56 protein-coding genes and 1 tRNA gene (2 of these 57 cut by a window edge) are annotated in these 54,069 nt (G+C 67.0%); 25 read left to right on the top strand and 32 right to left on the bottom strand.

The window, feature by feature from the left end:
• Nucleotides 1-368, bottom strand: the 5' portion of a protein-coding gene (locus LZ005_RS21665) for a methyl-accepting chemotaxis protein (protein WP_269106687.1). Its footprint begins 1,300 nt before the window's first position; 368 of the gene's 1,668 nt are visible here — the first part of the coding sequence; its start codon is at nt 366-368; its stop codon lies off the left edge, out of view.
• 160 nt (nt 369-528) lie between these two features.
• Here LZ005_RS21665 and LZ005_RS12805 point away from each other — a divergent pair, with 160 nt between their 5' ends.
• Nucleotides 529-735 carry a ChaB family protein gene (locus LZ005_RS12805; protein ID WP_237808461.1) on the top strand — a complete coding sequence of 69 codons (207 nt, stop codon included), beginning with the start codon at nt 529-531 and terminating at the stop codon, nt 733-735.
• A 3-nt stretch (nt 736-738) separates the two neighbouring features.
• Here the strand turns inward: LZ005_RS12805 and LZ005_RS12800 are convergent, their stop codons facing one another.
• The 3 genes from LZ005_RS12800 to rsmD all read right to left on the bottom strand — a co-directional run bounded on the left by LZ005_RS12800 (nt 739) and on the right by rsmD (nt 2,198).
• A complete protein-coding gene (locus tag LZ005_RS12800; protein WP_237808460.1) occupies nt 739-999 on the bottom strand; it encodes a YfhL family 4Fe-4S dicluster ferredoxin in 261 nt (86 codons plus the stop codon).
• 15 nt (nt 1,000-1,014) lie between these two features.
• The gene (gene coaD / locus LZ005_RS12795; protein ID WP_237808459.1) at nt 1,015-1,512 is read right to left on the bottom strand and encodes a pantetheine-phosphate adenylyltransferase; all 498 of its coding nucleotides are present in this window, start codon (nt 1,510-1,512) and stop codon (nt 1,015-1,017) included.
• Nucleotides 1,513-1,580: 68 nt separating this feature from the next.
• Nucleotides 1,581-2,198 carry a 16S rRNA (guanine(966)-N(2))-methyltransferase RsmD gene (gene rsmD / locus LZ005_RS12790; RefSeq protein ID WP_237808458.1) on the bottom strand — a complete coding sequence of 206 codons (618 nt, stop codon included), beginning with the start codon at nt 2,196-2,198 and terminating at the stop codon, nt 1,581-1,583.
• Nucleotides 2,199-2,302: 104 nt separating this feature from the next.
• On the opposite strand from rsmD, the gene glmU reads away from it, so the two are divergent.
• On the top strand, nt 2,303-3,679 hold the full coding sequence (gene glmU, locus LZ005_RS12785) for a bifunctional UDP-N-acetylglucosamine diphosphorylase/glucosamine-1-phosphate N-acetyltransferase GlmU (protein ID WP_237808457.1): 1,377 nt from the start codon (nt 2,303-2,305) through the stop codon (nt 3,677-3,679).
• Here glmU and LZ005_RS12780 read toward each other — a convergent pair whose 3' ends face one another.
• Nucleotides 3,680-4,132 carry an Lrp/AsnC family transcriptional regulator gene (locus tag LZ005_RS12780; protein ID WP_237808456.1) on the bottom strand — a complete coding sequence of 151 codons (453 nt, stop codon included), beginning with the start codon at nt 4,130-4,132 and terminating at the stop codon, nt 3,680-3,682.
• A gap of 149 nt (nt 4,133-4,281) precedes the next feature.
• On the opposite strand from LZ005_RS12780, the gene glmS reads away from it, so the two are divergent.
• Nucleotides 4,282-6,111, top strand: coding sequence for a glutamine--fructose-6-phosphate transaminase (isomerizing) (gene glmS / locus LZ005_RS12775; protein WP_237808455.1), 1,830 nt, complete (start codon nt 4,282-4,284; stop codon nt 6,109-6,111).
• A 72-nt stretch (nt 6,112-6,183) separates the two neighbouring features.
• Here the strand turns inward: glmS and LZ005_RS12770 are convergent, their stop codons facing one another.
• Nucleotides 6,184-6,906, bottom strand: coding sequence for a hypothetical protein (locus LZ005_RS12770; protein WP_237808454.1), 723 nt, complete (start codon nt 6,904-6,906; stop codon nt 6,184-6,186).
• Between the two features lie 243 nt (nt 6,907-7,149).
• Here LZ005_RS12770 and LZ005_RS12765 point away from each other — a divergent pair, with 243 nt between their 5' ends.
• Complete coding sequence (locus LZ005_RS12765) at nt 7,150-7,986, top strand: PhzF family phenazine biosynthesis protein (RefSeq protein WP_237808453.1); 837 nt, start codon at nt 7,150-7,152, stop codon at nt 7,984-7,986.
• 1 nt (nt 7,987) lies between these two features.
• On the opposite strand, the gene LZ005_RS12760 is transcribed toward LZ005_RS12765, so the two are convergent.
• Nucleotides 7,988-9,535: a glycoside hydrolase family 13 protein gene (locus LZ005_RS12760; protein ID WP_237808452.1), complete on the bottom strand. Its 1,548-nt coding sequence runs from the start codon at nt 9,533-9,535 to the stop codon at nt 7,988-7,990.
• Nucleotides 9,536-9,646: 111 nt separating this feature from the next.
• On the opposite strand from LZ005_RS12760, the gene ppk1 reads away from it, so the two are divergent.
• Nucleotides 9,647-11,752 carry a polyphosphate kinase 1 gene (ppk1, locus tag LZ005_RS12755; protein ID WP_237808451.1) on the top strand — a complete coding sequence of 702 codons (2,106 nt, stop codon included), beginning with the start codon at nt 9,647-9,649 and terminating at the stop codon, nt 11,750-11,752.
• Here ppk1 and LZ005_RS12750 read toward each other — a convergent pair.
• The 4 genes from LZ005_RS12750 to LZ005_RS12735 form a co-directional block, all read right to left on the bottom strand.
• Nucleotides 11,745-13,199, bottom strand: coding sequence for a Ppx/GppA phosphatase family protein (locus LZ005_RS12750; protein WP_237808450.1), 1,455 nt, complete (start codon nt 13,197-13,199; stop codon nt 11,745-11,747). The genes ppk1 and LZ005_RS12750 overlap by 8 nt on opposite strands.
• Nucleotides 13,200-13,300: 101 nt before the next feature.
• Nucleotides 13,301-15,784 (bottom strand): TonB-dependent siderophore receptor, encoded by a 2,484-nt coding sequence (locus tag LZ005_RS12745; RefSeq protein ID WP_237808449.1) that lies wholly within the window; start codon nt 15,782-15,784, stop codon nt 13,301-13,303.
• A gap of 224 nt (nt 15,785-16,008) precedes the next feature.
• Nucleotides 16,009-17,619, bottom strand: a complete 1,611-nt coding sequence (locus LZ005_RS12740; RefSeq protein ID WP_237808448.1) for a PAS domain-containing methyl-accepting chemotaxis protein — start codon at nt 17,617-17,619, stop codon at nt 16,009-16,011.
• An 89-nt stretch (nt 17,620-17,708) separates the two neighbouring features.
• Complete coding sequence (locus LZ005_RS12735; protein ID WP_237808447.1) at nt 17,709-18,584, bottom strand: DUF808 domain-containing protein; 876 nt, start codon at nt 18,582-18,584, stop codon at nt 17,709-17,711.
• Between the two features lie 232 nt (nt 18,585-18,816).
• Here LZ005_RS12735 and LZ005_RS12730 point away from each other — a divergent pair, with 232 nt between their 5' ends.
• Nucleotides 18,817-19,047: a BrnA antitoxin family protein gene (locus tag LZ005_RS12730; RefSeq protein WP_237808446.1), complete on the top strand. Its 231-nt coding sequence runs from the start codon at nt 18,817-18,819 to the stop codon at nt 19,045-19,047.
• Nucleotides 19,048-19,233: 186 nt separating this feature from the next.
• Nucleotides 19,234-21,168 (top strand): FecR family protein, encoded by a 1,935-nt coding sequence (locus tag LZ005_RS12725; RefSeq protein WP_237808445.1) that lies wholly within the window; start codon nt 19,234-19,236, stop codon nt 21,166-21,168.
• A 157-nt stretch (nt 21,169-21,325) separates the two neighbouring features.
• Here LZ005_RS12725 and LZ005_RS12720 read toward each other — a convergent pair whose 3' ends face one another.
• On the bottom strand, nt 21,326-21,808 hold the full coding sequence (locus LZ005_RS12720) for a phage regulatory CII family protein (protein WP_237808444.1): 483 nt from the start codon (nt 21,806-21,808) through the stop codon (nt 21,326-21,328).
• An 84-nt stretch (nt 21,809-21,892) separates the two neighbouring features.
• Between LZ005_RS12720 and LZ005_RS12715 the strand changes: the two genes are divergently transcribed.
• From LZ005_RS12715 to LZ005_RS12700, 4 genes are read left to right on the top strand one after another with little or no spacing between them, the layout of a single operon-like run.
• Entirely contained in the window at nt 21,893-22,552 is a 660-nt protein-coding gene (locus LZ005_RS12715; RefSeq protein ID WP_237808443.1) for a hypothetical protein, read from the top strand.
• Nucleotide 22,553: 1 nt separating this feature from the next.
• Nucleotides 22,554-23,333: a DUF2491 family protein gene (locus LZ005_RS12710; protein WP_237808442.1), complete on the top strand. Its 780-nt coding sequence runs from the start codon at nt 22,554-22,556 to the stop codon at nt 23,331-23,333.
• 34 nt (nt 23,334-23,367) lie between these two features.
• Complete coding sequence (locus LZ005_RS12705; RefSeq protein WP_237808441.1) at nt 23,368-24,129, top strand: hypothetical protein; 762 nt, start codon at nt 23,368-23,370, stop codon at nt 24,127-24,129.
• 57 nt (nt 24,130-24,186) lie between these two features.
• Complete coding sequence (locus LZ005_RS12700) at nt 24,187-24,456, top strand: DUF493 family protein (protein WP_237808440.1); 270 nt, start codon at nt 24,187-24,189, stop codon at nt 24,454-24,456.
• Here LZ005_RS12700 and gcvA read toward each other — a convergent pair.
• A complete protein-coding gene (gcvA, locus tag LZ005_RS12695; protein ID WP_237808439.1) occupies nt 24,440-25,327 on the bottom strand; it encodes a transcriptional regulator GcvA in 888 nt (295 codons plus the stop codon). The two genes, LZ005_RS12700 and gcvA, sit on opposite strands and share 17 nt — an antisense overlap.
• Nucleotides 25,328-25,427: 100 nt before the next feature.
• On the opposite strand from gcvA, the gene yfcF reads away from it, so the two are divergent.
• From yfcF to lipA, 3 genes are all read left to right on the top strand, one after another.
• Entirely contained in the window at nt 25,428-26,042 is a 615-nt protein-coding gene (gene yfcF / locus LZ005_RS12690; protein WP_237808438.1) for a glutathione transferase, read from the top strand.
• A 123-nt stretch (nt 26,043-26,165) separates the two neighbouring features.
• Entirely contained in the window at nt 26,166-26,765 is a 600-nt protein-coding gene (gene lipB / locus LZ005_RS12685; protein WP_237808543.1) for a lipoyl(octanoyl) transferase LipB, read from the top strand.
• Complete coding sequence (gene lipA / locus LZ005_RS12680) at nt 26,758-27,750, top strand: lipoyl synthase (protein ID WP_237808437.1); 993 nt, start codon at nt 26,758-26,760, stop codon at nt 27,748-27,750. The genes lipB and lipA overlap by 8 nt, the downstream gene beginning before the upstream one ends.
• A 77-nt stretch (nt 27,751-27,827) precedes the next feature.
• On the opposite strand, the gene LZ005_RS12675 is transcribed toward lipA, so the two are convergent.
• Nucleotides 27,828-28,295 (bottom strand): RES family NAD+ phosphorylase, encoded by a 468-nt coding sequence (locus LZ005_RS12675; RefSeq protein ID WP_237808436.1) that lies wholly within the window; start codon nt 28,293-28,295, stop codon nt 27,828-27,830.
• Nucleotides 28,292-28,804, bottom strand: coding sequence for an antitoxin Xre-like helix-turn-helix domain-containing protein (locus tag LZ005_RS12670; RefSeq protein ID WP_237808435.1), 513 nt, complete (start codon nt 28,802-28,804; stop codon nt 28,292-28,294). Before LZ005_RS12670 ends, LZ005_RS12675 begins: the two co-directional genes overlap by 4 nt.
• A gap of 177 nt (nt 28,805-28,981) precedes the next feature.
• On the opposite strand from LZ005_RS12670, the gene LZ005_RS12665 reads away from it, so the two are divergent.
• The 6 genes from LZ005_RS12665 to LZ005_RS12640 all read left to right on the top strand — a co-directional run bounded on the left by LZ005_RS12665 (nt 28,982) and on the right by LZ005_RS12640 (nt 33,254).
• Nucleotides 28,982-29,944 (top strand): hypothetical protein, encoded by a 963-nt coding sequence (locus LZ005_RS12665; protein ID WP_237808434.1) that lies wholly within the window; start codon nt 28,982-28,984, stop codon nt 29,942-29,944.
• Between the two features lie 15 nt (nt 29,945-29,959).
• Nucleotides 29,960-30,622: a uracil-DNA glycosylase gene (locus tag LZ005_RS12660; RefSeq protein WP_237808433.1), complete on the top strand. Its 663-nt coding sequence runs from the start codon at nt 29,960-29,962 to the stop codon at nt 30,620-30,622.
• A gap of 72 nt (nt 30,623-30,694) precedes the next feature.
• Entirely contained in the window at nt 30,695-31,483 is a 789-nt protein-coding gene (locus tag LZ005_RS12655; protein WP_237808432.1) for an ABC transporter substrate-binding protein, read from the top strand.
• Between the two features lie 52 nt (nt 31,484-31,535).
• On the top strand, nt 31,536-31,958 hold the full coding sequence (locus tag LZ005_RS12650; RefSeq protein WP_237808431.1) for a PaaI family thioesterase: 423 nt from the start codon (nt 31,536-31,538) through the stop codon (nt 31,956-31,958).
• The gene (locus tag LZ005_RS12645) at nt 31,955-32,371 is read left to right on the top strand and encodes a group 1 truncated hemoglobin (RefSeq protein ID WP_237808430.1); all 417 of its coding nucleotides are present in this window, start codon (nt 31,955-31,957) and stop codon (nt 32,369-32,371) included. Before LZ005_RS12650 ends, LZ005_RS12645 begins: the two co-directional genes overlap by 4 nt.
• A 10-nt stretch (nt 32,372-32,381) precedes the next feature.
• Nucleotides 32,382-33,254 (top strand): DUF3034 family protein, encoded by an 873-nt coding sequence (locus LZ005_RS12640; RefSeq protein ID WP_237808429.1) that lies wholly within the window; start codon nt 32,382-32,384, stop codon nt 33,252-33,254.
• Here the strand turns inward: LZ005_RS12640 and LZ005_RS12635 are convergent, their stop codons facing one another.
• The 5 genes from LZ005_RS12635 to LZ005_RS12615 are packed head-to-tail and all read right to left on the bottom strand — an operon-like array spanning nt 33,255 to nt 36,509.
• Complete coding sequence (locus LZ005_RS12635; protein ID WP_237808428.1) at nt 33,255-33,764, bottom strand: peroxiredoxin; 510 nt, start codon at nt 33,762-33,764, stop codon at nt 33,255-33,257.
• Nucleotides 33,765-33,775: 11 nt separating this feature from the next.
• Nucleotides 33,776-34,399, bottom strand: coding sequence for a BON domain-containing protein (locus LZ005_RS12630; protein ID WP_237808427.1), 624 nt, complete (start codon nt 34,397-34,399; stop codon nt 33,776-33,778).
• Nucleotides 34,392-34,988 (bottom strand): phosphoheptose isomerase, encoded by a 597-nt coding sequence (locus tag LZ005_RS12625; protein WP_237808426.1) that lies wholly within the window; start codon nt 34,986-34,988, stop codon nt 34,392-34,394. The genes LZ005_RS12630 and LZ005_RS12625 overlap by 8 nt, the downstream gene beginning before the upstream one ends.
• A 56-nt stretch (nt 34,989-35,044) precedes the next feature.
• A complete protein-coding gene (locus LZ005_RS12620; protein ID WP_237808425.1) occupies nt 35,045-35,404 on the bottom strand; it encodes a YraN family protein in 360 nt (119 codons plus the stop codon).
• 1 nt (nt 35,405) lies between these two features.
• On the bottom strand, nt 35,406-36,509 hold the full coding sequence (locus tag LZ005_RS12615; RefSeq protein WP_237808424.1) for a penicillin-binding protein activator: 1,104 nt from the start codon (nt 36,507-36,509) through the stop codon (nt 35,406-35,408).
• Here LZ005_RS12615 and rsmI point away from each other — a divergent pair.
• Entirely contained in the window at nt 36,508-37,425 is a 918-nt protein-coding gene (rsmI, locus tag LZ005_RS12610; RefSeq protein ID WP_237808423.1) for a 16S rRNA (cytidine(1402)-2'-O)-methyltransferase, read from the top strand. The genes LZ005_RS12615 and rsmI overlap by 2 nt on opposite strands.
• Nucleotides 37,426-37,448: 23 nt before the next feature.
• Nucleotides 37,449-37,525 (top strand) — tRNA-Pro (locus LZ005_RS12605).
• Between the two features lie 51 nt (nt 37,526-37,576).
• On the opposite strand, the gene LZ005_RS12600 is transcribed toward LZ005_RS12605, so the two are convergent.
• The 12 genes from LZ005_RS12600 to LZ005_RS12545 form a co-directional block, all read right to left on the bottom strand.
• Entirely contained in the window at nt 37,577-38,485 is a 909-nt protein-coding gene (locus LZ005_RS12600) for a hydroxymethylglutaryl-CoA lyase (RefSeq protein WP_237808422.1), read from the bottom strand.
• 1 nt (nt 38,486) lies between these two features.
• The gene (locus LZ005_RS12595) at nt 38,487-39,416 is read right to left on the bottom strand and encodes a glyoxylate/hydroxypyruvate reductase A (RefSeq protein WP_237808421.1); all 930 of its coding nucleotides are present in this window, start codon (nt 39,414-39,416) and stop codon (nt 38,487-38,489) included.
• Nucleotides 39,417-39,442: 26 nt separating this feature from the next.
• Nucleotides 39,443-41,467: an acetyl/propionyl/methylcrotonyl-CoA carboxylase subunit alpha gene (locus tag LZ005_RS12590; protein ID WP_237808420.1), complete on the bottom strand. Its 2,025-nt coding sequence runs from the start codon at nt 41,465-41,467 to the stop codon at nt 39,443-39,445.
• Between the two features lie 28 nt (nt 41,468-41,495).
• The gene (gene bioB / locus LZ005_RS12585) at nt 41,496-42,530 is read right to left on the bottom strand and encodes a biotin synthase BioB (RefSeq protein WP_237808419.1); all 1,035 of its coding nucleotides are present in this window, start codon (nt 42,528-42,530) and stop codon (nt 41,496-41,498) included.
• A 17-nt stretch (nt 42,531-42,547) separates the two neighbouring features.
• Nucleotides 42,548-43,300, bottom strand: coding sequence for a dethiobiotin synthase (bioD, locus tag LZ005_RS12580; protein ID WP_237808418.1), 753 nt, complete (start codon nt 43,298-43,300; stop codon nt 42,548-42,550).
• Nucleotides 43,301-43,302: 2 nt separating this feature from the next.
• Nucleotides 43,303-44,484, bottom strand: coding sequence for an 8-amino-7-oxononanoate synthase (bioF, locus tag LZ005_RS12575; RefSeq protein WP_237808417.1), 1,182 nt, complete (start codon nt 44,482-44,484; stop codon nt 43,303-43,305).
• Between the two features lie 2 nt (nt 44,485-44,486).
• The gene (gene bioA, locus LZ005_RS12570; protein WP_237808416.1) at nt 44,487-45,827 is read right to left on the bottom strand and encodes an adenosylmethionine--8-amino-7-oxononanoate transaminase; all 1,341 of its coding nucleotides are present in this window, start codon (nt 45,825-45,827) and stop codon (nt 44,487-44,489) included.
• The gene (locus LZ005_RS12565; protein WP_237808415.1) at nt 45,815-46,600 is read right to left on the bottom strand and encodes an enoyl-CoA hydratase/isomerase family protein; all 786 of its coding nucleotides are present in this window, start codon (nt 46,598-46,600) and stop codon (nt 45,815-45,817) included. The genes bioA and LZ005_RS12565 overlap by 13 nt, the downstream gene beginning before the upstream one ends.
• Nucleotides 46,601-46,609: 9 nt before the next feature.
• Nucleotides 46,610-48,217: a carboxyl transferase domain-containing protein gene (locus tag LZ005_RS12560; RefSeq protein ID WP_237808414.1), complete on the bottom strand. Its 1,608-nt coding sequence runs from the start codon at nt 48,215-48,217 to the stop codon at nt 46,610-46,612.
• Nucleotides 48,218-48,228: 11 nt separating this feature from the next.
• Nucleotides 48,229-48,657 carry a YchJ family protein gene (locus tag LZ005_RS12555; protein WP_237808542.1) on the bottom strand — a complete coding sequence of 143 codons (429 nt, stop codon included), beginning with the start codon at nt 48,655-48,657 and terminating at the stop codon, nt 48,229-48,231.
• Nucleotides 48,658-48,729: 72 nt separating this feature from the next.
• Nucleotides 48,730-49,971 carry a D-amino acid dehydrogenase gene (locus tag LZ005_RS12550; RefSeq protein ID WP_237808413.1) on the bottom strand — a complete coding sequence of 414 codons (1,242 nt, stop codon included), beginning with the start codon at nt 49,969-49,971 and terminating at the stop codon, nt 48,730-48,732.
• 103 nt (nt 49,972-50,074) lie between these two features.
• The gene (locus LZ005_RS12545) at nt 50,075-51,313 is read right to left on the bottom strand and encodes a serine hydrolase (protein ID WP_237808412.1); all 1,239 of its coding nucleotides are present in this window, start codon (nt 51,311-51,313) and stop codon (nt 50,075-50,077) included.
• Between the two features lie 204 nt (nt 51,314-51,517).
• Here LZ005_RS12545 and LZ005_RS12540 point away from each other — a divergent pair, with 204 nt between their 5' ends.
• From LZ005_RS12540 to LZ005_RS12530, 3 genes are all read left to right on the top strand, one after another.
• Complete coding sequence (locus tag LZ005_RS12540; RefSeq protein ID WP_237808411.1) at nt 51,518-52,231, top strand: GntR family transcriptional regulator; 714 nt, start codon at nt 51,518-51,520, stop codon at nt 52,229-52,231.
• Between the two features lie 89 nt (nt 52,232-52,320).
• Nucleotides 52,321-53,202: an N-acetylmuramic acid 6-phosphate etherase gene (locus LZ005_RS12535; protein WP_237808410.1), complete on the top strand. Its 882-nt coding sequence runs from the start codon at nt 52,321-52,323 to the stop codon at nt 53,200-53,202.
• A gap of 39 nt (nt 53,203-53,241) precedes the next feature.
• On the top strand, nt 53,242-54,069 hold the 5' portion of the coding sequence (locus LZ005_RS12530) for an MFS transporter (RefSeq protein WP_237808409.1). 447 nt of this gene lie beyond the right edge of the window; the window shows 828 of its 1,275 coding nt (coding positions 1-828); it begins with the start codon at nt 53,242-53,244; its stop codon lies beyond the right edge, outside the window.

Genomic DNA, 54,069 nt, shown 5'->3' with positions numbered 1-54,069 from the left:
TCGCGCACGGCGCTCAGCTGCTTAAGAATCTCCTGGCCCTGGCCCTCCTGGGTCGACTTCTGCAGGGTGTCGATGGCCTTGTTGGCGCTGCTCATGCGTGCGCCGATGTTATCGAGCTCTTTGTTAAGCTGTTTGGGGTCGCTGATGATCAGGGCGGACAGAATCGAGCGCGTCGCATCGTTGACGTCCGACTTCACCTGGTTGGCCATCACGGTATTCGGATAGCGGCTGTTGACCAGGGTCGACACCTCTTTATTCAGGCTGCTGATCCTGACATAAGACAAGCTGGCCAGCACGACCAGCAGGGCAATCACGACACCAAATCCAATGGCCAGGCGCTGGCCGATGCGCAGGTTCCTGATATTCATCGTATTTATTCCACCCGGAAAGACGAAGCGAAGCCAAATGAATATACCATCGGCATGAATTAAAGTTACGAAGGCCTCCTCTAAAAATTTTCTTGTAATTTCGCACCGTTTTCGGGAATTTTGCCAGGAGTTAATGTGTGCAGTGCACCATTTGGTAGCCATGCCTTACGCCAACATCTCGGATCTCCCGGCCAGCGTGCAGCATGTGCTGCCCGTCCACGCCCAGAAAATCTATCTGGAGGCGTTTAATCATGCGTTTTATGAATATCACGGACGTGAGGAGAGGGCCCACCGCGTCGCCTGGGCGGCCGTGAAGAAGCGCTATCGGAAAGATGTGGCGCGCGGCAGCTGGGTGCCGCGCGACTGAGGCTCAGGGCTGGGTTTTGGCGGCCTGCAGGCGTTCAAACTTCTGCTGCAGCTCGTCCTTGGACTCGCGCCAGGCCGGGTTGAAGGGAATGCAATTGACGGGACACACCTGCTGGCATTGCGGCTCATCGAAATGGCCGACGCATTCGGTGCATTTATTCGGGTCAATCAGGTAAATCAGTTCGCCCATCGAAATGGCATCGTTCGGGCATTCGGGCTCGCACACATCGCAATTGATGCAGTCGTCCGTGATCATCAGGGCCATACAACACTCCGGGACTCAGGCTGCCGGCTTGGCCATCGCTTGAATCTTTTTTTGCAACCAGCGTTCCACCGAAGGGAACACGAATTTGGACACATCGCCGCCGAGCTGAGCGATTTCGCGCACGATCGTGCCCGAAATAAACTGGTACTGGTCGGACGGCGTCAGGAACATGGTTTCGACATCGGGCAGCAGGTAACGGTTCATGCCCGCCATCTGAAACTCGTATTCGAAGTCGGACACGGCGCGCAGGCCGCGCACGATCACGCGCGCATCATGCTGGCGCACAAAGTCCTTGAGCAGGCCGGAAAAACTTTCGACCCGCACGTTCGGATAATGGCCCAGCACTTCATTCGCAATATCGAGCCTTTCCTCAAGCGAGAAGAAGGGCCGCTTGTTGCGGCTATCGGCCACGCCGACGATCAGCGTGTCGAACAGGGTCGAGGCCCGTCGTACCAAGTCCTCGTGACCGCGCGTGAGCGGGTCGAACGTTCCTGGATATACGGCTGTTACCATCGTCTTTCCTCTTTGCACCAAAGTAGAACGCGCATTATGCCTGAAAATTCGGCAGCAGCGCCCTTTGCTCAGGCGGCCCGCAACAGATAGTAATGGACCATCCCGGCTTTGTCGGCGCGCACGATTTCCCAGCCGCGCAGCCAGTCTGGCATCTGCTCGCCTTCCGGCAAGGCCAGGCCCGATTCCGCATACACGAGGCCGCCCGGCGCCAGCAGCGCGCGGCACAGCGGCAGCGACTTGCTGAGGAAGTCCTGCTGGTAAGGCGGGTCGAGGAAGATCAGGCCGAAGGTCTGGCCGCGCGCGGCCAGCTGCTGGGCCTGGGCGAGGGCGTCGCCGCGCACGATCTTGACCTGGGTGGCGCGCAGCTTTTCCTGGATCATCTGCAATTGCTGGACGACAGGACCGACATTGTCGATCATCAGCACCGAGCGGGCGCCGCGGCTGGCCGCCTCGAAACCGAGGGCGCCGCTGCCGGCGAACAGGTCGAGCACATCGCAGTGCTGCCACAGGCCATCGATCTGGTGCTGGACCCAGTTGAACACGGTTTCGCGCACGCGGTCGGGCGTGGGGCGCAGGCCGGCGGCGTCGAGGACGGGCAGGGGCGTACGTTTCCACAGGCCACCGATGATGCGCACTTGTTGCGGCGGCCCTCGGTGGACGGGCTTGCGGGGGTGTTTATTCTGCATGGCGCGATTATCGCACGCGGGCGCGCGCCGGGCCGACACGCGCAAAGCGAGCCCAGGTGTGCGTGCTACACTGCGCCATTCTTTTTCTCCGTCTTACCCCACCTATGAATGTCGTGATTCTCGCCGCCGGCATGGGCAAACGCATGCAATCGGCCCTGCCCAAAGTCCTGCATCCGCTGGCCGGCCAAGCCCTGCTGCAGCATGTCGTCAACACCGCGCGCGCGCTCGCTGCGCACAAGCTGTGCGTGATCTATGGCCATGGCGGCGAACTGGTCAAACAAGCCGTGGCGGGCTGGAACGCCGAGGGCGGGGTGCCGATCGACCTGGCCCTGCAGGAGCCGCAGCTGGGCACGGGCCATGCCGTGATGCAGGCCCTGCCCTACCTCGATCCGGCCGTGCCCACCCTGGTGCTGTATGGCGATGTGCCGCTGACCAGCGCCGCCTCGCTGCGCGCCCTGATCGCCGCCGCCGGCGATGACAAGCTCGGGATTCTGACGGTGAATTTCGACAACCCGTTCGGCCTGGGCCGCATCGTGCGCGAACATGGCCGTATTGTGCGCATCGTCGAAGAAAAAGACGCGACCGATGCCGAACGCGCGATCACCGAGATCAATAGCGGCATCATGGTCATTCCCACGCGCCATCTGCAGGCCTGGCTGGGCGCGCTCAAAAACAATAACCAGCAGCAGGAGTACTACCTGACCGATATCGTCGCCCAGGCCGTGGCGGCGGGCGTGCCCGTGGTCTCGGCCCATCCGGGCGCGGCCTGGGAAGTGGCGGGCGTGAACAGCAAGGTGCAGCTGGCCGAGCTCGAGCGTCAGCATCAGGCCAATGTCGCCCGCAAGCTGCTCGAACAGGGCGTGACCCTGCTCGACCCAGCCCGGATCGACGTGCGCGGCGAACTCGTGTGTGGGTGCGATGTGACGATCGACGTCGGCTGCGTGTTCGAGGGCAAGGTCGTGATCGAAGACGGCGCCCACATCGGCCCGCACTGCGTGATCGTCAATGCGCGCATCGGTGCCGGCGCCCAGATCAAGGCGCTGTGCCATATCGAAGACGCGGTGGTCGGTCCGGCCGGGCAGATCGGCCCGTATGCGCGCCTGCGTCCGGGCACGGTGCTCGCCGAGGACGTCCACATCGGCAACTTTGTCGAGCTGAAGAACGCCCAGGTGGCCGCCCACTCCAAGGCCAACCACCTGGCCTATGTGGGCGATGCGACGGTCGGCAGCAAGGTCAATATCGGCGCTGGCACGATCACCTGCAATTACGATGGCGCCAATAAATTCCGCACGGTGATCGAAGACGAGGCCTTCATCGGCAGCGATTCCCAACTGGTGGCGCCGGTGACCGTGGGCAAGGGCGCAACCCTGGGCGCCGGCACCACGCTGACCAAGGATGCGCCGGCCGGCAAGCTCACGATCTCGCGCCCGAAGCAGATGACGATCGAAGGCTGGACCCGCCCGGTCAAGCAGAAGAAGTGATCAGAGCGCGATGCGCGGCTCGAACTTGCTGCGCAGCGTGGAAAAATAGGTTTTGACGTTGCGCACATTCGTGTGGGCGGCAAACAGGCGGTGCGCCAGTGCGTGGTAGGCTGCCATGTCCGGCACCTGCACGATCAGCACGAAATCCGGCCCCGGCGCCACCCGGTAGACCTGCTGGACGGCCGCATCGGCGAGCACCAGGCGCTCGAACGCCGCCTGGGCCTCGACGGTCTGCACGTCGAGGCTGATTTCGATGATGGCGCTCAGGCCGGCGCCGACCTTGGCCGGGTCGACCAGGGCCACCTCGCGCTCGATCACGCCGGCGGCGCGCAGGGCGCGCACGCGGCGCAGACAGGTCGGGGCCGACACATGGACCAGGGCCGCCAGGTCGTGATTGCTGAGGCTGGCGTCGGTCTGCAGGGCGTTCAGGATACGGCGGTCGATATCGTCCATGATATTTTCTTTCATCGACGGCCAATATTTGAAATATTGTTTCATCAAACCGTCACGGTGAAATAATTGTAAAGCTTCGGCAGATTTTTGAAAGCCAATTTCACCGTAATCGCAATAGCATCTCGCATCCCTTGTATGGAGAGCTCACTATGTGCGGCATTGTCGGCGCAGTTGCGCAAAGAAATATCACCCCGATCCTGGTCGAAGGCCTGAAGCGCCTCGAGTACCGCGGCTACGATTCCTGCGGCGTCGCCCTGCACATCGATGGCAAGCTGCAACGTTCGCGCTCGACCTCACGGGTGGCCGACCTCGAAAGCCAGATTCAGCAGGCCGAGCTGGCCGGCTTCACCGGCATCGCCCACACGCGCTGGGCCACGCACGGCGCCCCGGCCAACCACAATGCCCACCCGCACTTCTCGCCGAATAATGAAAATGCCCGCATCGGCCTGGTGCACAACGGCATCATCGAGAACCACGAGGAATTGCGCGCCGAACTGCGTGCGGCCGGCTACGAGTTCGCCAGCCAGACCGACACCGAAGTCATCGCCCACCTCGTCAACCACATGTACAACGGCGACCTGTTCGATACCGTGCAGCAGGCCGTCAAGCGCCTGCAGGGCGCCTATGCGATCGCCGTGTTCTGCCGCGACGAGCCGCACCGCGTGGTGGCCGCGCGCCAGGGCTCGCCGCTGGTGGTGGGCATCGGCAAGGGCGAGAATTTCGTCGCCTCCGACGCCATGGCCCTGGCCGGCACGACCGATCAGATCATCTACCTCGAAGAAGGCGATGTGGTCGATGTCCAGCTGCAGCGCGTGTGGGTGGTCGACGTGCATGGCAAGCCGGTCACGCGCGAGGTGAAGACCGTGCCGGCCTTCACTGGCGCGGCCGAGCTTGGCCCCTACCGCCACTACATGCAGAAGGAAATCTTCGAGCAGCCGCGCGTCGTCGGCGACACGCTCGAAGGCGTGGAAGGCATCATGCCCGAGCTGTTTGGCGACGGCGCCTACCAGGTGTTCAAGGACATCGACCGCGTGCTGATCCTGGCCTGCGGCACCAGCTACTATGCCGGCCTGACCGCCAAGTACTGGATCGAAGCCCTGGCCAAGCTGCCCGTCAATGTCGAGATCGCCAGCGAATACCGCTACCGCGACTCGGTGCCCCATCCCAAGACCCTGGTCGTGACGATCTCGCAGTCGGGCGAAACGGCCGACACCCTGGCCGCGCTCAAGCACGCGCGCAGCCTCGGCATGCCGCATACCCTGACCATCTGCAATGTGGCCACCTCGGCCATGGTGCGCGAGTGCAAGCTCGCCTACATCACGCGCGCCGGCGTCGAAGTCGGCGTGGCCTCGACCAAGGCCTTCACGACCCAGCTGGCCGCCCTCTTCCTGCTGACCCTGGCGCTGGCCCAGGTGAACGGCCGCCTGAGCGAGGCCGATGAGGCCGCCTATCTCAAGCAGATGCGCCATCTGCCCGTGGCCCTGTCCTCGGTGCTGGCGCTCGAGCCGCAGATCATGGCCTGGGCCGAAGAATTCTCACGCAAGGAGAACGCCCTCTTCCTCGGCCGCGGCATGCACTACCCGATCGCGCTCGAAGGCGCGCTGAAGCTGAAGGAAATCTCCTACATCCACGCCGAGGCCTATCCCGCCGGCGAACTCAAGCATGGCCCCCTGGCCCTGGTCACTTCCGAAATGCCAGTCGTCACCATCGCGCCGAATGACGCCCTGCTCGAGAAGCTCAAATCGAATATGCAGGAAGTGCGTGCGCGCGGCGGCCAGCTGTATGTGATCGCCGACATGGACAGCCGCATCCAGTCGGAAGAAGGCCTGCACGTGATCGTGCTGCCCGAGCACTACGGCATGCTCTCCCCCATCCTGCACGTGGCCGCCCTGCAATTGCTGGCCTATCACGCCGCCCTCGCGCGCGGCACCGACGTCGACAAGCCGCGCAATCTGGCCAAGTCGGTGACGGTGGAGTAATTTACGAATGCACTTGCCGCTTATTGCCGGCAAGTGCAAAGTGACCGACACCGTTTTCGAGCCAGTGTTGACTCAGTTGGCGGGCTCACTGACGTTGAGCCTGATGGACGCTGTGTCATCGACTGGGTAGCCGATCTGGTCCATAAAGCTTTTGACATTGTCTTCGGGGTTGTAGGGAAAGCTGATCACGCGATCGAACACTTTCTCTAACAGCTGTTCTTTTCCGGCGTAATCGAAAAGCCAGGAATCAGATGCCAGATACCGGTAGGAATCCGTATCTTCGCTCGGCGTGAGGCCAAGTTTGGTTAAGTGCTGGGCGTAAGATCTTTTGTATGACGCAAGCTCGCGAAAGCAGCATACGCATTCAATCTCGGACGAATACGGGCTGAACAAATCCCGGAGGCGCTTGTATTCTTCGGTCGAATTCAGCAAATACAGTCCTTCATTCGACCAAATCACATCTTTGCATCCCAGGCTCTCCGCCTGCATGTAGTGTCTGTGAATATCCGCCAAGATTTGCGCACGCAGGCCTTGAAAAAACTCCTTGGGCATCGTTTTTGACAAATGCTCTTTCATCGGGGAGTAGCGGTTTTCATTCAAGGCATAGACATTGAGAATGTAATGAGAAGGGTCGTAATGCCCAGCAATTGATTCCGGCACATATAAGCCAGCGCTGGCGAGCTTCGCTTTGTTGTGCTGTAAGAAATGCTGAATCGAGGTCGTGCCTGTTTTGTGTTGACCGATATGAATGATTGTCCGCACCAGCGTGTTCTCCCGATAAATGGACGCAGGCACCCGTGCTGCCGCGCAAAAGCGGGTGCGTCCTTTTGCCTAGTATCGCCGACGCTGACTACGCTGTGTAAGGCAAATAGCTGATGCCCTTGCCGATCAGGCTGGCGAGGCCGACCGCGTGGTCGAGCCCGCCTTGGTCGAGTGGGGGGCGTATCCATCGTCGAGTTGGCGTGATTGTAGATGGACACTTGCCCTGCAAAACGCGCTAGCGCTCACGCCCTGACCCATCTGTGGCAGAGTAGCGGTATGCCTACCTTCACCTTTACCCAAGTCGATGTCTTCACATCGCAAGCGCTGCTCGGCAATCCGGTGGCTGTCGTGCATGGGGCCGCCGGTCTCAGCACCGAACAGATGCAGACCTTCGCGCGCTGGACCAATCTGTCCGAAACGACTTTTCTGCTGCCGCCCACGCAGGCCGGGGCCGATTACCGTCTGCGCATCTTCACGCCCGGCGGCGAGCTGCCGTTTGCCGGGCATCCGACGCTCGGCAGTTGCCACGCCTGGCTGGAAGCGGGTGGCCAGCCCGCCGATCCGCAACGCATCGTGCAGGAGTGCGAGGTCGGTCTGGTGCCGATCCGGCGCGATGCGGGCCGTCTGGCCTTTGGCGCGCCGCCGCTGCGCCGCTCGGGGCCGCTGAGCGCGCCGCTGCTGGTCGACATCGCCGACGGCCTCGGCATCGCGCCGGACGCCATCCGCGGCCATCAGTGGGTCGACAACGGTCCCGGCTGGTGCGCGGTGATGCTGGCCTCGGCGGAGGAAGTGCGCGCCCTGCAGCCGGACTTCGCCCGCCTGGCCCAGCTGCGTCTGGGCGTGGTCGGGCCGCAAGCGCCGGGCGCCGGGACGGACTTCGAAGTGCGCGCCTTCGTGGTGCCGCTCGGCGTGCCGGAAGACCCGGTCACGGGCAGCCTCAACGCCGGTCTGGCCCAGTGGCTGATCGGCGCGGGCCTGGCGCCGTCGCGCTATGTGGCGGCGCAGGGCAGCGCGCTCGGGCGCGCGGGGCGCGTCCATGTGGAGTGCGACGGCGCCGACATCTGGGTCGGTGGCGACACCGTCTCCTGCATTCGCGGTAGCCTGACGCTGTGACTCAGGGCACGCGCTTGTAGGCGCTGTAGCCGCCGCCCGGGCTCAGCTCGGGCACCAGCACCATGGCCGCGCCCGGCGCAAGGCTGACTTCGACCAGACCCGAGCGCATCGGCACTTTCTGCCCGCTCAGCTGGTCGACCAGGGCGAAGGTGTTCATCAGATTCGAATTGGCCACCATCACCGCTTCGGTCACGGTACTGTAGCCGGGATTGGCCAGCACCAGCACGGTGTCGCGCGTATGGTCGGTATAGCGTTCGAAGGCCAGCAGCTTGTCGCTGGTGGCGAGGCGGAAGTCGCCGACGCGCAGCGCGCGCAGGCGCTTGTGCATCTGGATCAGCTGGCGCGTCCATTGCAGGTGGATATTGTTCTCGCCGACCCAGTCCCAGCGCATCGGTCCGCGCTGCTCGGGGTCGACCAGGCCTTGCATGCCGAGCTCGCTGCCGTAGTAGAGATTCGGCGAACCGGGCAGCGTGAACTGCAGCACCTGGGCCAGGCGGCGCTGGCGCTCGTCGGTCAGGGCCGTGTGCAGGCGCGCGGTGTCGTGGTTGTCGAGGAAGATCCAGGACTTCAGCAGGTTCTCGACGCCGGCCTCGTTGACCATCCGTTCGATCATGCGCGCGGCCAGGGCGGCCTCCATGCGCCGCTCGGCCGTGCGCAGAATGATCTCGCGCAGCGTGAAGTTCATCACGCCGTCGACGGCCGGGAACCAGTCGCGCGGGTAGTTGGCGATTTCGCCGACGATCAGGCTGCCGGGCTTGGTGTCATGGGCTGCCTTGCTCAGTTCGCTCAGGAACTGGTAGCCGATGTCCACCGCCACGTCCAGGCGCCAGCCGTCGGCGCCGTCCTTCAGGTAACTGCGCACGACCGAATCGGGGGCGCCATACAGGTACTGGCGCACGGTCGGGAATTCGAGATTGAGCTCGGGCAGATTTTCAAACTGCCACCAGCTGCGCGCCCCGCCCGGATACTGCTCGCCAAACACGAACCAGTGGCGGTAGGGACTGTTCGGGTCCTTCAGGGCCTGCTGGAAGCGCGGCGCATTGCGGCCCATGTGGTTGAACACCCCGTCGAGCACGAGCCGCATGCCGCGCCGGTGCAGGTCCTCGGCCAGGGCCTTGAGGTCGGCGCGGGTGCCGAACTCGGGCGATATCTGCTGGTAATCGAGGGCGTCGTATTTGTGGTTGGTCCAGGCCAGGTGGACCGGATTCAGATACAGCACGTCGGCGCCCAGGTCCTGCACATAGTCGAGCCGGCTGCGGATGCTGGGCAGGTCGCCGCCCCAGAATTCGAGTTCATGGCTGTCGACCTTCAGCACCGGGTCGTAGCTGCCGCGCTTGGGGCTGTCCTCCCAGCTGCGCAGGATCTTGGGGGCCGGATACAGGGCCTTTTTGGCAGCCAGATTCGCGGCCGGCGCGAAGCGGTCGGGCAGCACCTGGTAGACGACGGCGCCGTTGCGCCAGTCCTGTTCGCGTTTGGCATAATCGGCCGCCAGCGCAGGCAGGGCCGCGCACAGCAGGGCCAGCAGGGGCAGCATCGCTCGCTTGCTCATCTCTCCTCCGGGTTAAAACCTTACTTGTGACCAAGTGTTGTTAATTTTCATGCTCCTGTCATAATGGACCGGTAGACTCGCATGTCCCGCAGCCTGTCCTATAGCAAACACATGAATTCCAAGTCCAGCGACGGCCGCATTCTGATGACTGGCGCCTCCCGCGGCGGCTCTTACCTGAACCGCGAGCTGTCCTTGCTCGATTTTAACCGCCGTGTGCTGGCCATGGCGGAAGACCACAGCATTCCGCTGCTCGAGCGCCTGCGCTACTTGTGCATCGTGTCCAGCAACCTCGACGAATTCTTCGAGGTGCGTCTGGCCAGTCTGCTGGCCCAGCACCGCATCGGGGGCAGCGAGACGGCGCTGCCGGCGGCGCTGGCGGCAACCATGAATCTGGCGGCCCAGCATGCGCATGCGATCGTGGCGCGCCAGTACGAGCTGCTCAACACCGAAATCCTGCCCCAGCTGTCGCGCCACGGCATCCACCTGCTGCGCCATTCGGAGCGCACGCCCGAACAGCGCGCCTGGGTCAAGGCCTACTTCGAAACCAAGGTGCGCCCGCTGCTGACGCCGATCGGTCTCGATCCGGCCCACCCGTTTCCCCAGGTGGTCAACAAGAGCCTGAACTTCATCATCGAGCTGTCGGGCAAGGACGCGTTCGGGCGCGACAGCGGCATCGCCATCCTGCGCGCGCCGCGCGTGCTGCCGCGCGTGATCCGCCTGCCCGAGGAAGTGACCCAGAAAGGCGTCGCCTATTGCCTGCTGTCGTCGATCATCCATTCGCATATCGAGGACCTATTCCCCGGGCGCGAGGTGATCTCGTATTCGCAGTTCCGCGTCACCCGCAACAGCGATCTGTGGGTCGACGAGGAAGAGGTCAAGAACCTGCGCCAGGCCCTGCAGGGCGAGCTGCATTCGCGCCAGTTCGGCTTTGCCGTGCGGCTCGAAGTCGCGCGCTCCTGCCCCAAGCACCTGTCGCGCTTCCTGCTCGAACAGTTCTCGATCGACCCCGACCACCTGTACGAGGTCGACGGCCCGGTCAACATGGTGCGCCTGAACCAGCTGGTCTCCGATGTGAAGCGGCCCGAGCTGTTTTTCCCCGGCTTCATGCCCGGCATGCCGGCCGCCATGGTCAACAGCGACATCTTCGCCACCTTGCAGCACCAGGACGTGCTGCTCTACCACCCCTACCAGAGCTTCGAGCCGGTCATCGACTTCCTGCGCGAAGCGGCCGAGGACCCGGACGTGGTGGCCATCAAGCAGACCATCTACCGCACCGGCATCAACTCGACCCTGATGGAGTCGCTGATCCTGGCGGCCCAGCGCGGCAAGGAAGTGACGGTCGTGCTCGAACTGATGGCGCGCTTTGACGAGGAAACCAATATCAACTGGGCCGAGCGGCTGGAACGCGCCGGCGCCCAGGTCGTGTACGGCGTGGTCGGCCTGAAGACCCATGCCAAGCTGGCCCTGGTGCTGCGCCGCGAGCATGGCGAGCTGCGCTACTACGCCCACCTCGGCACCGGCAACTACCATCCGAGCACGTCCAAGCTGTACACGGACTTCGGCTTGCTGACGGCCAATCCGGCCCTGACCTCGGACGTCAACGAAGTCTTCCTGCACCTGACCAGTCTGGCCAAGCCGCGCGAGCTGCAGCAGCTGTGGCTGGCGCCGTTCACGATGCACAAGGCCATGCTGCGCGCGATCCGCAACGAGGCGGCGATTGCGCGCCAGGGGCGGCCGGGGCGCATCATCGCCAAGATGAATTCGCTGACCGACGAAACCATCATCCGCGCCCTGTACGCGGCTTCCCAGGCCGGGGTGAAGATCGATCTGATCGTACGCGGCGCCTGCGCCCTGCATCCGGGCGTCAAGGGCCAGTCGGAGAACATCACGGTGCGCTCGGTGATCGGGCGCTTCCTCGAGCACAGCCGCATCTACTATTTCCGCAACGACCTCGAGCACGACGTCTACCTGGCCAGTGCCGACTGGATGAACCGCAATCTGTTCCGCCGCATCGAGGTGGCCTTCCCCGTGCTCGACAAGACTCTGAAGAAGCGCGTGATCCAGGAGGGCCTGAACCCCTACCTGAAGGACAATGTCAACGCCTGGGAGCTGGGCGCCGACGGCGTCTACCGCAAGCGCAAGCCGCGCGGCAAGCAGGCGCATTTCTGCGCCCAGCAGTTCCTGGCGCGCACCCTCGGCCTGCCGGCCGCTACTTGAACTTCAGCTGCATGCTGAGGCCGACCTCGCGCCACCATTCGCGTTCCTTCTCGAGCATGTAGCTGAGGGTCGGGTGGCGCTGGCGCCATTCGGCGTCGAGCTCGAGTTCGATCTGCTTTTTGATGCGCAGGCTGGCTGTGCCGATGTCGGCATCGGCGCTGCCGTGCATGAACAGGGTGGCCAGGCGCAGGGCCAGCAGGGCGCGCACCAGTTCGGCGTCGCCGAGGTCTTCCCCGAGCTTGCGCAGATTGCCCTTGTGGCCGAGCACCATGCTGGCGATCAGTTTCTGCTCGGTGCGCGTGAAACCGGGCAGGTCGGCGTGTTCGACGATGTAGGCGCCGTGCTTGTGGAACTGGGTGTGCGAGATGGTCTGGCCGATCTCGTGCAGCAGGGCGCTCCAGTGCAGGTAGTTGCCGTACTGGCTGTCGGCATCGGCCAGCTGGCCGTACAGCAGGCCGGCCATGCGCGCCACCCGCCGTGCGCGCGCGCCGTCGACGCCGAAGCGGCGCATGAATTCCTGCACCGATTCCTCGCGCCGGTCGTGGCGCGTGGCGCGCAGCTGCAGGTCGTGCAGCACGCCCATGCGCAGGCCGGCATTGATGGCCTCCAGGCCCGGCACCTGCAGTTCCTCCATCACCCCGAGCAGCACCGCCAGACCGCCGACCAGGGCCACCACGCGCTCCGGCTTGAGGCCCGGCAGGTTGACGCGCTCGACATGGCCGCAGGCGATCAGGCGGGTCTTCAGGGCCAGCAGATTTTTGTACGACAAAGTGCCGTCGCCGATGCCGCTCTTGGCGATCGTATTGGCCATGGCGCGCATCGTGCCCGAGGTGCCGTAGGCGCGGTCCCAGTGCTGCGGGCGGTAGAGCGGGGCCGCATCCTCGAAGAAGGAACGCGCCGCCAGCACGGCGCCGTCGAAGGCGTCGGCCGTGATGCGCCCGTCGGCGAAGAAGCGGCTGGCCTGGGGCTGGGTGCCGATGCTGAAGGATTCGACCTGGTGGATGCGGCTGCCGTGGCCGAGCACCACTTCGGTCGAACCGCCGCCGATGTCGACCACCAGGCAGCGCTCGTTGTCGTGCTCGAAGGTGGTGGCCACGCCCATGTAGATCAGGCGGCCTTCTTCCTCACCCGAAATGATTTCGATCGGCTGGCCGATGGCCTGCTCGGCCAGCGGCAGGAAGGCGCCCGCATTGCGCGCCGACCGCAGCGCGCTGGTGGCCACCACGCGCACGGCCGACAGCGGATACTCGGCCAGCAGGCTGCGGAAATTGGCCAGGCAGGCCAGGGCCGTGCTCATCGCCTGTTCGGTCAGCAGCAGTTCGCGCGTCAGCCCGGCCGCCAGGCGCACCGGCTCGCGCGCCGTGCGCACGATGCGCATGCCATTGCCCTCGGGCTGGCCAATGTGGAGACGAAAACTATTGGACCCGAGGTCGACCGCCGCAAACATGCTGTGTCCTTCTGCTGGAACGCGAAAACCACACTCTAGCACGCGCGCCGGCCGAAAAAAAAACGGGCGCCGCAGCGCCCGTTGTTGCAGCTCGTGAGAACTTAGAACTTGTAGTTCAGACGGCCGTACACGAAGCGGCCCGAACGGCCGAACGGCGAGTAGTTCGAATACGAGGTGTTGCCGGTCGTATTCAGGTTGGGCGGCAGCGGATCCGGGTAGTTGTCGAACACGTTGTCGGCGCCGACGGCCAGGCTCAGGGCCTTGCTGAAGCTGTAGCGGCCTTCGACGTCGAACACCCACTTCGGCGTCAGGATGAAGTCGGCGGCAGCCGTGGTGCCCGGCGACAGCACTTCGCCGTAGCGGGTGGCACGGCCGGTGGCGCCCCAGTTGCCTTCTTTCCAGGTCGTCGTGAACACATACTTGCTCTTCGGCGAACCGCGCTCGAAGGTCAGCACATTGTTACGGTCGAACAGGATCGGGGCCGGGCTCAGGGCCGACAGCTGCGAGGTCGACGGCACTTTGTCCACCGAGGTCTTCACATAGTTGGCGGCGGCGGTGAAGTCGAAGCGGCCGGCGCTGGTCTGCAGCGGCAGCGAGGCCACCACGTCCAGACCGCGGGTGCTGGTGTCGACGCCATTGATGAAGAAGCGGCCGCCACCGACGCCGATGAAGCCCTGGGCGGTCAGGAAGGCGCGCACGTTGGCCGCGGTCAGGTTCTCCGACAGCACGATGCGGTTCTTGATCTTGATGCGGTAGGCGTCGGCCGTCAGCGAGACGTCGCCGATGCGGGCCACGGCGCCGAACGACAGGTTGGTCGACTTCTCGGCTTCGAGCGGCTTGGCGCCGAGGGCGATCGCCGCCTTGTCCGACGGACGGAAGGTGGTGATCTCAAACGGCACGCCGTTGATGAAGTTGGTCGAGGTCGTGGTGAAGCCCTGTTGTTGCAGCGAGGGCGCGCGGAAGCCGTTCTGCACCGAGCCGCGCAGCGCGAATTCCTTGCTGAAGTCGTAGCGGCCGCCGAGCTTGCCGGCGACCGAATTGCCGAAGTCCGAGTAGTGCTCGGCGCGGATCGCGGCCGAACCCAGGAAGTTCTTGCTCAGGTTGGCTTCGAGGTCGACATAGGCGCCGATGGCCGAGCGCGAGATGTCGGTCACGTTTTCCGGACGGAAGCCCGGGAACACCTGGGCGCCCGAGGGGGCCGGGGTGCCGTTGGACAGCAGCACGCCGCCGTTGCGGTAGGAATCGGGCTCGCCGGCGAAGATCTCATAGCCTTCGCGACGGGCTTCGGCGCCCACGGCCACGTTCAGCGGCGAGGCCAGGCCGGCGTCGAACTGGCGCACACCGGACAGGTTGAAGGTCAGCTGGTCGTAGGCGAAGCCGCCGGCGTCGAACTGGGTCTTGGAGCTCGGGCCGATCGAACGGTTGAGCGTGTTCAGGATCGTGTAGGACATCTTGTTCTTGCCGTAGCCGACAGACGCGTCCATGTCCCAGGCGCCCGCGGTCCAGCTGTAGCCGGCGTGGGCCGAGTAGTCGTCCACGGTCGGGTTGATCAGGGGCAGGTAGCCGTCCGGGTAGATCGAGATGATGTTCTGATCCTGCAGGGCGCGGCGGAAGAATCCGGCGCTGGTGGCGTCGCGGCGCTGGTAGCTGGCCCAGCCGTAGAACTTGGCGCCGCCGGCCAGATTCATGCCGGCATTGGCGAACACCGTGCTCTGCTTCATTTCCGGCTCGCCGTACCAGGCGTTCCAGCGGTTGATCGTCAGTTCGCGCGGGTCATACGCGGTGCCGACCTTCGGATACTGCTGACGCATGTCGTAGCCGCTGCGCTCGGTGTGGGACTGGTCCTTGTACTCGGCGGCCACGGTCAGATAGCCGTCGGCGCCCAGTTCAAAGCCCTTCCACAGGCTGAAGGTGCCGGTCTGGCCGTCGGTCACGCGGCGCGAGTTCGGACCCGGATTCCAGGTCTTGTCGGCCGGGCCGGTGTCCGAAATGATGTTGTATTCGGTCGGGCGCAGGCCATAGGTGAGGGTGGCTTCGCCGCCGCTCTTGTCCTGGCGCAGGCGCACATTGACCACGCCGGCGATCGCGTCCGAGCCGTATTGGGCCGAGGCGCCGCTGCGCAGCACTTCGATCGATTTCACGATGCCCGAGGGGATGCTGTTCATGTCGACGGCGGCCGAGCCACGGCCGATCGAGCCGTTGACGTTGACCAGCGAGGCGGCATGACGGCGCTTGGAGTTGACCAGCACCAGGGTCTGGTCCGGGGCCAGGCCGGCCAGGGTGGCCGGGCGCACGGTGTCGGTGCCGTCGGTCAGGCCGGGACGCGGGAAGTTGAGCGAGGGCAGAGCCACGGCCAGGGCCTGGTTGATCTCGGTGGTGCCGACGTTCTTCAGGCTTTCCTGGGAAATGATGTCGACCGGGGAGGCGGTGTCGAGGGCGGTGCGGTTGGCCACGCGGGTGCCGGTCACCACGACGGTCGCTTTGCTGTCGTCATCGGCCGGGGCGGTCTGGGCATTGGCCAGACCGCTCGCGAACAGGGTGGCAATGGTCAGGGCCAACAACTGGGGTTTGGGGGCTTGCTTCATGGTTTCCCTTCGTGTTGTCGAGAGTGTGAATAATGCTTTGAGCATCTTTCATACTCGACTGACAAGAGCGCCATGTCAATTTTTAGAAGGAAAAGTGGCGCAGGGAAACAACAGGTTTGTATAGACAAATGCTGCGCCGCCACATCGCAGGGCAATCTGCACCGCCATGGTGCAAGGATTGCACCATGGCGCGCACTCGTTTGGTGCGTTGAGAGAGGAAGTACTTACTTGAGACGGCGCACCGCGGCGGGGCGTGCCGTGTTGGCGACCCCGGCCAGGCGGAACAGTTCGACCGAGCGCATCAGGGCCTGGGCTTCCTTGTCGAGGCTGGCTGCTGCGGCGGCGGCCTCCTCCACCAGGGCCGCGTTCTGCTGGGTCACCTGGTCCATGTGGACGATGGCTTCGTTGACCTGGGCGATGCCGATGCTCTGTTCGCGCGAGGCGCGCGAGATGTCGCCCATGAAGGCGGCCACCTGCTGCACCTGCTGGACCACGCCTTCCATGGTGTCGCCGGCCTTGTGCACCTGGGCCTGGCCGGCGTCGACCAGCACGACCGAGGAGTCGATCAGGGACTTGATCTCCTTGGCGGCGGCGGCGGCGCGCTGAGCCAGATTGCGCACCTCGCCGGCGACCACGGCGAAACCGCGCCCCTGCTCGCCCGCGCGGGCGGCCTCGACGGCGGCATTCAGGGCCAGGATATTGGTCTGGAAGGAGATACCTTCGATGATCCCGGTAAATTCGGCGATCTTGCGCGCCGAAGTCGAGATTTCGTCCATCGTGTGCACGACTTCACGCATCAGCTGGCCGCCTTCGCGCGCGACATTCGCAGCCGATTCGGCCACTTCCGAGGCTTTCTCCGAACTTTCGGCGTTTTGCTCGACGGTCGACGAAAACTCCTCCATCGAGGAGGCGCTTTCCTCCAGGCTGGCGGCCTGGGCCTCGGTGCGCTTGGATAGGTCGAGGTTGCCGACGGCGATCTGGTGGGTGGCCGAGCCCATGCTCTGCACGTTCGTGCGCACGTCGCCGATGGTGGCGATCAGGTTGTTCTTCATCTGCTCGAGGGCGCGCATCAGCTGGCCCATCTCGTCCTGGCCGCGCGCCTGGAAATTGACGTCGAGGTCGCCCCCGGCGATCGTGCGCGCGCCATCGAGGGCCTGGCCGAGCGGCTTGAGCACGCCCGTATGCAAGCCGTACCAGAGCGCCACATTCATCAGGAAGCCGAGCAGGGCCACACCGAACATCGCATAGCGCACGGCCGGGGTGGCGGCGAACAGGCTGGCCACGCAGACCGTGATCAGGATGGTGTTGACGGCGCTGGTGACGAACCAGATGCGCATGGCCAGCGAGGCATTCAGGGCCTTGTCGATCAGGGCGCCCCAGCCCGGGTACACGAGCTTGCCATGGACGATGCGCGGCGCGCCCTTCTCGCGGTTATTGATCATGCGGTAGCCGCGCTCGGCCCGTTCGATCTCATCGCGCGTCGGGCGCAGGCGCACCGACAGGTAGCCGGTCACGCTGCCGTGCTCGCGCACCGGGGTGACGTTCGCCTTGACCCAATAGTATTTGCCGTCCTTGCAGCGGTTCTTGACCATCCCGGTCCAGCTTTTGCCGGCCTGAATCGTGGCCCACAGGTCGGCGAAGGCCTCGGGCGGCATGTCCGGGTGGCGGATGATGTTCTGCGGCTGACCCAGCAGTTCTTCCTCGCTGAAGCCGCTGACTTCGACGAATTGCGGGTTGACGTACTGGATATTGCCCTTGAGGTCGGTCTTGGAGACGATCGCATGGCCGGGCGCCACCTGGACTTCGACCGGTTGGACGGGGAGGTTTTTGCGCATGACGGACCTTTGGAAACTGGACGTTGAAGTTTATTTGGGGAAATGTGCCACGAATTTGACCAAAATCAAAATTTCCGTACATCAATATGTTAGCGGCCCGCTCCGCGCAAGCGCGTGAGCAGACTGACCGCGCCGAGCGCGATCGCCCCGGCCGCGATGCCGACGGCCGCATCGGCCAGCACGCCGGCCAGGCCCGCCAGTGCGCCGGCCTGGGCGGTCCAGCCGCTGAGCCAGTCGTGCAGCGCATGCCAGCCGTGGCTGAGGATGCCGCCGCCGACGGTGAACATCGCCGCCGTGCCGGCCACGGCCAGGATTTTCATCAGCTTGGGCGCGGCCGCCAGCAGCAGGCGGCCGGGGCCGGCCAGGGCGCCGCCGCGCCGGATCAGCACGCGGCCGGCGTCGTCCATTTTGACGATGGCCGCCACCACGCCGTACACGCCGACCGTCATCGCCAGGGCCACGGCCACCAGGGCCAGCACCTGGCGCTCGAACGGGGCGCCGGCCACGATGCCCAGCGCAATCACGATGATCTCGGCCGACAGCACGAAGTCGGTGCGGATGGCGCCGGCAATCTTGTCTTTTTCATAGGCGACCAGGTCGACCGCCTCGCGCAGGGCCTGGTCCTCGGCGGGCTCCTTGCCGTGCACCAGCTTTTCGACACCCTCAAAGCACAGGTAGACGCCGCCGACCATCAGCATCGGCGTGATGGCCCAGGGCGCAAACGCGCTGATCGCCAGCGCGCCCGGCACCAGGATCGCCTTGTTGCGCAGCGAGCCCTTGGCCACGGCCCAGACCACCGGCAGCTCGCGTTCGGCCGCCACCCCGGCCACCTGTTCGGCGTTCAGGGCCAGGTCGTCGCCGAGCACCCCGGCCGTCTTCTGCGCCGCCGCTTTCGACAGCAGGGCCACGTCGTCGAGCAGGGTCGCGATGTCGTCGATCAGGGCTAGCAGACTCGTCCCTGCCATGTTTGCCTCCTTTGCAATGTGGCGGACATCTTACCAAAGCCCTGCTCACCGGAAAATGGCCGTTTTTTGCATTCTGGCCCCCAAAATATGCATCTCGTCGCTTTTCGGGTGGGGGCCTGGCGGGGTTTCCGTATATTGCCTGACATGACATTTCCGCGCACAGGCAGCCGAAGTGTCTTTCCGAATCTTGTCGACAGTCAGCGGCTGCGGCCGCTTAGAGAGGTGAATAGCCATGAATCTGCAACCCGCCCAAACCGAAATCCTGAGCCAAGCCGCCACCCGCAGCAGCACCCTGCGCCAGCGTAAGCGCAAGACCCGCATCACCATCTACCTGGACGACGAAGTGATCGAGCGCTTCCGCGGCCTGGCGGCCCAGTGCGGCCAGGGCTACCAGACCCTGATCAACGCGGCCCTGCGCGGCAAGCTGAGCCCGGCCGGCGTGGCCGAACTGGCAGCCGAGTAAGTCTCTCCCCGGGCGGCCAGCAGGCCGCCCTCCTCCTTCGCGGCGCTCACGGACCCAGCCGGGTCCGGGGCGCCGTTTGTCTTTGGCGCGCCGCGCCGCCATGTGCAAGTCTTTGTAACGGCCGTTGTCCGGCCGGGCGCTCGCGCGTTGATAATGGTGTCAATCACATAAGACGGAGACATGATCATGCGAATCTTGCGCGCGCTTGCCGGGCTGGCCCTGCTGGCCCTGACGCAATGGGCCCTGGCCCAGGAGGCGCCGGCACGGGCCGGGCGCCTGTCCTTCGTGCAGGGCGATGTCAGCCTGAGCGCCGAGGTCGGCGTGGCCCCGGCCCCGGTCGCCCTGAACTGGCCGCTGACCAGCCAGAACCAGCTGGTCACGGGCCGCGACGGGCGCGCAGAAATCCGCATCGGCTCGACCGTGCTGCGCCTCGATGCCGACTCCGCCCTCGACCTGCGCGAGATCGGCGACGATACCCTGCTGCTGCGCCTGCATTACGGCAGCCTCAGCGTACGGGTGCGCAACCGCGACCTCGTGCGCGGCTTCGAGCTCAACACGCCGCAGGGCCGCATCCTGCTGAATGAACCGGGCCTGCTGCGCATCGACGCCGAAATGCAGCCCGATACCACCCTGGTGTCCGTGTTCGAAGGCAGCGCCCAGGTCGAAGCGGCCGGCAGCAGCCTGCAGCTGCGCCCCGGCCAGCGCGCCGATCTGCGCGAGGACGAACTGCGCAGTGGCCGCGCGGCGCGCACCGGCTTCGACGACTGGGCCGCCCTGCGCGACCAGCAGGACGCGCGCTACAGCAGCACCAGCGTGCGCTATGTCTCGAACGAAATGACGGGCTACGAGGATCTCGACCAGTACGGCAGCTGGACCGACAGCGCCGACTACGGCCGCGTGTGGGTGCCGCGCCAGGTGGCCGTCGACTGGGCGCCCTACCGCGACGGCCGCTGGGCCTGGGTCTCGCCCTGGGGCTGGACCTGGGTCGACAACGCGCCCTGGGGCTATGCGCCCTTCCACTACGGGCGCTGGGTGCAGATCGGCCCGCGCTGGTGCTGGGCGCCGGGCCCGCGCGTGCCCCGTCCGGTGTGGGCGCCGGCCCTGGTCGGCTGGATTGGCGAGCGCGGCTGGTCGGTCGGTTTCTCGGTCGGCACCGCGCCGGCGCTGGGCTGGTATCCGCTGCATCCGTTCGAGCCCTATCAGCCGGGCTACCGGGTGTCGCGCACCCATATCGATGTGATCAATGTCTGGGCCCGTCCCGGCTATGTGCCGCATGGCAGCCGCGGCGGTGTGACGGTGATCCCGCGCGAGCATTTCGACCGCCGCGGCGTGGTGCCGGTGTGGCAGCTGCCGCATGCCGAGCCGCGCAGCCTGCCGGCCTGGCGTCCGGCGCCGCCGCCCTCCGTGCCGAGCCTGCCCGTGGTACGCAATGATGGCCGCGACAACTGGCAGCGCCGTCCCGACTGGCGCGACGATCCGCGCAAGCGCCGCGATGCGGACCGCCGCGATGAGCGCGACGAGCGTTACGACCGCAACGAGCGCCGCGACCGCGATGAGCGCAGGGACCGCAACGATCGCAATGATCGCAACGATCGCAAAGACCGGAACGACCGGAACGACCGTCCGCAACCGCAGCCGCAAACGCAAACGCAACCGCAACCGCAACCGCAACCGCAACCGCAGCCGCAGCCGCAGCCGCAGCCGCAGCCGCAGCCGCAAACCCAGCCGCAGCCTGATCCGCGTCCGGTGACCGATATCCGCACCCATCGCGAGAGCGAGAGCCGCGGCGAGCGCGATGACCGTCGTCCGGCGCCAGGCATCAACAATCCGCCGGCCTGGGTGGTGCCGCGTGAGGAGCGCAATCTGCAGAACGATGTGCGGCGCGGCCATCCGCAGCCGCCCGCGCCGAGCGTGACGGCGCCGCCGAATGGCGCACCGGAAGCGCCGCGCGTGCGCCCGCAGCCGCCTGCTCCGCCGCGGGAAGAACGGCCGACGGCGCCGCCGCCGCGCAGCGAAGCGCCGCGCAACGAAGCCCCGCGCAATGAAGCGCGTCAGGAGGAAAATCGCGGCCGCAGCGCCGGCGCGCGCAACGAAGGCAAGGTGCCCACACAGGAGAAGTGAAGACATACAGACGATTGCATTCCAGTAGCGGAATTCGGTCGTCTGGTCGCGCTTTCGCGCAGTCTGTCGTAAACACCCTGCGCGCCGCGCCTGCCGCCCTTACAGTGAGGGCTCTCCACCGTCTTCAGCCAGCCCTTCGGGGTTGGCTGTCTTTTTTTCAGCGGTCGGTTTTCTGGCGGATCCGCTCGCGCCATTCGCCCAGCGCGGACAAGGCGCCGTGGAATTCCTTTTCGATCAGATCGGCTTCCTGCTGCGTGACCACGCCGTCGAGCAGGGCGTTCGATACGGCCTGGGCCACGGCGCCCACCTGGCTCATCACCCGGCACACGGTCTGCGACAGATCGTCCTCGCTGACCTCGTCCGGTGAGGGCACGACGAAGGCCGCCATGCCATGCCGCACCAGCAGCGCGTGCAGCGGCAGATGGGCATCCGGCACACCGGCCCGATGGCACAGCTCGATGATCGTGCTGACTTCTTCGAACGAGGGATAGTGCGACGCGATCGTCGGCGCCAGCTTATTGCGCAGCACGTTCACGGAAATCTGCATTGCCTGGGCTAGGGCTTCGAGCCCGCCCGGATAGCCGCGCGCCACTTTGTAGAGCGCGTCGTGCTGGTTCATGTCGAGGTAGCGGCGTGTCACGGTGATGGTGTCTGTTTTTTACCGATGCAGTGCACAAAGCGCACGGCTAATCTGCTGTTCGTCAACGACCCTGTGACCACAAACATGAACACGATACTGCGCTCCGTTGTGACCCTGGCCCTGGTGCTGCCGCTGGCCTTCGCGCAAGCGCGACCGGGCAGCACAGGCAGCTTCAAGGGCGGATTTTCCTCGCAAAAGGCCAGCCCCACAAGCATTAAACCGCAGGGCAGCCGGATGGGAGGCTTCGGCGCGGCCAAAGCGCCCGCCGACAGCCCGCGCCAATCGGCCATGACGCGCGACCTCGACCAGAAAGCGGCGCAGCAGCGCGCGCTCGGCACGCTCGATGCGCGCCGCGCCGCCGCCAACCCGCTGCCGCCGGCCGCGCCGAGCACGCCGGCTCCGGCGCCGCAGCGCCCGCCCGTCATCGTGCATGAGACGCGCGGCGGCAGCGGCTGGGGCGGCGCCCTGTTTGGCTTCATGCTCGGCAGCGCCTTGTCCAGCCATGCGACCGCCGCGCCGCAAGTGGTGCATGAAAACACCAGCGGCATGATCACGCCCGCAGCGGTGCCGGCTTCGGCCGCCGCCGTGCCGGCCCCCGTTCCCGCCCCCGCCCCCGCGCCTGGCAGCGTGCTGCTGCCGCTGCTGCTCTGGGGCCTGCTGCTGGCCGCGGTGGCGGCCGTCGTTCTGAAGTACCGCCGCATGAAGGCGGCCCGTGTTTCGCATTACAGCCTGGAAGGAAATTGAGATGGCCTGGAAAGACGCATTCGACTATCTGCGCGGCACCGCCGGCAAGGCCTTCGGCAAGCCCGAGGACGCGCCCCAGGACCGCGGCCTGCCGCTCGGCGCGCGCATCGGCAGCCTCGTGCATCTGCAGCAGTCGCCGCTGCTGCGCGCCAGCGCCGGCGGGTCGCTGCTGGCCCTGCCCGACGAGCACGCCACGCGCATCCTGGCGATCTCCCAGCTCAAGCTGAACATGGACGGCAAGCTGTACCGCTACTACCTCGACACCGGCGACGCCGATGGCGACGAGACTTTTCTGCAGCTGTATGTGAATGCCCGCGGCGAGCTGGCCGAGCTGCTGTTCTGCTCGCAGCTGACGCGCCTGGTGCCGGAAACGGTCGAGGAGCAGGAGATGTTCACCGGCGCCGCCGGCAGCGGCCTGGGCGACGCCAGCTACACGCTGTGGCGCTGGCAGCTCGAGGAATTCGGCCTCGACCTCGATGCGATCTTCGGCAGCGCCGACGAAATCGTCTATCAGCGCGAGGCCGGCCATCCGGACACGCCCTGGATCGCGCCCTTCCGCGGCAGCGAAACGCGGATCGACGATGCCGGCGGCCACAGCGGTCTGAAGCAGGAGGTCTATCTGATGCCCTACACGCGCCCGCTGGCCGACGGCCTGCGCGAAAGCCTGCTGATCAGCACAGAAATTCTCGCCAGTGTGAATGGCGATTCCCGACAACGCGGTATCCATGTTGACTTCGTGATCGGCATACCGGTTGAGCAAGCACGCCTGCAAATCCAGTAAGGGCGGCACCCACTTCTCTTTGAAAGGACGCATCATGAGCAACACGCAAGGCTGGGGCCTGACGGCCCGTCTGGTTTCCAAGCATTTCGGTGCCCTGGGCGAACGCATCGCCGAGGCGATTGCCAGCTTCGACCCGGAGACGGCGACCGAAGCCGACCGCGACCGTCTGGCCGACACCCTGCGCGGCACCGCGCAGAAGCTGGCCGCCGCCCGCGCCGCCTACGAGAAGGAACAGCGCGACGTGCGCGAGCTGCGCACCCTGATCGCGAATGACGAGCAGGCGGCCGGCACCCTTGCCGAGCGCCTGGCCGCCGGCAAGATTTCGGAGGCGACCATCACCCTGTTCTGCGACGAGCTGGAAGCCAACAAGGCGCGCCTGCCGCAGGAGATCCAGGAAGAAGCCGATGCGCGCGAGTACATGGACGAGCTGCAGAAGATCGTCGACGCCCTGTCGGCCCAGCTGGCCGCCTTCGATGCCGCCGCCCGCAAGGCCATGCAGGCCCTGGCCACGGCGCGCGCCCAGAAGGATCTGCAGGAATTGCGCGGCGAGCGCCAGCGTCAGCTCGACGGGCTGAAGGGGCTGTCCGGCCGCTCGAGCGCGCTCGATGCCCTGAGCAAGCGCGCCCAGAAGATCGCCAACGAAGCCGAAGGCCTGCGCATCGTGGCCGATATCGGTCAGAAGCCGCTCGACCAGAAGGCCGAGCTGGACGCGATCCGCAAGTCCGTCAGCCAGCCCGAACAGGGTGCCGAATCGGCCCTGGCGCGCCTGCAGCGCCTGGCCGGCGCGCCCGCCTGAGGGGGCTTGCAAAACGGGGCGGCTGCTACAATGTAGGGGTTTTAGAAAGGAAGCCGCATGAACCGCCCCGTTGACGACCTGATCGAATTCCCGAGCGACTTTCCCATCAAGGTGATGGGTGCCGCCCATGTGGATTTCGCGGCGACCATCGTGGAGGTGGTCACGGCCCACGACCCGACGTTTCACGCCGGGCGCCTGGAGTCGCGTCCCTCCTCGAAGGGCAATTACACCGGCCTGACCGTGACCGTGCGCGCCACCAGCCGCGAACAGCTCGACAATCTGTATCGCGCCCTGTCGGCCCACCCGATGGTCAAGATCGTGCTGTGAATTGCGCCACCTGGCCACCCAGCCAGGTGTGAAATGCCTTCACCTGCGGCCGCGCCATGGCCGCAGGCGGGCACACCCAGTAGTAGGCGCTGTCGCTCGGCACCGCCAGCGTGAACAGACGCACCAATTCCCCTGAAGCAATTTCCTGCGAGGCCGGTACATGGCGTACCAGGGCCACCCCATCGCCGTCCACGGCCGAGCGGATCAGCATCGACAGGTCCTCGAACATCAGCCCGCCCTGCGGCTCCGGCAGGGCCAGCCCGGCCGCGCGGAACCACGGTTCCCAGGGCGCGCGCGAACGCAGCAGCGTGGCCGTGGCCAGATCCTGCGGCCCCTGCGGCAGTGCGCCGCCGCGATAGTGGGGACTTACTACCGGATACCAGACATCGTCCAGCAGATGCTCGGCGTACAGGCCCGGGTAGTGCCCGCCGCCGTAGCGGATGGCCACGTCGATGCCTTCGCGCACCAGGTCCTGCAGCTGGTTGGAGGCCTGCAGCACCACTTCGATCTCCGGATGGCGCTCGATGAAGCCGCCCAGGCGCGGGGCCAGCCAGCGCGCCGCAAACGAGGTGATGGTCGAGACCGTCAGGCGCTGGCGCCGCCCGGCCGCGCGCACGTCCTCGGTGGCGCGGCCGATGTCGGCGAAGGCCAGGCCGAGCGCCTGGGCATAGCGCAGGCCCTCCTCGGTCACGCGCACATGGCGCCCGTTGCGGGTGAACAGGGGCAGCCCGAGCTCGTCCTCGAGCGCGCGGATCGCGTGGCTGATGGCGCCGTGGGTCAGATGCAGCTCTTCGGCGGCGCGCGTGAAATTACCATGCCGGGCGGCCGCCTCGAAGGCGCGCAGGGCAGCGAAATTGGGCAGTTTGGCCATCCGTTTATTGTGAACCACATTCACAATAAACGGCAAAAAATCTCGTTTTGCGCCGGCCCGCGCAAGGCCTAAGATAGACGTCCCACCGCAAGGAGAAATCATGAGCAAGTTCGCCCTCTACGTCGATTCGCGCTTTCTGAGCCCGTATGCGATGTCGGCCTTCGTCGCCCTGATCGAGAAGGGCCTGACCTTTGAACTGCACCCGGTCAACCTGGAGGTCGGCGAGCACAAGGCCGCGCCCTACCAGGCCCTGAGCCTGACCGGGCGCGTGCCCACGCTCGTGCACGGGGCGCTGGTGCTGAACGAATCGAGCGCCATCGGCGAATACCTCGATGAATCCTTCCCCACCGGCAGCGCCCTGCTGCCGCGCGATCTGGCCGAACGCGCCCAGGCGCGCCAGGTGATGGCCTGGATCCGCTCCGACCTGCTGGCCCTGCGCCAGGAGCGCCCGACCGACGTGGTGTTTCTGCGTCCGACCAGCAAGCCCCTGAGCGAGGCCGGCCAGCAGGCCGCCGCCAAGCTGATTGCGGCCGCCGAGCGCCTGGTCCAGGGCCCGCAGCTGTTCAGCCAGTGGTGCCTGGCCGACCTCGACCTGGCCGTGGCCCTGAACCGCCTGATCAAGAACGGCGACCCGGTGCCCGAGAAACTGGCCGACTACGCGGCCGCCCAGTGGCGCCGTCCGTCCGTGCAGGAGTGGCTGAAACACGTGCCATGACGGGCAGCGCGGGCGGCGCCGGGCTATAATGTCGGCTCTGCAAATATCGCCACCCCGATCTTGATCCCCGCCGCCCAGATCCGCCAGCTCGGCCGGGCCGACTACGAGCCGACCTTCGCCGCCATGCGTGCCTTCACCGATGCGCGCGATGCGAACACGCCCGATGAGTTGTGGATCGTCGAACATCCGCCCGTCTACACGCTCGGCCTCGGCGCCGACCGCGGCCACGTGCTGGCCGCGCATGACATCCCCGTGGTCCAGACCGACCGCGGCGGCGAAGTGACTTTCCACGGTCCCGGCCAGGCGGTCGTCTACCTGCTGATGGACCTGCGCCGCAACAAGCGCGGCGGCAAGCTGTATGCGCGCCAGTTCGTGCACAAGATCGAGCAGGCCGTCATCGACGTGCTGGCCGCGCACGGCATCGCCGGCGAGCGCGTCGCGGGCGCCCCCGGCATCTACCTGGCCGACGGTCCCAAGCGCGGCGCCAAGATCGCCGCCCTCGGCCTCAAGGTGCGTGGCAATGGCTGCACCTACCACGGTGTATCGCTGAACGTGGCGATGGACCTGGCCCCCTTCACCTGGATCAATCCATGCGGCTACCGCGGCCTGGAGACGATCGACATGCGCAGCCTCGGCGTCGAGGTTGCACTGGAAACCGTCCAGCAACAGCTGGCTGAAACCCTGCGCCGCCATTTGTGCGAGGAAGACCTGCATCATGAGTAACGAGACCCCCACCACCCCGGCCTACGACCCGACCGCCAAGCAAAAAGGCGAAAGCAAGACCGCGCGCATCCCGATCAAGATCGTCCCGGTCGAAGAGCGTCTGAAAAAGCCCGAGTGGATCCGCGTGAAGGCGGCCTCGCACTCCTCGCGCTTCTACGAGATCAAGGACATCCTGCGCGCCAACAAGCTCGTCACCGTGTGCGAGGAAGCCAGCTGCCCGAACATCGGCGAATGCTTCGGCAAGGGCACGGCCACCTTCATGATCATGGGCGACAAGTGCACGCGCCGCTGCCCCTTCTGCGACGTCGGCCACGGCCGTCCCGATCCGCTCGACGAGGACGAACCGCGCAATCTGGCCAAGACCATCGCCGATCTGCGCCTGTCCTACGTGGTGATCACCTCGGTCGACCGCGACGACCTGCGCGACGGCGGCGCCGGCCACTTCGTGCGCTGCATCCACGAGACGCGCCAGCTGTCGCCGCAGACCAAGATCGAAGTGCTGGTGCCCGACTTCCGCGGCCGCCTCGAAAAAGCCATCGACATCTTCGAGGCCGCCCTGCCGGACGTGATGAACCACAACCTCGAAACCGTGCCGCGCCTGTACAAGGAAGCCCGACCGGGCGCCGACTACACGCACTCGCTGGTGCTGCTGCGCGACTTCAAGAAGCGCTATCCGGGCAGCGTGACCAAGAGCGGCCTGATGGTCGGCCTGGGCGAGACCGACGAGGAAATCCTCGACGTGATGCGCGACCTGCGCGCCCACGATGTCGACATGCTGACCATCGGCCAGTACCTGGCGCCGTCCAACCACCACCTGCCGGTGCGCCGCTACGTGACGCCCGAGACCTTCAAGATGTTCGAAGAAAAAGCCTACGAGATGGGCTTCGTGCACGCCGCCGTCGGCGCCATGGTGCGGTCCAGCTACCATGCCGACCAGCAGGCCCACAACGCCGGCGTGGCCGCGGATGACAAGAACGCGAAGTGAAGGCGAAAAGTCGATCGTGAATGGGTGCGGGGAGGTCCAATTCCCCGACCGACACCTGCGAGTTAGCACGTCGCGGCCTAGAAGTAGCGTGGATCATAGTGCCACTTGCGCAAAGCTGTGGCCACCACGTGTCGTGCATCAGGGTGCAGAGGGTTAATCAGCACGTTCGATTCCTCCGGAACGATCACCGAAGGCACCACCAGCAATGCAGAAGCCTGGGAGATCAGCCAAGCTTGGCCCGCCTGGACGCTAGACATTCCCACCGGCCGCGCGTCCCAGCCGACAGGCGGCGTGAGTACTTGGCGCGCAGCCCACACATCGTCGGGCACATCGATGCGAATCAGGTAGCGGTTCAGTGGCAAACCGCCGCTACGCAGCGTCACAAGCGTCTCGAGCACGGCCAGCGCAATATTCTCGGAGCTGTAGACGACGGCGATGCCTGCAGGGTTCCAGCGTCCGCCTGTATTTTTTGCCCCCGCACCGGACATGTCGTCCGCCGCGTACTTCAGGGTGGTGGCGCCGATACGCCACAGCGCCACTGTCACGCGTACGCTCCGCTCTGGGTCATCTCGAGGAGATTGCCAACATACTTTTGGCCCTCAACCGTGTCCATGAAGCTCGCCGGCGTCGCGCCGCCCAGCGCAGGTAGCGGAGCGGCCAGCCAATTTGCCAGCCACTTCGCCGCATCGAAGTCGCGTGCGCTTTCCGTGCCGACCATGGACTGGACTTGGCCGATGAGTGCCTGCATGCCCATGACCCGTTCGGATTCCTCAGGCGATAGTGCCTGCGCGCGCTGCACCTTGCGGTTGATGGTGGCGCGCGAGAGCCCGAGTGAAGCCATGAGCGCCTCTTTGGGCATGTTCATGAGAGAGGCCAGTTCGCCCACGAGCTGTGCCGGCACGCCCGTTCGGATGACGTGGATTTTGTCGGCGAAGTCCATCCGGTACCAGTGAATGAAGTGCTTGGCGTCGGTGTTTCGCGTGATGCGGAGCTTTGTCTTCTTAGCTGCCGACGGCGGCTCGGCACGCTTGGCAGTTTGAGTTCGAGTCGCCATGAGATGTCTCCTTTGAGCCTTCAGCATAGCTCATATGAGAGTCACTCACAAATTGTTCACAGTGTCCGTATAGACCACCCGTCCATCCCGCCAAACCGGCGTCCTGTCGCAGCCCGCTTGCGGCAGGGGCCGCTTGGGCTTTAGTGTGTCGGCTTTGTGAAATGGAATGGAGTCGAGATGCTGCGGTCCCTGGCGCTTTGTCTGAGTGTGTTGTGCGTACCGGCCCTGGCCCAGGTGCCGCCTTCGCCCCTGAGTGCGGCCACGGCCGCCCTGCCGGCCGGCCTGGTGCGGGTCGAGGCGAACCCGGACGCGGGCTTTCGCTATCCCTACTATCTGTTCGTGCCGGCGGCGGCCAAGGCGGCGCCGACCACGCTGCTGGTGCTGCCGAATAACACCGGCAGCCTGCACGATGAGCTGGCCTTTCATGAGGCCGATGCCGCGCGCCGCATGGCGCGCCTGGCCACCGGCCCGATGCCGCTGCCGACGCCGGTGCTGATGCCGGTGTTCCCGCGCCCGAAGGCGCAGTGGACGATCTACACCCATGCGCTCGACCGCGATGTGCTCAGCACCGAGCAGCCGGCCCTGGCCCGGCTCGACCGTCAGCTGCTGGCCATGATCGACCACGCCCGCGCGCGCCTGCTGCAGGACGGCGTGCGCACCGACAGCAAGGTGTTCATCCAGGGCTTTTCGGCCTCGGGCATGTTTGCCAACCGCTTCACCTTCCTCCATCCGGAACGCGTGAAGGCGGCCGTGATCGGCTCGCCCGGCGGCTGGCCGCTGGCGCCCCAGGCCAGCCTGGCCGGCGAGCCCTTGCGCTATCCGCTCGGCACGGCCGACCTGGCGGCCCTCAGCGGCCAGGCCTTCGATCTCGAGGCCGTGCGGCGCGTGCCGATGTTCATCTACATGGGCGACCAGGACGACAATGACTCGCTGCCCTTCAAGGACAGCTACGAGGAGGAAGACCGGGTGCTGGCCTTCCGCCTGCTGGGCAGCACGCCGCTGGCGCGCTGGCCGCTGGCCGAAAAGCTCTACCGCGAGGCCGGGCTGCAGGCGCGCTTCGTGCTGTATCCGGGCGTCGGCCACACAATCACGGCCGATATGCGCAAGGACATCACGGCCTTCCTTCAGGCCCAGCAATGAGGCTATGATGCGCTCATGAATGTCCGCATAGAACCCGGCTGGAAGGCCCAGCTCGACACCCAGTTCACCCAGCCCTACTGGGAGCCCCTGACCCAGTTCGTCAAGGCCGAGTATGCGGCCGGCCTGTGCTGCCCGCCGGGCAAGCACATCTTCCGCGCCTTCGACCTCACGCCCTTTGATGCGGTCAAGGTGGTGATCCTCGGCCAGGACCCCTACCACACGCCGGGCGCGGCCATGGGGCTGTGCTTCTCTGTCCCGGACGGCAACCGTCCGCAGCCGAGTCTGCAGAACATCTTCAAGGAATTGCAGGACGACCTGGGCCTGGCGCGCACGCGCACCGACCTGACGGACTGGGCCGAACAGGGCGTGTTCCTGCTCAACAGCGTGCTGACCGTGCGTGCCGGCGAGGCGGGCTCGCATGCGGGGCGTGGCTGGGAACAGTTCACCGACAGCGCCATTGCGGCCCTCTCGGCCGGACGCGAGCATCTGGTGTTTGTGCTCTGGGGCAGCTATGCGATCGCCAAGCGCAAGCTGATCGACAGCCAGCGCCATCTGGTGCTGACCTCGCCCCACCCCTCGCCGCTGTCGGCCTATCGCGGCTTCTTCGGCAGCAAGCCCTTCTCGCGCGCCAATGCCTACCTGAGCAGCCACGGCCAGACGCCCGTGCAGTGGGCCTGAAAACGCGGTCCATACGCGGCGGACTTTTGATTACAATGCATACAAAAGATCTGCCTGCCAGGAGCGTGGAACATGATTCGACGATGGCTGGCGCCGGCACTTGGCGTGCTCGGCTGCCTGATGGCGTGGCCCCTGGCCGCCGCGCCGCTCAAATTCTGCTTTGAGGACGCGCCGCTCGCGCCCTGGACCCTGCCCGACGGCAGCGGTCTGAACATCGCCCTGCTGCACCAGGTCGAAAAACTCACAGGCGAGCAATTTGTGTTCACGGCCCGCCCGTGGAAGCGCTGTCTCGAGGAGTTGCGCACGGCCCAGGTCGATGGCGTGATCGGCACGGCCGACGGCCCCGAGCGGCGTTCGATCGGGGTGTTCCCGATGCGCGCCGACGGCAGCCTGCGCAGCGATCAGGCGCTGTTTCAGGACAGCGTCAATGTCTTCATCCTGGCCGACAGCAAGGCCGCCTGGAACGGCCTGACTCTGAGCAATCCGCGCGAGTTCGTGATCACCCAGCGCGGCTACCGTGTGGCCGAGGAACTGCGTGCGCGCGGCAGCAAGGTGCTCGACAATGTGCGCCTGGCCGAGGAGGCCTTCCGCGCCATGCTGGCCGGGGTGGCCGATGTGGCGGTGCTGCAGGGCCTCGATGCGGAGCAGCTGGTGCGCCACGATCCGCGCTTTGCCGCGCGCATCGTGCAGGCGCGCCAGCCGTATGTCGTGTATGCGTTCTACCTGATGGTCGGCAAAAAGACCTATGAGGCCGATCCGCGCCGCATCGACGCGATCTGGAACGCCATCGGGAATGCGCGCAAGACGCCCGACTACCGTCGCCTCGAGGCGGCCGAGCTGGCCAAACTGCGGCGCGACTGACGGGCTTGTCCGGCTGGACGTAGAATGGGGTTTTGTTCGCGAGAAGCTTCCCATGCACACCGATCCCGACAGCCTGAACGCCATGGGCGCGCCCTTTCTGCCGGGCCACCTGGGCATCCACATCACCGGCCTGGTCGACCAGACCGTGCGCGCCCAGATGCCCGTCAGCGTCCACCTGCTGGCCCCGAACGGCTATCTGCATGCGGGCAGCGTGATCACCCTGGCCGACACGGCCTGCGGCTATGGCTGCATGGCCACCCTGCCCGAAGGCGCGACCAGTTTTACCACGGTCGAGCTGAAATCGAACCACCTGGGCACGGCGCGCGACGGCGTGGTTGAGGTCGTCGCCAGCCCCGTGCATCTGGGCCGCACGACCCAGGTCTGGGATGCCGTGGTCAGCCACAAGGGCAAGACCATCGCCCTGTTCCGCTGCACCCAGATGCTGCTCTATCCCAAGGCCAAGGAGGCCGCATGAAGCGTCTTGCCTGTCTGATCCTGGCGGCCGCCTTGGCGGCCCCGGCCTGGGCGGCCGATGACAGCCTGTACCGCGCGCTCGGCGAGCGCAGCGGCATCAAGGCCCTGGTGGCCGATTTCGTGGCCCGGGTGGCGGCCGATGCGCGCATCAGCGAGTCCTTCAAGGACATCGACATCCCCAACCTCAAACAGCGGCTGGAGGAGCAGTTCTGTGAACTCGGCGGCGGTCCCTGCGTCTACAAGGGCAAGGACATGAAGACCATCCATGATGGCCTGAACATCACCGTGGCCCAGTTCAATGCTCTGGCCGAAGACCTGCAGCTGGCCCTGAGCGCGCGCGGCGTGCCGAACGCCCTGCAGAACAAGCTGATCGCCAAGCTCGCGCCCATGCAGCGCGACATCGTCACCAAGTAAGGAGGGCCGCATGCGCAAGACCTTGATCGCCGTGGCCGCCCTGCTGTGCGCCGGCACGGCCGCGGCCCAGGACATGGGCAAACTATTGGCCACGGGTGGCGTTTCCCAGGTCGAAGGTGCGGGCGGCGGCGGCCTCGTACCCTGGGCCCTGATCAGCGGCTACGGCACGCGCGACAGCTGGGGCGCGAATGTCCACTGGACCACGGTCGCCACCCAGGACTACACGCTCGACACGGCCGGGGTGACGGTCGGCATCGCCGACCGGGTCGAAGTCTCGCTGGCGCGCCAGCAGTTCCGCGGCAGCCTGGCCCCGCTCGACAAACTCAAGCTGCAGCAGGACATCCTCGGCCTCAAGTGGCGCGTGGCCGGCGATGCCGTGGTCGATCAGGACCGGCTGCTGCCGCAGATCGCCGTCGGCGCCCAGTTCAAGCGCACGGCCGCCATCGGCGGCCTGGGCGCGCTCGGGGTGACGAATGTGAAGCAGCTCGGCGCTAAAGACGACAGCGGCATCGATCTGTATGTGGCGGCCACCAAGATTCTGCTCGAGCAGTCGCTGCTGCTCAACGGCACCCTGCGCGCGACCAGCGCCAATCAGTTCGGTCTGCTGGGTTTCGGCGGCGACCAGCAGCGCGGCCGGCGGCTGCGCGCCGAAGTCTCGGCCGCCTATCTGCTCGACCGACAATGGGTTGCGGGGGTGGAATGGCGCGCCAAGCCGGCCAATCTCGGGGTCGACCCGGAGAAGAACGCCTGGGACGGCTTTGTGGCCTGGTTCCCGTCCAAGCAGCTGTCGCTGACGGCCGCCTATGTCAATCTGGGCACGATCACCGTCTTCAATCCCAAGACCCAGAAGGGCTGGTATCTGTCGCTGCAGGCCGGTTTCTGATCAGCCGGAAATGGCCTTGTCGAGCAGGGCGTGCAGGGCCGGGAATTCCGGCTCGCCCACGTAGCGCTTGAGGATCTTGCCGTCCTTGTCGATGACAAAGGTGGTCGGCGTCATCGCCACATTGCCGAACTGCTTGGCCAGGCTGCCGTCGACATCGAGCGCTACCTTGAACGGCAGCTTCTTGTCGTCGGTGTAAGCGAGCACGTAGTCGGGCCGGTCATAGCTCATGGCGACGGCCACGAATTCCATGCCGCGGCCCTTGAACTTTTCGTAGGTCTCGACCATCTGCGGCATTTCCTTCACACAGGTGGCGCAGGACGTGGCCCAGAAGTTGACCATCACCACCTTACCGCGCAGGCTCTGCGCAGCGATTTTTTCGCCCGTGATCGAGACGAAGGTGACGTTCGGCGCGGCCGGCTTATTGGCCGTCAGCAGATAGCCGGCACCGGCGATGGCCAGTGCCGCGAGGCCGATCGCAATCGGCTTGATCCATTGGCGTTGCGTGCTCATGATGGCCTGGCTTATTTGCCGCCCTGCTTGTCGCCGGAGCGCGCGTTCAGGGCCTGCACTTCTTCTTCGGCGATGTAGTCAAAAATCTTGACCACCTTGTTCACGCCCGAGACGCTGCGCACGGCTTCGGCCGCCACTGTGCCTTCGCGCGGGGACACGCGGCCCATCAGATAGACGACGCCGCGTTCGGTCACGACCTTGAAGGTGGTCGAGGAAATCGTCTTGGTGTCGACCAGGGTGGCCATCACCTTGGTGGTGATCAGGGCGTCGTTCGAGCGCGAGGTCAGGCTCGAGGCGCCGGCGATCTCGAGTTCATTCGAGACGGCGGTCACGCCTTCGATGGCGGCCACTTCGCGTTCGACGGCGCGCTTCATCGCCTCGTCGCGCACTTCGCCGGTGATCAGGGCGCGCCGGTTGTAGGACGTGATGTTGACATGGCCGGCATCGCCGACGACCTTGGGCACGCGCGCCTCGGCCTTGAAGGTGATGGCCTTGTCTTCCGTCTGGGCGCCAATCGTGCGGCGGTCGGCCGCGGCAAAGCCGCTGACGACGGCGCTGCCCACCACCATCTCGACACAGCCGGACAGGGTCGTGAGCAAGCCCGCCACCAGCAAGGCTTTCGCCAGTTTATTCATTCCCATCTCCTCCGAACAAGGCGACGTCGATGCCGTCGCAGATACTGTGGATACAGACCAGGTGCACTTCCTGGATCCGGGCCGTGCGTGCATGCGGCACGCAGATGTTCACATCCGCCTCGCTCAGCATCTTGCCGATCGCGCCGCCATCCTTGCCGGTCAGGGCCACCACGCGCATGTCGCGCTCGTAGGCCGCCTCGATCGCCGCCACCACATTCGCGGAATTGCCCGAGGTGGAAATCGCCAGCAGCACGTCGCCGGCCTGACCGAAGGCCAGCACCTGCTTGGAGAACACTTCGCGGTAGCTGTAGTCATTGCCGACGGCGGTCAGAATCGAGCTGTCCGTGGTCAGGGCCATGGCCGGCAGCGGGAAGCGCTCGCGCTCGAAACGTCCGACCAGTTCGGCCGCGAAATGCTGGCAGTCGGCCGCCGAGCCGCCATTGCCGCAGGCGAGAATCTTGTTGCCATTCGACAGAGCCGAGAACATCAGCTCGATCGCCGCGGACACGGGACCGGCAAGTGCCGTCGCGCACTGGATTTTGAGTTCAGCACTTTCGTGGAAGTGCGACAGGATGCGTTGGGTAGTCATAGCCGCGATTATAGTGCAGGCGCGGCTTTGTTTCCGGCAAGGCCTGAAAAGAATCCTTACATTTCAAGCATGTTTTTCAGCCATTCGATGCGCCCGCCCTCGATCAGGATGGCGTCGAAGCGGCACGGCGGTTCCTCGGCCAGGCGGCACAGATAGGCCTCGGCCGCGCGCAGCAGACGCGCCTGCTTAGCCGGGGTGATCGAAGCGGCCGCGCCGCCGAAGCGCGCGCTTTCGCGCTGGCGCACCTCGACAAACACCAGACAGGGGCCGTCGCGCATGATCAGGTCGATTTCGCCGAGCGGATTGCGCACATTGGTGGCCACCAGCTCCAGCCCGTGCTGGCGCAGGAAGCGCGCGGCCGCCTCCTCCCAGTGCTGGCCCTGGCGCTGGGTGGGGCTGGGGCCGATGCGGTCCATCTCAGGGCTCCGTGGCCGGCTGGGCCAGGCCAGCCTGGTAGACGGCGGCAGCGGCGCGCCGGGCAAAGCGGGCCGGCCCGTCGCCGAAATGCAGGCTGAGCTTGCCCGTGACCCCGTCCAGCTCGACGCCGTCGCCGTCGTTCAGGGCCAGCGCGCGCGCCACCCGGTAGGCGTCGATGCCGAGCGCGTACAGACGCGCGAGGTCGGGCGGCAGCGGGCTCAGCGGCTGAGGCCAGGCGGCCACGCCGGCCGTGTCGGGCGTCAGCAGCCAGGGCAGGTCGAGCAGGTGCAGGCCGTCGAGCTCATGCGGGGCCAGCTGGGCGTCCGGACCCGGATTGACGCTCGAGGCGCCGTACACGGGCAGCTCGGGCGGCAGCGCCGCCTTCAGCTGGCGCGCCTGGTCGGGCTCGAGCGCGGCGAATACCAGGGCTGGCCGGCTGCTGGCCACGCGCGCCAGAATCGCGGCCAGCGCGGCATCGCTCAGATAGCCGCTGGCGGCCGCCGCCTCGAGCACGCTGGCCGTGCGTCCGCCCTGCTGCCACTGGGCGGCCAGCACGCTGGCCAGGCGCTGCTGCCAGCTGGCCCCGGCCGTGACGATCAGGGCCGGGCCGCGCTGGCGCGCCGCCGCCCATTGCGCCAGCTGGCGCCCTTCTGCATCGAGCGAAAGGCCGATCGCGGCCATATGGCTGGGCAGCACGCTGTCATTCGGCAGGCTCAGGGCCAGGGTGGGGGTGAGCACGGGGCTGGCGACCAGGGCCGCCACCAAGGATTTGCCGAGCGGCCCGACGATCAGCACATGGCCGGCGGCCGCGCGCGCATAGGCGTCCTGGGCGCTGGCGGGCGTGTCGCCACTGTCGATCAGGCTGATGGCGGGGGCCTGGGCATCGACCGAGGCGGCGGCCAGAAAGCCGTCGCGCAGGGCCTGGGCGGCTTGCCCGAGGCTGTCCGACTGCAGCGGCAGCAGCAGCGCGATGCGGCAGGGCGCACTTGTGTTTGGCGGCGTGGACGCGCACAATCGCCCCGTTGCGCCGCCGGGTGCGGCGTGCGCCAGCAGGATGGCGCCGAGCAGGCCGGCGATCCAGCGCTTTCCTCCAAGAGCAGGCATGACACCTCCGACGACAGACGCATCAACAAGCCCGGTCGCCCGCAGCCCCGTGTGGGCTGAGGCGGCGCACCAGCAGTATCCTAGCGCATCCCTGTATATCGTGGCCACACCGATCGGTAACGTGTGCGACATCAGCGTGCGCGCCCTGTATGTACTGGGCCTGGCCGATGCCGTCGCCTGCGAGGACACGCGCAACACCGGCCAGCTGCTCGGCCGCCTCGGGCTGAACAAGCCCTTGATCGCCGCCCACATGCACAACGAACGCGAAGTGGCCGCGCGCCTGATCGCGCGGCTGCAGGCGGGCGAGCGCATCGCCCTGGTGTCGGATGCCGGCACTCCGGCCGTGTCCGACCCGGGCGCGCGCATCGTCGACGCCGTGCGCGCGGCCGGCCTGCGCGTGGTGCCGGTGCCGGGCCCCTCGGCCGCCATCACGGCCCTGTCGGCCAGCGGCCTGCTGGACCCCGCCTTCCATTTCGTCGGCTTTCTGCCGGCCAAGGCCAAGCAGCGCGAGACGGCCCTGCAGCCGCTGCGCACGATGGCCGCGACCCTGGTGTTCTACGAGGCGCCGCACCGCATCCACGACTGCGTGGCGGCGCTGGCGGCCGTGTTCCCGCCCGAGCGGCAGATCGTGTTCGCGCGCGAGCTGACCAAACTGTTCGAAGAAATCCACCGCTGCCCGCTGGGCGAGGCGGCCGCCTGGCTGGCCGCCGACGCCCACCGCGAGAAGGGCGAATACGTGGTGCTGCTCGCAGGCGCCCCGGCCCAGGACGAAGCGGGCGCGGCCGAGGCCGAGCGGGTGCTGCGGATTCTGCTGGCGGAATTGCCGGTGAAACAGGCGGCGGCCCTGGCGGCCCAGATTACAGGCGCCAAGAAGAACGATCTGTACGCGCGCGCGCTTGCCCTCAAGGATGCCTAGGGCACGTGGTATAATGCGTGCATCGGAGTGTGGCGCAGCCCGGTAGCGCATCTGGTTTGGGACCAGAGGGTCCAAGGTTCGAATCCTTGTACTCCGACCAGCATACAAGAACGCCGAACGGTGCAAGCCGTTCGGCGTTTTTCTTTTCCGCTCAGGCGCGCTTGGCGGCGATGGCGTTGCCGGCCCGGCTGGCGGCCTTGCGGCCCAGGTGGGCCGCGATGAACTGGCCGGCGTCGACCACGGCGTCCAGATCGACCCCGGTGGCAATGCCGAGCCCGTGCAGCAGATACAGCACGTCCTCGCTGGCGACATTCCCGGTCGCGCCCTTGGCATACGGGCAGCCGCCGAGGCCGGCCACGGACGAGTGGAAGATGCGCACCCCGACTTCGAGGCTGGCATAGATATTCGCCAGCGCCTGGCCATAGGTGTCATGGAAGTGGCCGGCGATGCGCTCGAGATGGAAGGCGTGCGCCGCCGTCTCCATCACGGCCTGGGTCTGGCGCGCGGTCGCCACGCCGATGGTGTCGGCGATGTCGATCTCGTCGCAGCCGAGCGCCGCCATGCGTGCCACCACGTCGGCCACGGCGCTCAGCGGCACCGCGCCCTGGTAGGGGCAGCCGAACGAGCAGCTGATCGAGCCGCGCAGGCGCACGCCGCGCGCCTTGGCGGCGGCCGCCACCGGCTCGAAGCGGGCGATCGATTCGGCGATCGAGCAGTTGATATTCTTCTGCGAGAAGGCCTCGGAGGCGGAGCCGAAGATCACCACTTCATCGGCGCCGGCCGCCATGGCGGCCTCGAAGCCCTGCATATTCGGGGTCAGCGCCGAGTACAGGGTGCCGGGGCGGCGCCTGATGCCGGCCATGACCGCGGCGCTGGTGGCCATCTGCGGCACCCACTTGGGCGAGACGAAGGACGCCGCCTCGACATTGACGAAGCCGGCGTCGGCGAGCCGGTTCACGAGTTCGATCTTGACGTCGGCCGGGACCTCCTGCTTTTCGTTCTGCAGGCCGTCGCGCGGGCCGACTTCGACCAGTTTGACCTGTTGGGGCAGCATGCTCATTTCAGTATCCGAGAGTGCGGTTGACGATGTCGGCCACGAGTTCGCCGCGCGCCATCGCGCGGATCTTGCCGCTGATCTGTTCGACCGCTTCGCGGCACAGGGTCAGGGCCGAAATATGGGGCGTGATGGTGATGCGCGGCTCCTGCCAGAACGGGTGCTGGGGCGGTAGCGGCTCGTTGCGGAAGACGTCGAGCGTGGCGCCGGCCAGCTGGCCGGCCGTGATCAGCGCCAGCAGGTCGGGTTCGGCCAGCAGGCCGCCGCGCGCCACATTGATCACATAGCCGCCCGGGGCCAGCAGCGACAGGCGCGCGCGGTCGAGCAGATTGGCCGTGTCCGGCGTCAGCGGCAGCATGCAGACCACCACGCGCAGGCCCTGCAGGAAGCTGTCGAGCTGGGCCGGGCCGTGGTAGCAGGCCACCCCGCTCAGGTCCTTGGGCGTGCGGCTCCAGGCGCGCAGCGGAAAACCGAAGTGGCGCAGCGCGCCGATCACATGGCTACCGAGCGCGCCGGCGCCGAGCACGCCCACCGTGAAGTCCTGCTTGTCGTAGGCGGGCAGCTGTTCCCACAGGCCCTGGCGCGCCACCACCTGGTAGTCGTCGAAGCGGCGGTAGTAGCGCAGCACGGCGTGGGTCACGTATTCGGCCATCTGCACGCCCATGCCGGCATCGGCCAGGCGCACGATCGGCACCGGCGGCAGCTGCTCGCCCAGTTTCAGCAGGGCGTCGACCCCGGCCCCGGTGCAGAAGATCGCCTTGACCTTGGCCAGATCGGCCAGGATGCCGGGCGGCGGCACGAACAGCACCGCGTAGTCGCAGGGGTCGATGGCCTTGCCCTCCTCCCACACGACGACCTGCGCTTCCGGCAGGTAGTGGGCAAAGGCGGCCAGCCAGTCTTCGTACACGCCGTCGCGGCGGTGCAGCAGAATGCGCATGGCGTCTCCCTAATCGTTTATATTGTTTATTCCGTTTTGAAGGCGATCAGCGGCGCGCCGTCGGCCACCTGGTCGCCCACCTGGTACAGCAGTTCCTCGACCACGCCGTCGGCCGGGGCGGCGATCGTGTGCTCCATCTTCATGGCTTCCATGATCACCAGCGCATCGCCCTTCTTCACGGCCTGGCCTTTGGCGGCCAGCACGGCCACCACCTTGCCCGGCATCGGCGCCGTCAGGCGGCCGCCTTCGGCTTCGGTCTCGCCGGCGTGGGCCATCGGGTCATTGTACGCCAGCGTGAAATGGCGCCCGCCGCTGAACACGTGGAACTGCTCGCCGTCGCGCAGCACGGTGCCGTGCATGGCGGCTTCGCCCAGCTGGATCGAGAAATCATGGTCCTGGCGCGCGCTCAGGCGCAGCGGCAGTTCCAGGCCGCCGAGCACGAAGTCCCAGCCGTGCGGGCGATAGACCAGGGTGGCCTGATAGTCCTTGTGCTCGTCGCTGAAGCGCAGCGCGCGCCGGTAGTGGCTGTTCATGCGCCAGCCGTGCGCCATGCCGAAGGGGTCGGCCGGATGCGGCGCCGCGCCTTGGGCCGCGGCCTGCTCCTCGGCCACCAGGGCCATCGCGGCCAGGGCCAGGGCGCCGGCCGGCACTGCGCGCGCGGGCGGGAACAGCGTCGCCTGATGGCGTTCGATCAGGCCGGTGTCCAGATCGGCCGTGGCAAAGGCCTCGCCTTCGACCAGGCGCTTGAGGAAGGCGATATTCGTGGCCAGGCCGACGATGTGGAATTCGGCCAGGGCCTGGGCCATGCGCGCCAGGGCCTGGCTGCGGTCGGCGCCCCAGACGATCAGCTTGGCGATCATCGGGTCGTAGAAGGGCGAAATGGCGTCGCCTTCGCGCACGCCGGCGTCCACCCGCACGGCGGCCGGGGCCACGCCCGGTGTGCCGCCCAGTTCGAACGCCACCGCGGCCGGGGTGCGCATGTGGCGCAGCGTGCCGATCGCCGGCAGGAAGCCCTTCTCCGGATTTTCCGCATACACGCGCGCCTCGATCGCGTGGCCGTGGATGGCGAGCTGCGCCTGCTTGAGCGGCAGCGGCTGGCCGGCGGCCACGCGCAGCTGCCACTCGACCAGGTCGGTCCCGGTGATCATTTCGGTGACCGGGTGCTCGACCTGCAGGCGCGTATTCATCTCCATGAAGTAGAAGCTGCCGTCCTGGTTGGCGATGAATTCGACCGTGCCGGCACCCACGTAGCCGACCGCCTTAGCGGCGGCGACCGCCGCCGCGCCCATGGCCTGGCGGCGTTCGGCCGTCATGCCCGGGGCCGGCGCTTCTTCGAGCACCTTCTGGTGGCGCCGCTGCACCGAGCAGTCGCGCTCGAACAGATACACGCATTCGCCATGGGTGTCGGCGAACACCTGGATTTCGATGTGGCGCGGGCGGGTCAGGTATTTCTCGACCAGCACCTTGTCGTCGCCGAAGGAGTTGATCGCCTCGCGCTTGCACGAGGCCAGGGCGGCGCCGAAGTCCTCCGATTTCTCGACCACGCGCATGCCCTTGCCGCCGCCGCCCGCGCTGGCCTTGAGCAGCACCGGATAGCCGATCGCGTCGGCCTGCTGCTGCAGGAAGGCGGGGTCTTGGTTGTCGCCGTGGTAGCCGGGCACCAGCGGCACGCCGGCTTCTTCCATCAGCTGCTTGGCGGCCGACTTGGAACCCATCGCGCGGATGCTCGACGCGGGCGGGCCGATGAACACCAGACCGGCCTGGGCGCAGGCCTCGGCGAAGTCCTCGTTCTCGGACAGGAAGCCGTAGCCGGGGTGGATGGCCTGGGCGCCGGTGGCCAGCGCGACGGCGATGATCTTGTCAGCGCACAGATAGCTTTCCTTGGCCGGCGCGGGGCCGAGCAGCACCGCTTCGTCGCATTCGGCGACGTGGCGGGCGCCCGCGTCGGCTTCCGAATACACGGCCACGGTCTGGATGCCCATGCGGCGCGCGGTGGCGGCCACACGGCAGGCGATTTCGCCGCGGTTGGCTATCAGGATCTTGGTGAACATGCGCTGTCTTCCTTGTCTGTTTTTGGTGTTAGGCGCCGCAGTGGGTTTTGGGGACCGAATCGAGCATGGCGGCGCGCGTCGGCAGGCCCAGTTTGGCCAGCAGCTGGCGGTCGTCTTCGGCTTCCGGGTTGTCGGTGGTGAGCAGCTTGTCGCCGTAGAAGATCGAGTTGGCGCCGGCCGCAAAGCACATCGCCTGCACCGCCTCGCCCAGCTCGCGCCGGCCGGCCGACAGGCGCACGCGCGCTTTCGGCATGGTGATGCGGGCGATCGCGATGGTGCGCACGAATTCGATCGGATCGAGCTTGTCCAGACCATGCAGGGGCGTGCCTTCGACCTGCACCAGATGGTTGATCGGCACCGATTCCGGATACGGATTCATGTTCGCCAGCTGGGCGATCAGGCCGGCGCGCTGCTCGCGCGTCTCGCCCATGCCGACGATGCCGCCGCAGCACAGCTTCAGGCCTGCTTCGCGCACGCGCCCCAGGGTGTCCAGGCGGTCCTGGTACTGGCGGGTGGAGATCACATTGCCGTAGAAGTCGGGCGCGGTGTCGAGATTGTGGTTGTAGTAGTCGAGGCCCGCGTCCTTCAGGCGCTGGGCCTGGTCCTCTTCGAGCATGCCGAGCGTGGCGCAGGTTTCCAGGCCCAGGGCCTTCACCTCGCGCACCATGGCCTCGACCTTCTCCATGTCGCGCTCCTTGGGGCTGCGCCAGGCGGCGCCCATGCAGAAGCGGGTGGCGCCGTTCTGCTTGGCCTGGCGCGCGGCGTCCAGCACGGCGTCCAGTTCCATGATCTTCTGGGCCTTGACGCCGGTGTCGTAGCGCGCCGCCTGCGGGCAGTAGCCGCAGTCTTCCTCGCAGCCGCCGGTCTTGATCGACAACAGCGTGGCCAGTTCGACGTCGCCGTCGGGCCAGTGCGCGTGGTGGACTTCCTGGGCGCGCCGCAGCAGCTCCGGGAAGGGCAGCGCGAACAGGGCCAGCACTTCGGCCAGCGGCCAGGTGGCGTCGTCGGGCGTGCCGATCGGCTTGGCCGGTTTGGTGAAAGACAGGGTGGTGGTCTGGGTCATGCGAATTCCTCTGGTGTTCAGCGCGCCGGCCAGCCGGGCAAGGCGCCCAGCTGCAGATGGCGCGCGGCCGCGGCGGCACTGGGCTCGCTCAGGCGCGGGATATGGCCGAGCAGCGGCGCCGGCAGGCGCTCGAGCAGGGCCTCGATATTCTCGTCGGTGCAGGGCATGGCGGGATCGACCTGGTTGGCCACCCAGCCTGCCACTGTCAGGCCGCGCGCCGTGATCGCCTCGTAGGTGAGCAGGGCATGCGACAGGCAGCCCAGGCGCAGGCCGACCACCAGCACCACGGGCAGATTCAGTTCCTTGGCCAGATCGGCCGTATCGAAGGCACCGGTCAGCGGCACGCGGAAGCCGCCCACGCCTTCGACCACCAGCGCATCGGCGGCGGCCTGCACTTCGGCGGCGGCGGCCAGGATGGTGACCGGATCGATCACCACCCCTTCCAGTTCGGCCGCGATGTGCGGCGCCATCGGCCGCTGCAGCAGATACGGGGTGATCAGGTGGCGCGGCAGATGCAGGCTGCTGGCGGCGATGATGGCGTCGACGTCCTCGTTATGCCAGACGCCGTCGATCAGCTCGGCGCCGGCCGCCACCGGCTTCATGCCGCAGGCGCGCACGCCAAGCTGGGCCAGCTGGTGCAGGATGGCGGTGCTGACCAGGGTCTTGCCGATTTCGGTGTCGGTGCCGGTCACAAAGCAGGCAAAGCGCGGCAGGGGATCGCGTACGGCCGTCTGCGGCGCGGCTTGGGTGGCGGGTTCGTTCAGGCTCATGCTCAGGCTCCCTCAAGTTCGTGCAGGGCCGCCACCAGCTGGGCCACGTCGCCATGGGTATGGGCGGCGGTCAGGGTGGCGCGCAGGCGCGCCGTCCCGGGCGGCACCGTCGGCGGGCGGATCGCCGGCACCCACAGGCCCAGGCCATACAGGCCGGCCGCCGCCTGCAGCGCGTCTTCGTTGCTGCCGATGATGATCGGCTGGATCGCCGTGGCCGACGGCGGACGGCGCCAGCTGCGCAGGCGCAGCTGCTCGTCGAGCTGGGCGATCAGGGCATGCAGGTGGGCGCGCCGCGCCTGGCCTTCGGGCCCGCCGATGATGTCCAGACTGGCCTGCAGCGCATGCGCCAGCGCCGGCGCGGGCGCGGTCGTGTAGATGTAGGGGCGCGCGCGCTGGATCAGGAATTCGATCATCGTGCCATGCGCGGCCACGAAGGCCCCGCCCACGCCGGCCGCCTTGCCAAGCGTGCCGATGTAGACGATGTGGGGCGAGCGCAGGCCGAGCGCTTCGAGCACGCCGCGCCCGCCGGCGCCCAGCACGCCGAAGCCGTGGGCGTCGTCGACCACCAGCCAGGCGCCGTATTCCTCGCAGGCGGCCAGCAGGGCGGCCAGCGGGGCCAGGTCGCCGTCCATGCTGAACACGCTGTCGGTCACCACCAGTTTGGTGGCGGCCGTGCTGGCGGCCAGCTGGCGGCGCAGGGTGGCGACGTCGGCATGCGGATAGACCTGCACGCGGGCGCGCGCCAGGCGTGCCCCGTCGATCAGCGAGGCGTGGTTCAGTTCCTCGGAAAAGATCTCGGCCTCGCCATCGGCGCCGAGCGCCGTCAGCACGGCCAGATTGGCCATGTAGCCGGTGCAGAAATACAGGGCGCGCGCCTGCGCTACGTAATCGGCCATGAAGGCGGCGAAGCGCTCCTCGAGCTGTTCGTGGGCGCGCGAGTGGCCGCTGATCAGATGCGAGGCGCCGCTGCCCACGCCATAGCGCTGGGCGCCTTCGGCCAGGGCGGCGGCCAGCTGCGGATGGCTGGCCAGACCCAGATAGTCATTGCTGCAAAAGCCCAGCAGCGGGCGGCCGTTGACCACCATGCGCGGCGCGCACGGCGTCTCCACCACGCGCCGCTGGCGGGTCAGGCTGTGTTCGTCGAGCGCGCGCAGCTGGCGGTCAAGGGCGGCGATCAGTTCCATGCTCACAGCACCTGTTCGAAGCTGCGCAGGGTGCGCTCGGCCAGGTGGACCAGTTCTTCGTCGCTGAGCACATACGGCGGCATCAGATACACGCTGCGCCCGATCGGCCGCATCAGCAGCTCATGCTCGGTGGCGGCGGCGAAGAAGCGGCGCGCGAAGCTGGCCGCGCGCCCGGCATCCGGCTCCACCGCGTCGAACGCGAAGATGGTGCCGCACTGGCGGAAGTGGCGCACGCGCGCATGTCCGGCCAGCGGCGCCAGCAGGGTGCGCAGGCGCGCCGCCTTGGCGGCATTGCGCGCCAGGACATCGTCCTCGCGGAAGATGGCCAGGGTGGCCAGGGCCGCGCGGCAGGCCAGCGGATTGCCGGTGTAGGAGTGCGAATGGAGGAAGCCGCGGCGCACGTCGGCGTCGTAGAAGGCCTGGTAGATCTCTTCACGCGTGAGCACCAGCGAGAGCGGCAGATAGCCGCCGCTGATGCCCTTGGACAGGCACAGGAAGTCGGGCCAGATGGCGGCCTGCTCGCAGGCGAAGAAGCTGCCGGTGCGGCCGCAGCCGACCGCGATTTCATCGGCGATCAGGTGCACGCCGTGGGCGTCGCACAGGGCGCGCACGCGCTGCAGATAGAGCGGGTCGTGCATCGCCATGCCGGCGGCGCACTGCACCAGCGGCTCGACGATGACGGCGGCCACGCGGCCGGCGCGTTCCTGCAGCAGGCGTTCGAGGTCGGCAGCGGCGCGCAGCGCCACATCGGCCGCCGTTTCGCCCGCGCCGGCCTGGCGCGCGTCGGGCGTGGCCACCACGTGGGCGTTCTTCACCAGCGGGCCGTAGGCGTCCTTGAACAGGGCCACATCGGTGACCGCCAGCGCGCCGATGGTCTCGCCGTGGTAGCTGCCCTGCAGGCAGACGAATTCCTGCTTGGCGCTGGCGCCGCAGTTGCGCCAGTAGTGAAAGCTCATCTTCAGCGCGATCTCGACGGCCGAGGCGCCGTCCGAGGCGTAGAAGGCGTGCCCGAGCACCCCGCCGGTCAGGGCCGACAGCTGTTCCGACAGCTGCACCACCGGTTCATGCGTGAAGCCGGCCAGCATCGCGTGTTCGAGCTTGTCGAGCTGGTCCTTCAGTTCGGCGTTGATGCGCGGGTTGGCGTGGCCGAACAGGTTGACCCACCAGGAGCTGATCGCATCCAGATAGCGTTTGCCCGCGTGGTCGACCAGCCACGGCCCGCGCCCGTGGCTGACGGCGATCAGCGGCACCGTTTCGTGGTGCTGCATCTGGGTGCACGGGTGCCACACCGCAGCCAGGCTGCGGGCGACCCAGGCGTCGGCGGGTGCGTTCAGGACAGCCATGCGGGTTTGCGTTTCTCCAGGAAGGATGCGACGCCCTCGCGCCCCTGTTCGGACGCGCGGATCTGGGCGATGCGTTCGGCCGTGTCGGCCAGCAGGGCGTCCGTCACGCTCTGCCCGGCCACCTCGCGCACCAGGGCCTTGGCCTGGGCGACGGCGTGCGGGCTGTTGGCGCACAGGGCCTTGAGCAGGCCGGCCACGCAGTCGTCGAGCTGCTCGGGCACGCTCACTTCGTGCGCCAGGCCGAGGCGCTGGGCGGTGGCGGCGTCGAAGCGTTCGGCCGTCAGGAAGTAGCGGCGCGCGGCCTGCTCGCCCATGGCCTTGATCACATACGGCGAAATGGTGGCCGGGATCAGGCCCAGCTTCACCTCGGACAGGCAGAAGTTGACGCCTTCGGCCGCCACCACGATGTCGGCCGCGGCCACCAGGCCCATGCCGCCGGCATAGCAGTCGCCCTGCACCTTGGCCACCACCGGCTTGGGGCACAGGTAGATCGTGCGCAGCATGCTGGCCAGGGCCATGGCGTCGGCCTGGTTCTCGGCATGCGAGTAGCTGGCCATCTTCTTCATCCAGTTCAGGTCGGCGCCGGCGCAGAAGGCCGGGCCGTTCGCGGCCAGCAGCACGGCGCGCACCGCGTCGAGCGCGCCGACGGCGGTGAAGGCCGCATTCAGTTCGGCGATGCTGGTCTCGTTGAAGGCATTGCGCACGTCCGGGCGGTTGAGCGTGATGCTGGCCACCGGGCCGTCGATCGACAGGATCAGGGTCGTGAAGTCCATGCGTCCTCCTTACATGCGGAAGACGCCGAAGCGGGTCTCCGCGATCGGCGCGTTGAGCGCGGCCGACAGGCCCAGACCGAGCACCATGCGGGTGTCGGCCGGATCGATGATGCCGTCGTCCCACAGGCGCGCGCTGGCGTAGTAGGGGTGGCCCTGGTCCTCGTACTGCTGCTTGATCGGGGCCTTGAAGGCGGCTTCCTCCTCGGCGCTCCAGCTGCCGCCCTTGGCTTCGATGCCGTCGCGCTTGACCGTGGCCAGCACCGAGGCGGCCTGGTCGCCGCCCATGACGGAGATGCGCGCGTTCGGCCACATCCAGAGGAAGCGTGGCGAGTAGGCGCGCCCGCACATGCCGTAGTTGCCGGCCCCGAAGGAGCCGCCGATGATGACGGTGAACTTGGGTACGGCCGCGGTGGCGACCGCCGTCACCATCTTGGCGCCATTGCGGGCGATGCCTTCGTTTTCGTACTTGCGGCCGACCATGAAGCCGGTGATGTTCTGCAGGAAGACCAGCGGAATCTTGCGCTGGCAGCACAGCTCGATGAAGTGGCTGCCCTTGAGCGCCGACTCCGAGAACAGGATGCCGTTGTTGGCGATGATCCCGACCTGCATGCCGTAGATGCGGGCGAAGCCGCACACCAGGGTGCTGCCGTAGCGGGCCTTGAATTCATCGAATTCGGAGCCGTCGACGATGCGCGCGATCACTTCGCGCACGTCGAAGGGCTTGCGCGTGTCGAGCGGGATCACGCCATACAGTTCTTCCGGCGCGTACTTCGGTTCGACGCTGGCGCGCAGGGCCGGCGGCTGCGGCTTCTGGCGGTTCAGGTTGGCGACGATGCTGCGCGCCAGCGAGAGCGCGTGCAGATCGTTCTGGGCCAGATGGTCGGCCACGCCCGACAGGCGGGTGTGGACGTCGCCGCCGCCGAGGTCCTCGGCCGAGACCACCTCGCCGGTGGCCGCCTTCACCAGCGGCGGGCCGCCGAGGAAGATCGTGCCCTGCTCCTTGACGATGATCGACTCGTCGCTCATGGCCGGCACGTAGGCGCCGCCGGCTGTGCACGAGCCCATCACCACGGCGATCTGGGGGATGCCCTTGGCCGACATAGTCGCCTGGTTGTAGAAGATGCGGCCGAAGTGGTCGCGGTCGGGGAAGACCTCATCCTGGTTGGGCAGGTTGGCGCCGCCCGAGTCGACCAGGTAGATGCAGGGCAGGTTGTTCTGGTCGGCGATCTCCTGGGCGCGCAGGTGCTTCTTCACCGTCATCGGGTAATAGGTGCCGCCCTTGACGGTGGCGTCGTTACAGACGATCACGCACTCCTGCCCGGCCACGCGGCCGATGCCGGTGATGATGCCGGCGCAGGGCGCGGCGCCCTCGTACATGCCGTAGGCGGCCAACTGGGACAGCTCGAGGAAGGGCGTGCCCGGATCGAGCAGCATCTGCACGCGGTCGCGCGGCAGCAGTTTGCCGCGCGCCAGATGCTTGGCCGCGGCCGCCTCGCCGCCGCCCTGGGCCAGTGCGGCCACCTTGGCGTGCAGATCGTCGACCAGGGCTTGCATGGCGGCCGCATTGGCCTGGAAATCCGCGCTGCGGGGATTGAGTTTGCTGTCAATCTGGGGCATGGCTGTCCTTCTTATCCGGGGAAGTGTCCATCGAGGTAGTACCAGCGCGGCGGCGTGCCTTCGCGCACGAAGCGGCTGACTTCGTGCAGGCGGTGGGCGCGGCCGTTGACCCTGAAAGTGGCGACGAATTCGACCGTGTCCGCGTCCTCGACGGGGGCAGACTCTACATTACGTTTACGTAAACGTAAAGCGGATTTTATCTCCAGCCGCAGCCACTGGAGCTTCTCCTGCGGGTCGAGGATGGCCTCGGCCGGGCGCGTGCTCGGATGCCAAGTTTCCTTCAGGTAAGCCTCGTCGCCGCGCGTGTAGGCCGTGTAGCGCGAACGCATCAGGGCCTCGGCGCTGGGCGCGATGGCGCTGCCGGCAAGATAGGGGCCGCAGCAGCTGTCGAAGCTGGGCCCGCCGCAGGGACAGGGCGGTGTGGAAGTGGCCATGGGCATGGGCATGGGGGTGAATGTCGGAAGCCGACATTATCCGCCATATTCGGGGCGGGCTGTGCACCCGCGTCCGGCTCAGCGCAGCAGCAGGCCGTCGAGGGCGATCGGCGGGGTGCGCCCCAGCATCAGGTCGGTGACCACGCGCGCCGAGCCGCAGGCAAAGGTGAAGCCGAGCGGACCCTGGCCCAGGTTCAGCCACAGATTGCCGACCCCGCTCGGGCCGAGGATCGGGGCGCTGTCGGGTGTGGCCGGGCGCAGGCCGGTCCAGCTTTCCAGGCGGCTGTAGTCGGCCGCGTCGGGCATGGTTTCGCGCGCCAGCCGGGTCAGGCTGTCGATGCGGCGCTGGTCGATGCGCTCGTCCTCGCCGACCATGTCGACCATGGCGGCCACGCGCAGCTGGTCGCCGATGCGTGCGTACAGGACCTTGCGTTCGAAGTCGGTGACGCTGATCTCGGGGGCCTGGTCGCCCGGGCGGATCGGCGCCGTCAGGCTATAGCCCTTGAGCGGATACAGGGGCAGGCAGACCCCGGCCGTGGCGGCCAGGTTGCGGCTCTGGATGCCGGCCGCCAGCACGAAGGCGTCGGCGCCGATCACCGCCTCGTCGGTGGTGATGGCGGTGGCGCGCCCGTTTTCGACGACGATACGGCGCGCTTCCTCGTGGATGACGCCGCCGAAGCGCGGATGGGCCTGCAGGCGCTGCAGCAGGGCCTGGCAAAAGGCCTGGCAGTCCGCCACCGCTTCGCCATGGGTGAAGATGCCGCCGGCCAGCACATGCTCGGCTTTGGCCAGGGCCGGCTCGCGCGCCACGCACTGGGCCGGGTCGAGCAGTTCCTGGGCGCTGTCCGAGGCCGGGCGCGCGCTCGCGTGGGCAAAGGTCTTGGGGGTGCGGTAGACGACCAGCTTGCCGGCATCGCGCCAGGCGAAGTCGTCGAGGCTGACGATGTTTTCCAGCGTGGCCATCATCTGGCGCGACAGTTCGCCCAGCGGCAGCAGCTGGCCGGTGGTGCGCGCATTGCGGTCGGCGCGGCAGTTGGCCAGGAACTGGCTCAGCCATTTGTACTGGCGCAGATCGGCCTCGGGCTTGAAGCGCAGCGGGCCGTCGACCTGGAACAGCCAGCCGAGGGCCTTGAGCGGGACGCCGGCATCGGCCAGCGGGGCCACGTAGCGGTAGCTGAGCTGACCGCCATTGCGCGCGCTGGCGCCGGCCGCGACCTGGGGACGGCGCTCGAGAATCGACACGCGGCAGCCGGCCTCGGCCAACCACCAGGCGGTCGTCAGCCCCACCACTCCCCCACCGATGACGATCACATCTTGCATTGCGTCCACAAATTAAAGCGTATGGATGGGCAGCTTAGGGGCTGGCCCGGCTTCCTTCCAATGAATGAACGTCGGCGGGCCATAACCCTGTGTCATAAAGCGCTCAGCGCGCGATGGCGCCGCGGTACAGGGCCGTGAGGATCTGTTCGGTGAAGCGCTCGAGCGCCGAATAGCGGCCCTTGTACTGGGCCGGATCGGCCGACGTGCCGCCGACGAACATCACCATCCCGTCCTTGTGTTCGCGGTCGAGAATGAAGGCCGAGATCAGGCCATAGGCTTCGCCGAGGTGGCCGACGGCCTGGAAACGCCCGCCCTCGACCACGCGCGCGCCGTCGAACTGCTGGTTGCCCAGGCCCCAGGCGCCGTAGAAGCCGTGCTCGTCGTCGCCGTTCTTGCCGTCGAAGGTCCATTCGCGCTGAAACATGCGCGCCAGCGTGGCCGGCTGCAGGATCTGCTTGCCCTGGTATTGGCCGTTGTTCATCATCATCAGCATGATGCGCGCGAGGTCGGGCGCGGAAATGCGCAGGCCGCCCGTGGGGCTGAACGGGGTCGGGTTGCTGCCCAGCCGATACGGCGTGATGGCCGGCGGCGGCGCCGGCGGCCCCTGGCGGTAGTCGTCGACCTGGGCAATCCAGGGGCCGCGGCTGTCCCAGATTTCGGTGTCGACCGTGCGCTTGCGGTACAGGGTCGCCAGTTTGGACAGCTCGGCCGGCGTGAAGTTCGACGGGTGGTAGCTGGCGCGGATGCCCATCGGCGCAAAGATCAGCTGGTCCATCAGCTGGTCGAAGCGGGCGCCGCCGGCGGCCTCCATGACGGCGCCGATCATCGCCCAGTTCAGATTCGAATACGTGAAATAGGCGCCGGGCGCCTGCTCGCGCGCCCACGAGGCCGGACCGATGACGCTCGCCAGCGGCGTGCTGTGCGGCCAGAAGTAGCCGCCGGCGTCGCGCAGCGAGGACGTGTGCGACAGCAGCTGGCGCAGGGTGATGGCGCGCTCGGGGAAGTGCGGATTGCGCAAGCTGAAGCCGAGGTAGCGGCTGACGTCGGTATTGAGGTCGAGCTTGCCCTGTTCGACCAGCTTCAGCGCGCCCAGCGTGGTCACCATCTTGGAGATCGAGGCGATCCGGTACATGGTCTCGGGCGTGGCGGCGGCGCCGCCGATCTGCTGGGCGCCGAACGCGGCCTGGTAGCGCACCTCGCCGTCGCGGATCGCCACCACCGACAGGCTGGCCAGTTCCATCTGGGGCGTGCGGACGATCTCGGCCAGCTGGCGGTCCAGATCGGAGGCGCTGGCCTGGCCGAAACAGCAGGCGGCCGCGAGCGCGAGCAGGGTGGTTTTCATGGCGTCCTCGGTGTTTGGCGTCGGCCCCAGCTTAGGGTCAAGCGGGGCCGCTTGCCAATAGCGAAGCGCGGGCCAGCCATAGCCAAACGTTATGCCCGGCTCGGACAATTTCATGCAGGCTATGGCACACTTGCGCATTACACTAATGCGCAAAAGAGCACAGAGAGACGGGCTGGTATGGGCGACAGCAGCACTGCAGGCAAGATGGCGTTCAACGACAATTCACCGCTGTATATGCAGGTGGCGCGCAAGCTCATCCAGGACGTGCGCGACGGCCGCTACCAGGTCGACCAGGCCCTGCCCTCGGAACGCAGCCTGTCCGAACAGCTCGAGATTTCCCGCGTGACGGCGCGCAAGGCCATCGACCAGCTGGTCGAACAGGGTCTGGTCGTGCGCCGCCGTGGCTCCGGTAATTACGTGGCGCCGCGCATCGAGCAGCCGCTGTCGAATCTGTCGAGTTTTTCGGAACAACTGGCCCAGCGCGGCTACAAGCCCAGCTCGCAATGGCTGCGGCGCGCCATCGTCAGCGCCGCCCCCGACGAGCAGCTGGCCCTCGGTCTGTCGCCGCAGGCGCGCGTGGCCCGGCTCGAACGCCTGCGCCTGGCCGACGAGGTGGTGATGGCCTTCGAGGTCTCGGTGATTCCGGCCACCGTGCTGCCCGCGCCCGAGCAGGTCGGCAGCTCCCTGTATGAATACCTGAACCAGAGCGGCCACATGCCGGTGCGCGCGCTGCAGCACATCCGGGCGATGAACGCGGGCGCCCAGCTCGCGGCCCAGCTCGGCGTGCCGGAAGGCCAGGCCGTGCTGTTCATCACGCGCGTCGGCTATCTGGAATCGGGCCAGGCCGTCGAACTCACGCATTCCTATTGCCGCAGCGACCACTACGATTTTGTCGCCGAAATGCGGCGTGCGGCATAAGCTGAAGCTATACCCGCGCCCGTTCCTTTCATGCCTGGGCCCGGAATTTTGGTATTACACTGGTACTATCCCCTCTGCTGAGTGAAGGCATGCTGAACACCGAAACGCCGCATAGCGCCCACGCCGAGCTTGACCGCTACCCGACGCGCGAACTCGTGCACGCCCTGGTCGACGACCAGTATGCGGCCGTGCACGCCGTGCGCGCCGCCGCCGACGCCCTCGCCGCCGCCGTCGAGGCCGCCGTGCCGCGCATCGATGCCGGCGGCCGCCTGATCTACGTCGGGGCCGGCACTTCGGGCCGCCTCGGTCTGCTCGACTCGGTCGAGCTCTACCCGACCTTCTCCTGGCCCCAGGGCCGCGCCCTGGCCCTGCTGGCCGGCGGCGAGCGCGCCCTGTTCGTGGCCGTCGAAGGGGCCGAAGACAATCTGGAGCAGGGCGGCCGCGATCTGGCGGGCGTGCAGCCGGGCCCGCACGATGTGGTGCTGTGCGTGGCCGCCTCGGGCGCCACCCCGTATGTGCTGGGGGCGCTGCGCGCGGCGCGTGCGGCCGGGGCGCTGACGGTCGGCTTTGCCAACAACCCGGGCACGCCGGTGGCCGCCGAGGCCGAGCACGGCGTCGTGCTCGACACGGGCAGCGAAGTGATCTCGGGCAGCACCCGGCTGAAGGCCGGCACGGCCCAGAAGATCGCGCTGAACACCTTCTCGAGCGCGCTGATGGTGCGTCTGAACAAGGTCTACGGCAACCTGATGGTAGACTTAAAAGCAACCAATGCGAAGCTCGTGCGGCGCGCCGTGGCCCTGACCATGCTCGCCTCCGGCGCCGACGAGGCCGCCGCGCGCGCCACGCTCGAACAGTGCGCGTTCCAGGTCAAGACGGCGATCGTCGCCCTGATGCGCCAGACCACGGTGGAACAGGCGGCGCGCCTGCTCGACCAAGCGCGCGGCAGCGTGCGCCAGGCCCTGGCGGCCTAGCGTCCGTCCGTCTCCGGCGCGCCAACCCGAAAGGACTTCATGCAGGCAAGCCGCGCGATTTCTCCCTGGGCCTGGGTGCCCTCTCTGTATTTTGCCCAGGGCCTGCCGTATGTGGCCGTGATGACCCTGGCCACGGTCATGTACAAGAACTTCGGCATCGACAATGCCGACATCGCCCTCTACACGAGCTGGCTCTACTGGCCGTGGGTGATCAAGCCGCTGTGGGCGCCCGTGGTCGACCTGCTGCGCACCAAGCGCTGGTGGATCACCGTGCTGCAGCTGGTGGTCGGCGCCAGCTTCGCGGCCGTGGCCTTCACGATCCAGCTGCCCGGCTATTTCCAGGCCAGCCTGGCCGTGTTCTGGCTGATGGCCTTCAGCTCGGCCACCCACGATATCGCGGCCGACGGCTTTTACATGCTGGGCCTGGAAAAGCATGAGCAGGCCGCCTATGTCGGCGTGCGCTCGACCTTCTACCGCGCCGCCATGATCACGGGCCAGGGCGCGCTCGTGTATCTGGCCGGACGCATCACGGAAGCCAGCGGCGATCCGCACCTGGCCTGGTCAGCCGTGTTCGTCGTGCTGGCGCTGCTGTTCGGCCTGCTGGGCGGCTACCACCTGCTGCGTCTGCCGCGGCCCGCCAGCGACGGCCCGGCCGCCCATGGCGCGCGCCCGTTTGCCGCCTTCGCCGCCACCTTCGCCAGCTTCTTCCGCAAGCCTGGCATCGGCCTGATCCTGGCCTTCCTGCTGACCTTCCGGCTCGGTGAGGCGCAGCTGATCAAGATGGTCGGCCCGTTCGCCCTCGACACCCTGGAAAAAGGCGGGCTCGGCCTGTCGACCAAGGACTTCGGCATCGCCTATGGCAGCTTC

Source organism: Massilia sp. TS11 (assembly GCF_022012445.1).
Taxonomy (GTDB): Bacteria; Pseudomonadota; Gammaproteobacteria; order Burkholderiales; family Burkholderiaceae_D; genus Telluria.
Note: the sequence above shows the minus strand (reverse complement) of the source record. Positions and strands in the feature narration are given on the sequence as shown.

Coding starts and splice junctions, on each gene's coding strand:
- LZ005_RS12805 (WP_237808461.1), top strand. CDS start 529: ATGCCTTACGCCAACATCTCGGATCTCCCGGCCAGCGTGCAGCATGTG.
- LZ005_RS12800 (WP_237808460.1), bottom strand. CDS start 999: ATGGCCCTGATGATCACGGACGACTGCATCAATTGCGATGTGTGCGAG.
- coaD (WP_237808459.1), bottom strand. CDS start 1,512: ATGGTAACAGCCGTATATCCAGGAACGTTCGACCCGCTCACGCGCGGT.
- rsmD (WP_237808458.1), bottom strand. CDS start 2,198: ATGCAGAATAAACACCCCCGCAAGCCCGTCCACCGAGGGCCGCCGCAA.
- glmU (WP_237808457.1), top strand. CDS start 2,303: ATGAATGTCGTGATTCTCGCCGCCGGCATGGGCAAACGCATGCAATCG.
- LZ005_RS12780 (WP_237808456.1), bottom strand. CDS start 4,132: ATGGACGATATCGACCGCCGTATCCTGAACGCCCTGCAGACCGACGCC.
- glmS (WP_237808455.1), top strand. CDS start 4,282: ATGTGCGGCATTGTCGGCGCAGTTGCGCAAAGAAATATCACCCCGATC.
- LZ005_RS12765 (WP_237808453.1), top strand. CDS start 7,150: ATGCCTACCTTCACCTTTACCCAAGTCGATGTCTTCACATCGCAAGCG.
- LZ005_RS12760 (WP_237808452.1), bottom strand. CDS start 9,535: ATGAGCAAGCGAGCGATGCTGCCCCTGCTGGCCCTGCTGTGCGCGGCC.
- ppk1 (WP_237808451.1), top strand. CDS start 9,647: ATGAATTCCAAGTCCAGCGACGGCCGCATTCTGATGACTGGCGCCTCC.
- LZ005_RS12750 (WP_237808450.1), bottom strand. CDS start 13,199: ATGTTTGCGGCGGTCGACCTCGGGTCCAATAGTTTTCGTCTCCACATT.
- LZ005_RS12745 (WP_237808449.1), bottom strand. CDS start 15,784: ATGAAGCAAGCCCCCAAACCCCAGTTGTTGGCCCTGACCATTGCCACC.
- LZ005_RS12740 (WP_237808448.1), bottom strand. CDS start 17,619: ATGCGCAAAAACCTCCCCGTCCAACCGGTCGAAGTCCAGGTGGCGCCC.
- LZ005_RS12735 (WP_237808447.1), bottom strand. CDS start 18,584: ATGGCAGGGACGAGTCTGCTAGCCCTGATCGACGACATCGCGACCCTG.
- LZ005_RS12730 (WP_237808446.1), top strand. CDS start 18,817: ATGAATCTGCAACCCGCCCAAACCGAAATCCTGAGCCAAGCCGCCACC.
- LZ005_RS12725 (WP_237808445.1), top strand. CDS start 19,234: ATGCGAATCTTGCGCGCGCTTGCCGGGCTGGCCCTGCTGGCCCTGACG.
- LZ005_RS12715 (WP_237808443.1), top strand. CDS start 21,893: ATGAACACGATACTGCGCTCCGTTGTGACCCTGGCCCTGGTGCTGCCG.
- LZ005_RS12710 (WP_237808442.1), top strand. CDS start 22,554: ATGGCCTGGAAAGACGCATTCGACTATCTGCGCGGCACCGCCGGCAAG.
- LZ005_RS12705 (WP_237808441.1), top strand. CDS start 23,368: ATGAGCAACACGCAAGGCTGGGGCCTGACGGCCCGTCTGGTTTCCAAG.
- LZ005_RS12700 (WP_237808440.1), top strand. CDS start 24,187: ATGAACCGCCCCGTTGACGACCTGATCGAATTCCCGAGCGACTTTCCC.
- gcvA (WP_237808439.1), bottom strand. CDS start 25,327: ATGGCCAAACTGCCCAATTTCGCTGCCCTGCGCGCCTTCGAGGCGGCC.
- yfcF (WP_237808438.1), top strand. CDS start 25,428: ATGAGCAAGTTCGCCCTCTACGTCGATTCGCGCTTTCTGAGCCCGTAT.
- lipB (WP_237808543.1), top strand. CDS start 26,166: ATGCGTGCCTTCACCGATGCGCGCGATGCGAACACGCCCGATGAGTTG.
- lipA (WP_237808437.1), top strand. CDS start 26,758: ATGAGTAACGAGACCCCCACCACCCCGGCCTACGACCCGACCGCCAAG.
- LZ005_RS12670 (WP_237808435.1), bottom strand. CDS start 28,804: ATGGCGACTCGAACTCAAACTGCCAAGCGTGCCGAGCCGCCGTCGGCA.
- LZ005_RS12665 (WP_237808434.1), top strand. CDS start 28,982: ATGCTGCGGTCCCTGGCGCTTTGTCTGAGTGTGTTGTGCGTACCGGCC.
- LZ005_RS12660 (WP_237808433.1), top strand. CDS start 29,960: ATGAATGTCCGCATAGAACCCGGCTGGAAGGCCCAGCTCGACACCCAG.
- LZ005_RS12655 (WP_237808432.1), top strand. CDS start 30,695: ATGATTCGACGATGGCTGGCGCCGGCACTTGGCGTGCTCGGCTGCCTG.
- LZ005_RS12650 (WP_237808431.1), top strand. CDS start 31,536: ATGCACACCGATCCCGACAGCCTGAACGCCATGGGCGCGCCCTTTCTG.
- LZ005_RS12645 (WP_237808430.1), top strand. CDS start 31,955: ATGAAGCGTCTTGCCTGTCTGATCCTGGCGGCCGCCTTGGCGGCCCCG.
- LZ005_RS12640 (WP_237808429.1), top strand. CDS start 32,382: ATGCGCAAGACCTTGATCGCCGTGGCCGCCCTGCTGTGCGCCGGCACG.
- LZ005_RS12635 (WP_237808428.1), bottom strand. CDS start 33,764: ATGAGCACGCAACGCCAATGGATCAAGCCGATTGCGATCGGCCTCGCG.
- LZ005_RS12630 (WP_237808427.1), bottom strand. CDS start 34,399: ATGAATAAACTGGCGAAAGCCTTGCTGGTGGCGGGCTTGCTCACGACC.
- LZ005_RS12625 (WP_237808426.1), bottom strand. CDS start 34,988: ATGACTACCCAACGCATCCTGTCGCACTTCCACGAAAGTGCTGAACTC.
- LZ005_RS12620 (WP_237808425.1), bottom strand. CDS start 35,404: ATGGACCGCATCGGCCCCAGCCCCACCCAGCGCCAGGGCCAGCACTGG.
- rsmI (WP_237808423.1), top strand. CDS start 36,508: ATGACACCTCCGACGACAGACGCATCAACAAGCCCGGTCGCCCGCAGC.
- LZ005_RS12615 (WP_237808424.1), bottom strand. CDS start 36,509: ATGCCTGCTCTTGGAGGAAAGCGCTGGATCGCCGGCCTGCTCGGCGCC.
- LZ005_RS12600 (WP_237808422.1), bottom strand. CDS start 38,485: ATGAGCATGCTGCCCCAACAGGTCAAACTGGTCGAAGTCGGCCCGCGC.
- LZ005_RS12595 (WP_237808421.1), bottom strand. CDS start 39,416: ATGCGCATTCTGCTGCACCGCCGCGACGGCGTGTACGAAGACTGGCTG.
- LZ005_RS12590 (WP_237808420.1), bottom strand. CDS start 41,467: ATGTTCACCAAGATCCTGATAGCCAACCGCGGCGAAATCGCCTGCCGT.
- bioB (WP_237808419.1), bottom strand. CDS start 42,530: ATGACCCAGACCACCACCCTGTCTTTCACCAAACCGGCCAAGCCGATC.
- bioD (WP_237808418.1), bottom strand. CDS start 43,300: ATGAGCCTGAACGAACCCGCCACCCAAGCCGCGCCGCAGACGGCCGTA.
- bioF (WP_237808417.1), bottom strand. CDS start 44,484: ATGGAACTGATCGCCGCCCTTGACCGCCAGCTGCGCGCGCTCGACGAA.
- bioA (WP_237808416.1), bottom strand. CDS start 45,827: ATGGCTGTCCTGAACGCACCCGCCGACGCCTGGGTCGCCCGCAGCCTG.
- LZ005_RS12565 (WP_237808415.1), bottom strand. CDS start 46,600: ATGGACTTCACGACCCTGATCCTGTCGATCGACGGCCCGGTGGCCAGC.
- LZ005_RS12560 (WP_237808414.1), bottom strand. CDS start 48,217: ATGCCCCAGATTGACAGCAAACTCAATCCCCGCAGCGCGGATTTCCAG.
- LZ005_RS12555 (WP_237808542.1), bottom strand. CDS start 48,657: ATGCCCATGGCCACTTCCACACCGCCCTGTCCCTGCGGCGGGCCCAGC.
- LZ005_RS12550 (WP_237808413.1), bottom strand. CDS start 49,971: ATGCAAGATGTGATCGTCATCGGTGGGGGAGTGGTGGGGCTGACGACC.
- LZ005_RS12545 (WP_237808412.1), bottom strand. CDS start 51,313: ATGAAAACCACCCTGCTCGCGCTCGCGGCCGCCTGCTGTTTCGGCCAG.
- LZ005_RS12540 (WP_237808411.1), top strand. CDS start 51,518: ATGGCGTTCAACGACAATTCACCGCTGTATATGCAGGTGGCGCGCAAG.
- LZ005_RS12535 (WP_237808410.1), top strand. CDS start 52,321: ATGCTGAACACCGAAACGCCGCATAGCGCCCACGCCGAGCTTGACCGC.